Genomic DNA, 54,134 nt, shown 5'->3' on the forward strand with positions numbered 1-54,134 from the left:
GTCCGGGCCGTCCCCTGACCCGGACGGCCCGGCCGCCGCTGTGCCGCTCCCGGCCGAGCGCGACGCCGGGACCGGGGATCCTTCCGACGAGCCGGGCGATCCCGAGTCGGTGGCCCGGGCCATCTGCCTGCGGGCGCTCACCGGCGCGGCCCGGACGCGGCAGCAGCTGGCCGACCTGCTGGCCCGCCGGGGGATCCCCGAGGACGCGGCGACCGCGGTCCTCGACCGGTTCGGCGAGGTCGGGCTCATCGACGACGCCGCCTTCGCCCGGGCCTGGGTGACCTCGCGGCAGGCCGGCCGCGGCCTGGCCCGGCGGGCGCTGCGCGCCGAGCTGCGGGCCAAGGGCGTCGACGGCGAGGAGGCCGAGCAGGCCCTCGCCGAGGTCGACGACGACGACGAGCGCGCCGCCGCCCGCCGGCTGGTGGAGCGCCGCCTGCCCGCGCTCCGCCGGGTCGACCGGGCCACCGCCACCCGCCGCCTGATCGGCATGCTGGCCCGCAAGGGCTACAGCGGCGGCCTGGCGGCGGCCGTGGTCCGCGACGTGATGGACGAGACCGGCTTCGGCGCCGAGGATCCCGGCCCCGACGGACCGACCTGGCACCCCGGGGACGACTGACCCGGCACGGGTCGTTCGCGCTCCCCGCGGACGACACCCGCACGGGGCGTCCCGGGGCCTAGCTTCCCCTCATGAGCGCGACCGAGATCGTCCCGGGGCTGCACCTGCTGGCGCTCGGGATGAGCAAGGCCTACCTCTGGCGCGGCGAGTCCGGCCTCACCGTCGTGGACACCGGCCCGGCCGGCAGCGCTCCGGTCATCGCCGACGCACTGGCCGACCTGGGCCTGCGACGCGAGGACGTGCGCCGGATAGTGCTCACCCACTTCCACGACGACCACATGGGCTCGGCCGACGCGATGCGTGCCTGGAGCGGTGCACCGGTGCTCGCCGGGGCGGCGGACGTGCCGGTCGTCCAGCGCGACCGGCCGGGCCCGGCGGCGGTGGTCACGCCCGCCGAGCAGGAGCTGTACGCGATCGCCTCGGCGGAGGTGCCGCCGGCGCCCGCCTGCCGGCCCGTCGATCCGGTCGCCGACGGCGACGTCCTCGACAGCGGTGTGGTCGTGGTCGGGGTCCCGGGGCACACGCCGGGCAGCATCGCGGTGCACCTGCCCGAGGCGGGCGTGCTGATCACCGGCGACACGGTCGTCGAGTTCCACGGCGAGCTCGTCCTGGGGCCGTTCAACGTCGACCGACCCCAGGCCTGGTCGTCCCTGCAGCGCCTGGCCGCGCTCGAGGCCGACGTCGTCTGCCCCGGCCACGGCCTGCCCGTCGTCGGTGGTGCTGCCGCAGCGCTGCGGGCGGCCACCGACCCCTTCGGCTGAGCGGACCGGTCAGCCGGCCGCGGGCACGGCCGCCACCGCCTCGGGAGGCAGCCCGGCAGCGCCGGCACGGCTCGCGCCGGGAGCAGCCGCGCTCAGCACCGGCATGGCCGCCGTCGGCAACTGCGTGACCGTCGCCGACGGCGCCGTCCACGCGGTCAGGTCGACCGCGCGCCCGTCCGGGGCCTCGTCGTCGGCGACCCAGCCGGCGGCCTGGTCGGCGGGGGCGGCCGCCAGCCACTGCTGGATCTGCGCCTCGAAGGTGCGGTCGGGCAGCACGGCGGGACGGCTCACCGGCCCGAGGAAGGTGACGTCGCGCTCGCCGCCGACCGTGAGGCGCAGGACCACCCGGCAGCGGGCCCGGCGGTGCCGCGCCGGCGGCACGACCTCCCGGACGACGGCGGAGCCCGCGCCGGCCGCGTCGGCGAACCGCGGCGCGGCCGCCCGGAGCCGGTTCACGAACTCCTGCGCGGCGTCGGCCTGCCCGCCGGGCAGGCGCACCATCGAGGGCAGCGGCGGCACGACGGGGCGGAGAGCGGTGTCCACGGGACTGTCATCGGCAGACCTGCGGACCGGCGGTACCTCCGGTCCGCGGTCCGGAACCGGGTCCTACCGGCCGCCCGCCTCGGTCACCAGCCCCCCGCCGCTGCCGTCCATCTGCACCTCGGCCAGTCCGACGTCGCCGGCGCCCGCGGTCTTGCGGTTGCTGCGGGTGCGCTTCTCGACGTACTTGGCCAGCTGCGAGAGCAGCACGTTGACGATGATGTAGATGAGCCCGGCGGCCACGTAGAGCTGGAACGTGTAGATGTTGCCGAACTGGAAGTTGAAGAACTCGACGAGGCTGCGCGCCTGCCGCAGCAGCTCGACGTAGCCGACGATGAAGCCCAGCGAGCTGTCCTTGAGCAGCACCACGAGCTGGGCCACCAGCACCGGCAGCATCCGGCGGACCGCCTGGGGGAGCAGGACCAGGGTCATGACCTGCGTCTTGCGCATGCCCAGCGCGAAGGCGGCCTCCCGCTGGCCACGGTCGACCGACAGGATGCCCGCCCGGAAGATCTCCGCGAGCACGGCCATGTTGTAGAGCGTCAGCCCGAGCGCCAGGGCGCGGAACGCGGTCATCGGGACGCCGATGGTGGGCAGGAACAGCAGGCAGAACAGGATCAGCACCAGCAGCGGGACGGCGCGGAAGAACTCGATGACCACCGCCACGGGCCCGCGCACCCACGCGTGGTCGGAGAGCCGGCCGACCGCGAGCAGCGCGCCCAGGACGGTGGCCGCGACCATGCCGACGGCGGCGACGGCGAGGGTGTTGAGCAGCGCCTCGCCCAGGGCCTGCGGCACGCCGGCGGCCGGGTCGAACAGGATCGCCCAGCGGTCGGGGTCCAGCTGGCCGTTGGCGCCCAGCCGCCACAGCGCCAGCGCGACCAGGCCGGCGATCAGCAGCGCGCCGACGACCGTGCCGATGCGCTGGCGGCGGCGGGCCCGCGGCCCCGGGAGGTCGAACAGGACGGTCGGCGCGCTCATCGGACGATCGCCACCCTCTTCTCGATGACCCGGATGACCCACGCGGAGGGCAGGGTGATCACCAGGTAGCCGGCGACGATGGCGGCGAACACCAGCAGCAGCTGGTCGGCGTTGGCGTTGGACAACCGCTGCAGCGCCGCGGTGAGGTCGGCGACGGCGAAACCGGCGGCGATGGAGGTGTTCTTCGCCAGCGCGATCCAGACGTTGCCCAGCGGCGGCACGACGGTGCGGAAGGCCTGCGGGAGCACGATGGTCCGCAGGCTCTGCCCGAAGTCCAGTCCCAGGGCGCGGGCGGCCTCGGCCTGGCCCGGCGGGACGGCGTTGATCCCCGAGCGCAGCGCCTCGCACACGAACGCGGCGGTGTAGGTCGACAGCGCGGCGACCGCGGCGATGAAGCGGCTCGGGAAGGACAGGTCGATCTGGACGATGCCGAAGACGAGGAAGAAGAAGACCACCGTCAGCGGGGTGTTGCGGAACACCTCGACGTAGAAGGTGGCCAGCCCCCGCAGCGGCGGGACCGGGCTGACCCGCATGCCGGCGAGCACGGTGCCGATCACCAGCGCGCACAGGCCGCTGACGACGGCCAGGGACAGCGTCGTCAGGAACGCGCTCCACAGCAGGTCGGCGTTGTCTCTCAGGAAGCCCATGGCGCCTCGCCGTCAGGTCGTCGGTCGTCGGGGACACGGCGGGACGCCGCCGGGCGGGAGGTCCCGCCCGGCGGCGTCCCGGTGCTCAGTAGCGGTCGACCGTCGGGGGCTCGGGGGCCTCCTCGCCGGTGATCGACCCGGCGGTGCGGTCCCAGGCCTCGGCCCAGCGGCCGTCCTCGAAGGCCTCCTCGAGCACGTCGTTGACGAAGGTGCGGAACTCCTCGTCGCCCTTGGGCAGGCCGATGCCGTAGGGCTCCTCGGTGAAGGGGTTGCCCACCAGCTCGAAGCCCTCGGGGTTGCCCGCCACCAGGCCGGTGAGGATGACGTTGTCCGTGGTCACGGCCTGCACCGCGCCGTTGGCCAGGTCGTCGGCGCACTTGGAGTAGACGTCGTAGGTGACCAGGTTCGCCTCCGGGAAGTTGTCCCGGATGTTCTGGGCGGGCGTGGAGCCCTCGACCGAGCACACCGTCTTGCCGGCGAGGTCCTCGGGGCCCTGGATCCCCTCGGGGTTGCCGGCGGCGACCATGATGTCCTGGCCGGCGATGTAGTACGGGCCGGCGAAGTCGACGACCTGCTTGCGGGTGTCGTTGATGGTGTAGGTGGCCACCACCATGTCCACCTGGCCGTTCTGGATGAACGGCTCGCGGTTGGCCGACACCGTCTCGGTCCACTCGATGTCCTCGGGCGCGATGCCGAGCTCACCGGCGACGATCTTCGCGATCTCCACGTCGAAGCCCTCGGGCTCGCCATCGGGGTTGAGCAGGCCGAAGCCCGGCTGGTCGTACTTGGTGCCGACGGTGATGCTGCCCGCCTCCGACAGCTCGGCCATCGTCGTGCCCGGCTCGAAGTCGACCTCCTCGGCGACGGTGGGCGCGCTGGCCTCCTCCTCGGCGGCCTGGTTGCCCGCCTCGCTGGAACAGGCCGCGAGGGTCAGGCCGAGTGCGGCGAACGCCGCCAGCTTCCGGGTGCTGCGCATGGGTTCCTCCCGTGGGTCAGTGCTCGAGGATCTTGGACAGGAAGTCACGGGCCCGGTCCGAACGCGGGCTGGTGAAGAAGGTGTGCGGGTCGGCGGCCTCGACGATCCGGCCGCCGTCCATGAAGACGACCCGGTTGGCCGCCCGGCGGGCGAAGCCCATCTCGTGGGTGACGACCACCATCGTCATGCCCTCGCGGGCGAGGGAGGTCATGACGTCGAGGACCTCGTTGATCATCTCCGGGTCGAGCGCCGAGGTCGGCTCGTCGAAGAGGATGACCTTGGGGTCCATCGCCAGCGCGCGGGCGATGGCCACCCGCTGCTGCTGGCCGCCCGACAGCTGCGCGGGGTACTTGTCCGCCTGGTGCCCGACGCCCACCCGGTCGAGCAGCTCACGCGCCCGCCGCTCGGCCTCGGACCGCGACTGCCGGCGCACCTTCACCGGCGCGAGCGTGACGTTCTCGAGGATCGTCTTGTGCGCGAAGAGGTTGAAGCTCTGGAAGACCATCCCGACGTCGCTGCGCAGCCGTGCCAGCGCCTTGCCCTCCTCGGGCAGCCGCTGGCCGTCGATGCGGATCTCGCCCTTCTGGATGCTCTCCAGCCGGTTGATGGCGCGGCACAGCGTGGACTTGCCCGAGCCGGACGGTCCGATGACGACGACGACCTCGCCGCGGTCGATCGAGAGGTCGATGTCCTGCAGCACGTGCAGGTCGCCGAACCACTTGTTGACGCCGGTCAGCTCCACGAGCGGTGCTCCGGTCTGCTGGCTGGTCACCGGGGCACCCTATTGCCGCCCGGACGCGGCAGCGTCCCGGGACCGTCACGAACCAGTAACGAGTGCCGTCACCGCCCGTGACCGCCGGGGCCGGGCGCGGCGCCGTACCCTCGCAGGCGACATGGGAACCGAGGTCGACAGCCCGCAGCGCACCTACCGGGTGCGCACCTACGGGTGCCAGATGAACGTGCACGACTCCGAGCGGCTGTCCGGGCTGCTCGAGGCCGCGGGCTACGCCGCCGCCCCCGACGGCGAGGACGCCGACGTCGTCGTGCTCAACACCTGCGCGGTGCGGGAGAACGCCGACAACCGCCTCTACGGCAACCTCGGCCACCTGCGCCCGGTGAAGGACGCCCACCCGGGGATGCAGATCGCCGTCGGCGGCTGCCTGGCGCAGAAGGACCGCGGCGAGATCGTGCGGCGGGCGCCGTGGGTCGACGTCGTCTTCGGCACGCACAACGTCGGGTCGCTGCCGGCGCTGCTCGAGCGCGCGCGGCACAACGCCGAGGCCCAGGTGGAGATCGCCGAGGCCCTCGAGGTGTTCCCGTCGACGCTGCCGGCGAAGCGGGACTCCGCCTACGCGGGCTGGGTGTCGATCAGCGTCGGGTGCAACAACACCTGCACGTTCTGCATCGTCCCGGCGCTGCGCGGCAAGGAGAAGGACCGCCGTCCCGGCGAGATCCTGGCCGAGGTCCAGGCGCTGGTCGACCAGGGCGTCCTCGAGGTGACGCTGCTCGGCCAGAACGTCAACGCCTACGGGGTGGAGTTCCGCGACCGGGGCGCGTTCGCCGACCTGCTGCGCGCGACCGGCCGGATCGAGGGCCTGGAGCGGGTCCGCTTCACCAGCCCGCACCCGCGCGAGTTCACCGACGACGTCATCGACGCGATGGCCGAGACCCCGGCGGTCTGCCACCAGCTGCACATGCCGCTGCAGAGCGGGTCCGACGAGGTGCTGCGCCGGATGCGCCGCGGCTACCGGCAGGAGCGCTACCTCGGGATCATCGACCGCGTCCGCGCGGCGATGCCCGACGCGGCGATCACCACCGACGTCATCGTGGGTTTCCCCGGCGAGACCGAGGCCGACTTCGAGCAGACCCTCGAGGTGGTCCGCCGGGCCCGGTTCGCCGGCGCCTTCACCTTCCAGTACTCCCAGCGCCCCGGGACGCCGGCCGCCACGATGGAGGGGCAGCTGCCCAAGGAGGTCGTGCAGGAGCGGTACCTGCGGCTGACCGCGCTGCAGGACGAGATCGGCTGGGCGGAGAACCGCGCGCAGGTCGGCCGCACCGTCGAGCTGCTGGTCGCGGCGGGGGAGGGCAGCAAGGACGCCCGCACCGGCCGGATGAGCGGCCGGGCCCGCGACGGCCGGCTGGTGCACTTCGCCGGCGGTACCGAGGCCGGCGTCCGCCCGGGCGACGTCGTCGAGACCGTCGTCACCGCCGCCGCGCCGCACCACCTGGTCGCCGACGGCCCGCTGCTGTCGCACCGGCGCACCCGCGCCGGGGACGCCCACGAGGCCGGCACCCGGCCGACGACTCCCGGCGTGCTGCTGGGCATGCCGCGCGTCGGCGCCCCGGCCTGAGGTCGCCACACGCCTCGCGTCAGGCGTGCTCGAGCAGCAGCTCGGCGAGCTCGCGCGGCCGGTTCTGCGCGACGAGGTGGGTCGTGGCGATCTCCCGGTAGTCCCAGGAGCCCGAGGCCCGGGCGCGGGCGGCGGCGGCGTCGAACGCCGCGTTCGTCACCGCGGCCGGCTCGACCGCGGTCGCCCGGACGTACGTGCGCCGGAACGGCCAGTCCTCCAGCGCGCGGGACATCCGCACCGGCTCGGTGAAGCAGGCCAGCGGCTGCGGCGTCCGCCGAGGAGTCGAGAACGCCTCCTCCGCCGGGTCGTCGTAGGCCCGCGCCGGGCCCTCGACCAGCCACGGGGTCCCCGGCCCCGCACCGGGGGCGGGGACGCCGAGCAGCCCGTACACGGTGTCGCCGTCCGACGGGACGAACGCGTCCAGGTACACCAGTGACCGCACCCGGTCGCCCACCGTCTCCAGCGCCCCGGCCACCACCATGCCGCCGTAGGAGAAGCCGAGCAGCACCACCTCGTCGAGGTCCTCGTAGAGGACCTGGTTCACCACGTCGGTGACGTGCGTGGTGAGGTCCACCTGCGCGCTGGCCAGGTGGACCCGCTCACCGACGCCGGTCAGGGCCGGGGTGAACACCTCGTGCCCCGCCGCGGCGAGCAGGCGGCGCACGTGCCGGAACCCGTGGGCGCCGCCCCACGCCCCGTGCACGAGGACGAAGACCGCCACCGCCGCTCCCGGCCGGTGCGCGTCAGCGGCGGGAAGCGGACCGCTCCGCCTCGGCCAGCCACTCGCGCCGGGTGGCCAGGTTCGCGCGGGCCTCCTCGATCCGGCGGGCGTCGCCGGCGGCCTCGGCCTTGGTCAGCTGCTCCTCGGCCTTGGTGACCGCCGCCCGCATCGAGGTGACCATCGGGTTCTCCGGGGCGGTGCGCACCCGGCCGGCGTCGGCGGCACCGCGGATCCGGTGCTCGACGGCCTGCATGCGGTCCTCCAGTGAGCGCATGGCCCCGCGCGGCACGTGGCCGATCGCGTCGTAGCGCTCCTGGATGCGCCGCAGCGCCGCCTGGGCGCCGCGCAGGTCGGTCGCGGGGTCGAGCTTCTCGGCCTCGGCGAGCAGCTCCTCCTTGGCCTGCTGGTTGGCCAGCTGCTCGGAGGACCGGGCCTTGTCGGACTCGGCGCGTGCGGTGAAGAAGACGTCCTGGGCGGCGCGGAACTGCTTCCACAGGTCGTCGTCCCCGTCGCGGCCGGTGCGCGGCACGGCCTTCCAGCGGTCCATCAGCGAGCGCATGGCCGCGCTGGTCGGACCCCACTCGGTGGACGTCGACAGCCGCTGGGCCTCGGCGATGAGCTCCTGCTTGGCCGCGCGGGCCTCGCCGCGCTGCACGTCGAGCGCCGCGAAGTGGGCCCCGCGCCGCCGGCCGAACGCGTCGCGGGCCGCGGCGAACCGCGACCACAGCGCCTCGTCGGTCTTGCGGTCGATGCCGCGGATGGTCTTCCACTCCTCGACGATCGCCTTGAGCCGGTCGCCGGCTGCCTTCCACGACGTCGACTCCGCGGCGATCTGCTCGGCCTCGGCGGCCAGGGCCTCCTTGCGGGCGACCTGCGCGGCGCGGGCGGCGGCCTTCTCGGCGCGGGACTCGGCGGCCGCGGTGTCGGCGGCACCGATCATGGCGCGGGCCCGGGCGGCCAGGCCGTCGAGGTCGCCGACGGCGGTGGCGGTCGGGATGGAGTCGGCCAGGGCCTGCACCTTGGCCTTGATCTCCGCCGGGTTGCCGGTGTGCGCCCGCAGCCGCGCCTCGAGCAGCGACACCTCGGTGGCGAGGTCGTCGAAGCGGCGGGCGAAGTGCGCCAGGCCCGCGGCGGGGTCACCGGCCTGCCACGAGCCGACCGCGCGCTCGCCGTCGGCGGTGCGCACGTACACGGTGCCGTCCTCGTCGACCCGGCCCCAGCGCGAGGGGTCGGAGGTGGCGGTCACGGTCGGCTCGGGCGCGGTGGGGACGGGAGCGGCCCGCTCGGGGACGGCCGGGATCTCCGGCGTCGCCGCCGGCTCGGTCTCCGGCGTCGCGGCCGCCGCCTCGGTCGCCGGACCCTCGGCCGCCGCCTCGGTCGCGGGGCCGGCGGCCGTCGGGTCGGCCAGCGCGGCCGCCTCGGGGGTGGGCGCGGCGGGCGTCCCGGCCTCGGGGGTGACCGCGTCCGGGCCGGCCGTCTCGGGGGAGGGGACCTGCTGCGACCCGGTTCCGGGGTTCTCCGTGCTCGACACGCACCGCAGTGTCCCACGCCGCATCGGCGACACTGCTGCGGTGAGCAGCCCGCCCGCCGGACCGGTCTCGGTCGCCTTCTGCCCGTGCCCCCCGCTGCTGCTCCCGCAGGTGGCCGGTCGGGCCGCCGCCGACACCGCGGGCCTGCGCGCTGCTTGCGCGGACGCGGTCGACGGGGTCCTCGCCGCCCGCCCCGAGGTGGTCGTCCTCGTCGCGCCGGACGTCGACGGCCGCTACGGCCCCGGCGACGGCGGGGACCTGCGGGGCTACGGCGTCGACCTCGAGGTGCCGCTGTCCGGGCGGGTGCGCCCGGGCGGCCGGCGGACCCCGCTGGGCCTGACCGTGGGCGCCTGGCTGCTCGACGCCGCCGGGCACACCGGCGCCCGGGTCGGCGTCGGCCCGCGCGACCTCGCCGAGGTGGTGGCCGGGCTCGCCGGCCCGGTGGGCGTGCTGGCGATGGGTGACGGCTCGGCCCGCCGCAGCGTCAAGGCGCCCGGGCACCTCGACGACGCCGCCGCCCCGTTCGACGCCGCCGTCGCCGCGGCCCTGGCCGCCGGGGACGCCGCCGCGCTCGCCGCGCTGGACGCCGCCGAGGGCGAGCGGCTGCTGGCCGCCGGCGTCCCGGTCTGGCGGGCGGTGGGCGCGCTGCTGGCCGGCGGCGTCGTGGACGCGCGGCTGCTCGCCGACGAGGCGCCCTTCGGCGTCGGCTACCTGGTGGCCTCGTGGCAGGGCCGGTGACCCTCCCGCCCGTCCTCGCCGTGGTCGGGCCCACCGCCACCGGCAAGACCGCGCTGGCCGTCGAGCTCGCCCTGGCGCTGGGCGGCGAGGTGGTCAACGCCGACTCGATGCAGCTCTACCGCGGCATGGACATCGGCACGGCCAAGCCCGACGCGGCCGAACGGCGCGGCGTGCCCCACCACCTGCTCGACGTCTGGCCGGTGCGCCGGACCGCGTCGGTGGCCGAGTACGCCCGGATGGCCCGCGCCGAGATCGACCGGCTGCGCGCGGCCGGTGTGCTGCCGTTGCTGGTGGGCGGGTCGGGCCTGTACGTGCGGGCCGTCCTCGACGACCTCGACATCCCCGGCACCGACCCGGCGGTGCGCGCGCGGCTGCAGGCCGAGCTCGACGACGTCGGGCCGGCCGCGCTGCACGCCCGCCTGGCCGCGCTCGACCCCGCCGCGGCGGCCGCGGTCCTCCCGTCCAACGGCCGGCGGATCGTGCGCGCGCTGGAGGTCGTCGAGCTCACCGGCGGGCCGTTCCGGGCCACGCTGCCCGAGCCGCGGCCGCACTACCCGGCGGTCGTGGTCAGCCTCGACCGGGAGCCCGCCGAGCTGGACCGGCGCGTGGCCGACCGCGTGGACCGCATGTGGGCCGCCGGCTTCGTCGCCGAGGTCGAGGCGCTGGTGGAGCAGGGGCTGCGCGAGGGCCCCACCGCCTCCCGCGCGCTGGGCTACGCGCAGGTGCTGGCCCAGTTCGACGGCACGCTCACCCCCGACGAGGCGCGGGAGCGCACGGTGGGCGCCACCCGCCGCTTCGTGCGGCGGCAGCGGTCCTGGTTTCGCCGCGACGCGACGACGACGTGGTTCGACGCCGGCCGACCCGACCTCGCCGACGCCGTCGGCGCGCTGCTCGCCGGCCGTACGATCGGCCGGTGAGCGACCGGTTCCTCCTCGGGCACGGCACCGAGAACGACTTCGTCGTGCTGCCCGACCCCGACGGGGACCGCTGGCCCGAGGACCGTCTCGACGCCGCGCTGGTCCGCCGGCTGTGCGCGCGCCGCTCGGGCCTCGGCGGCGACGGCGTGCTGCGGGTGGTCCGCAGCGTGCACGTGCCCGACGCCCCCGCCGTCCTCGGCGAGCAGCTCGGCGCGTGTGAGTGGTTCATGGACCACCGCAACGCCGACGGCTCGCACGCGGAGATGTGCGGCAACGGCATCCGGCTGTTCCTGCACGCCCTGGTGACCGAGGGCCTGCTCGACCGCGCGGCCTGCGCCGACGGGGTCCTCGTGGGCACCCGCGGCGGGCCGCGACGGGTCGGCGCGGGTCCCGACGGCACCTACTGGGTGGACATGGGCCCGGCGCGCCCGTTCGGCCGCGGCGAGGCGACCGTGGCCGGCCAGGTGTTCGCCGGCCAGGCGGTGTCGATGGGCAATCCGCACCTGGTCTGCCTGACCGACGCCGACCTCGACGCGCTCGACCTCACCGCGCAGCCCGGGTTCGACCCCGCGCTGTTCCCCGACGGCGTCAACGTCGAGTTCGTGCGGGTCCTCGCCGCCGACGTCGAGGGCGCCGACGCGCACGTGCGGCTGCGGGTGCACGAGCGCGGGGTGGGGGAGACCCGCTCGTGCGGGACGGGCGCCTGCGCCACCGCCTACGCCGCGCTGGCCGCCGGGTCCGACGGGCCGCAGCGCGGCACGGTCGTCGTCGACGTCCCCGGCGGCCGGCTGACCGTCGACGTCACCCCCGAGACGACCGTGCTGCGCGGCCCCGCCGTCGTGGTGGCCACCGGCGACCTGACCCGGGAGTGGCTCGGCTCCTAGGGGTTGTCCGGGGTGTCGGCGCGGGTCTCGGGCTCGTCGGTGGGCGCCTCGGGCTTGTCACCGGGCCCGACGTTGCCGGTGCCGCGCGGCGTGCCGGCCCCGGTGTCCTGGTCGGCGCCGCCGAAGAGGTTGCGCGGGACCTCGAGGCCGGCCGGGTCGCGGCCCGGGTCCTCGACGCCGGCGTCACTGCTGGTGCTCACGGGGTGCCCCTCTCGTCGGTGCTGCGGACGGTCCCGACCTACCCGGCTCCCGGCGGGATGCACCTGACCCGTTCCGGTGTTGCACCCGGTGTATGACGACTGCACAGACGACAACCCAGGTGACCACTGACGACGCGCGTGTCACGCTGGACGCGATGACGACCGCCTCCCGCAGCACTCCGATCGACGACCAGCAGGCCGTCGACCCCCGTCCCGCGCCGGCCGGCCAGTGGGACGACGACACCGACGACACCACCGGCTCGTACGACCTCGAGGCCCGCGGCGCGCTGCGCCGGGTGGCGGGCCTGTCCACCGAGCTCGCCGACATCAGCGAGGTCGAGTACCGGCAGCTGCGCCTCGAGCGCGTCGTGCTGGTCGGCGTGTGGACCGAGGGCACCCAGGCCGACGCCGACCGGTCGCTGGCCGAGCTGGCCGCGCTCGCCGAGACGGCGGGCTCGGAGGTGCTCGAGGCGGTGAGCCAGCGGCGGGACAAGCCCGACGCCGGCACCTACGTGGGCTCGGGAAAGGCCGGCGAGATCCGCGACATCGTGGCCGCGACCGGCGCCGACACCGTGATCTGCGACGGCGAGCTGACCCCCGGCCAGCTCAACGCGCTGGAGCGGATCCTCAAGGTCAAGGTGGTCGACCGGACCGCGCTGATCCTCGACATCTTCGCCCAGCACGCCACCAGCCGGGAGGGCAAGGCCCAGGTCGAGCTGGCGCAGATGCAGTACATGCTGCCGCGCCTGCGCGGCTGGGGTGAGTCGCTGTCCCGGCAGGCCGGTGGCCGCGTCGCCGGTGGTGGCGGCATCGGTACCCGCGGTCCCGGTGAGACGAAGATCGAGACCGACCGGCGGCGGATCCGGTCGCGGGTCAGCAGGCTTCGCCGCGAGATCGCCGGCATGGCCACCGCGCGGGCGACCCAGCGCTCGGCGCGCGGCCGCAACGCCGTGCCGAGCGTGGCGATCGCCGGCTACACCAACGCCGGCAAGTCCAGCCTGCTCAACCGGCTCACCGGTGCCGGCGTGCTGGTGGAGAACGCGCTGTTCGCCACCCTCGACCCGACGGTGCGCCGCGCGCAGTCGCCCGACGGCCGCGAGTACACCCTCACCGACACCGTCGGGTTCGTGCGGCACCTGCCGCACCAGCTCGTCGACGCCTTCCGCTCGACGCTGGAGGAGGTGGCCGGCGCCGACCTGCTGCTGCACGTCGTCGACGGCTCCGACCCCGACCCGCTCGGCCAGATCGACGCGGTGCACGTGGTGCTGCGCGAGATCGACGCCGCGGCGGTGCCCGAGCTGATCGTCGTCAACAAGGTCGACGCCATGACCGAGGACGACGTGCTGACCCTGCGCCGGGCGCTCCCCGGCGCGGTGTGGGTCTCGGCGCGGACCGGCGAGGGCATCGAGCGGCTCCGCGAGGTCGTCGCCGCCCGGCTGCCGCACCCGGACGTCGAGGTCGAGGTGCTCGTGCCCTACGACCGCGGCGACCTGGTGGCCCGCGTCCACCGCGACGGCGAGGTCTTGAGCGAGCAGCACGAGGCGGATGGCACCCGGCTGAGCGCGCGGGTCGACGGCGGCCTGGCCGCGGCGCTGGAGCGGTTCGCCGTCCCGGTCGGCTGACCGGCCGCGGCGCTCGCCCGCCCGGGTGACCGGCTGCCCGCCGGCCACCCGGGCGGCTCGCCGTCCCCCGCGGCGAGGTCACGGCCGGGTCACGGCCCGGTACCGTGGCCGCGTGACCAGCGGCGTGGTGCGTCGGGGGAGGGGAGCGCCGGCCGACGGCGACCCGTCGGCCCCCGTCCCCGCCGTCGTGACCCCCGGACGGCCGCCGTGGTGGCTGATGATCCTGTCGCTCGTGGTGACCGTGGGCGTCACCGTCGACCTGCTCAGCCGGGGTGTCCTCGAGCGGCTCGACCTCGAGGTCTCCGAGATCGTCAGCCAGTGGGGGCTGCGCGACTCCCCGGTCTACTGGCCGGTCTGGGCGGTGACCCAGATCGGCGGACGGGGCACGATCCTCGTCGTCCTGGCCGGCCTGGTCGGCTGGCTGTGCATCCGCCGGCGGACGCTGCTGCCCCTGGTGCGGGTGCTCGTCGCCCTCGCCCTGCTGACCGTCGTGGTCTACGCGTTCAAGTTCGGCACCGGTCGCACGGCGCCCGCCTATCCCGGCTCGTTCTTCCACCGCGACGGCGCCAGCTACCCCTCGGGGCACGTGGCCAACGCCGTGCTCATGTGGGGCGTGGCCCGCTGGCAGGCCGTCGAGTACCGGCTCGCGCCGCCGGTGCAGCGGACGCTGTGGTGGCTCAGCGTCGTCGGGCCGGTGGCCACCGGGATCGCCATGGTCTCGCTGGACTTCCACTGGGTCACCGACGCGGTCGTCGGGGCCGCGGTCGGGATCCTGCTGCTGGGCGTGGTGCACGCACTCGACGCAGTCGTGCTGTCACGCTGGGCGAGTGCCCGCGTCGGCCGTCCTCCCGCGTAGCGCGCGGGCGTCCGCCCCGCGCGCACCGGCCGCCGTCCTCGGGCTCGCGCTGGGGCTCGCCCCGGTCCTGCTGCCGGCGGCCTCCGCGGCCGCCGAGGAGGCCGCGCCCGCACCGCGCTGCCAGGTGACCGACCCACGGCTCGCTGAGCTCTCCGGGCTCGTCGACGTCGGCGACCGGATGCTGGCCGTCGCCGACGGCGGTGAGCGGGTGACCGTCGCGGTGCTCGACCAGACCTGCCGGGTCGTCGACGAGACCGTCGCGCCGCTGGACCCCTACGACCCCGAGGACCTCGGCGTCGGACCCGACGGCACCGTGTGGCTGGCCGACACCGGGGACAACAACGCCACCCGGGGGACCGTCGCCCTCATCGCGCTGCGGCCCGACGGCGCCACGGCGCTGTACCGGCTCACCTATCCCGACGGCCCGCACGACGCCGAGGCACTGCTGGTCGCGCCCGACGGCACGCCGTACCTGGTCACCAAGGAGGTGCTCGGGGCGAGTCACGTCTACCGGCCGGCGGCGCCGCTGGTCGACGGCGGCACGGTCGCGCTGGCCGACGTGGGCACCGTGGCCTTCACGCTCACCGGGACGCCGGGCGGCCCGGTGGGGCGTGCCGGCCAGTTGCTGGTGACCGGGGGCGCCGTCGCCCGCGACGGCAGCCGGATCGCGCTGCGGACCTACACCGACGCCTACGTCTGGCCGCTCGCCGGGTCCGACGTCCCGGCCGCGCTGGCGGGCGAGCCGGCGCGCATCGCGCTGCCCGAGGCACCGCAGGGGGAGGCGGTGTCGTTCACCGCCGACGGCGCCGCGCTGCTCGTCGCCGGGGAGGGACCGCCCGGCGACGTCACGGTCGTGCCGATCCCGGCCGGGGCCGCCGCGTCGTCGTCACCGGCGGGGACCTCGACGGCGACCTCGACGGCGACCGCGCCCGCCGACGGCGGCACGGACGTCCCCCCGATCACCGCCGCGCTGGTGGCGGCCGCCGTCGCCACGGTGGCGGTGTGGATCGGCGGCCGCCTGCGCCGGCGGCGGGCGGCCGCGCCACCCACCGGCTGAGCCCGCGGCCACGCGGGCCCGGCTCCCGCCGACCGGCGCGGCGGGAGCCGGGCCCGCCTGGGGTCGGGCGGTGGGGTCAGACGCGGCGCAGGACGGACACCACGCGGCCGAGGACGGTGGCCTCGTCACCCGGGATGGGCTCGTAGGCCGGGTTGTGCGGCAGCAGCCACACGTGCCCGTCGCGCCGCTTGTAGGTCTTGACCGTGGCCTCGCCGTCGAGCATGGCGGCGACGATCTCGCCGTTCTCGGCGGTGGGCTGCTGGCGCACGACCACCCAGTCGCCGTCGCAGATCGCCGCGTCGACCATCGAGTCACCGGCGACGCGGAGCATGAAGAGGGTGCCCTCGCCGACCAGCTCGCGCGGCAGCGGGAAGACGTCCTCGACGGCCTGCTCGGCCAGCACCGGGCCGCCGGCGGCGATCCGGCCGACCAGCGGCACGTAGGTGGGCGCGGTGCCGCCGTCGGCGGCGGCCGGCGCGGCCGGTGCGCCCTCGGTGGCCGTGTCCCCGGGCAGCCGCACGTCGAGCGCGCGCGGGCGGTTGGGGTCGCGCCGCAGCCAGCCCTTCTTCTGCAGCACCGAGAGCTGGTGGGCCACCGACGACGCCGAGGACAGGCCCACCGCCTCGCCGATCTCCCGGACCGAGGGCGGGTAACCGCGGCGGTCGATCGAGTCGCGGATGACCTCGAGGACCCGGCGCTGCCGCTGGGTCAGCCCGTCGCCGGCGTCGCCCCGGTCGGGGAACGACCGCACCGCGGCGGTCTGCCCCCCGGCGCCGTCGGCAGCGGTGTCCGTCCCCCGCCGGCCTCCTCGCCGGGTGGCCGTACCCCCGCGCGTGCCCTGGCCGGTGCCGCTCGTGCCCGCCACGTCTCCTCCTCGCCGGCCGTGTCGCCACGGCCCTCGTGTCCCGCCCGCCGCCCGGAGGACCCGGCCCCCGGACGCCGGGAGGTGCCGGCGTCCGGGGGAACGGGCGGACGGCTGCTGATCGGACCGTAGCGCCTCGGGCCCGGTACTTCAAACGTGTGTTCGAAACCCGTCGGAGGTGTCGGGTCGACCCCGTCGGCCCCATGCGGTAGACATCGCACAGACGTTCGATCGAACGCGTGTTCGACGGCGGTGGGGCGACGAGGAGGAGTGGTCATGGGCAGCGTGCACCAGGCGGTTCTGGAGTTCGACGCGGCGGTCCGGGTCCCCTGGCGGCCGCTGCTGGCGGAGGGGGCCGTGCGCGGGACCGCGGCCCCGCGCCGGCAGGCACCTCCCCCGGCCCCGCGTCGCCCGGCCCAGGGCGCTCCGGCGTCGCCGCGGGCGGCCCTGCCGGGCTCGGGTCCGCGGATCACCGGGCACCTGCGGCCGGTGCCCGACCGCCCGGCCGCGGCGCCCGTCCGTGCCACCGGTCCCGCCGCGGGGCCGGCCGCCGAGGCGCCCCGCACCCGCCGGGCACCGGCGCGGCCGGGGGGCCGGCCGGTGCGCTGCGAGCCGGCCCGGGCCGGCCGCGGTCCGGCGGCGCCGGCCCCCGGCCCCGTGCGGCTGACCCACCGCGGGCGCCGCCTGGTGGCCGTGCTGGTCCTCGCCGCGGGCGTCGGCGGCGCGGTCCTGGGGCGGGAGGTGCTCGCCCCCGAGCAGGGCCTGCGGCTCGCCGGGGAGAGCAGCGTCGTCGTGCAGCCGGGTGACACCGTGTGGTCGATCGCCGGCGAGGTCGCCGGCCCGGAGCAGGACGTGCGCGTCGTCGTCGACGCGATCGAGGAGCTCAACGACCTCGAGGACTCGGCGGTGGTCGCCGGTCAGGTGCTGCGCCTGCCGTGACCGGGACGGGGGCACTCCCCGGACAAGTGACGAGACCGCCCGGCCCGGTTCGTCAACCATCGGTGTCCGGTCGCTCACGCATCCGGCTCGGACGAACACATACGGTGAGGACGTGTCAGCAGCCGTGAACAGCAGGGCAGCGGTGTCGTTCGGGTCGCCGCAGGACGTCGAGGTGCTCGTGGACGGCGCCTGGGTCGTGGGCGCGATGCTCGGCTGGCGGCACGACGACACCGGCGCGTGCGAGGTCTGGGTGCGACTGCGTACCGAGGTCCCGGGCGTCGTCGAGGGCGCCGGGACCTGGGTCGAGCTGGCCGCCGTCCGGCTGCCGGAGCGCCGGCTCACGCTGGCGCCGGCGGTCACCGCGCACACCGCCGTCACGGCTTCCGCTCCCGGGGGGCCCGTCACGGCCGCGATGTCCGTCGTCCGCCCGGTCGGTGTGCCGGCTGCTGACCGCCCGCGCCGTTCCCGCCGGCACTGTGCCGACGTGACCGCCGAGCAGCCGGCCGTCGGCGCGGAGGCGCCGGGCCGGCACCGGGCTCCCTCCGCGGCCGGCGCCGGCCGACACCGCGCGGTCACCGCCGAGATGCCGGCCGTCGGCGTGCCCGTCGCCACCCCTGACACGGCCCTCGCGCCGGACGGGGAGCCCGACCTGCTCACCCGGCCGATCCGCCTGGGCGACCTGGTGCCGAACCCGCGCGGCAGGCGTCCCGCGGTGCGCCCGTCGGTCTGAGCGACCCCTCCCCGGCGTCCCGCGCCCTCCCGGACCCGCCGGCGGCGTCGCCCGACGGTGCCGGGCCGTGCACCGCGCGGCCGCGTGTCCGTGGCCGCTCCGTACACCCGGCAGTCCTGTCCCGCGCGCCGATGCGCGGGCGCCGCGGCGTGTCGTGTGACGGGTGGGAGAGGTGGTCGCGCCTGGTCACCGCGAGGTCACGACCGCATCTCGGCGGAAGAGACACGCCCGGCGTCGGCTTGCAGATGTTGTGGAGCCCGGCCTACTGTCCCCCTACATCTAGTGGTCACGACGGAGGGAGTCCTCCACAGGGCGTCCTCAGGTCATCCCCGGGGTGTCCACCGGATGTCCCCAGAGGGGTCCACAGCAGAGGGCGGCGAGGCGCGGTGGCCGGTGGCATCCGGCCGTCCGCCGGTACGTCCCACCCGGCGCCGGGGAGACCGGCACCGAGCCCGTCCGCAGAGGGAGGTGAACCGCAGTGCGCTGCCCCTTCTGCCACAACCCCGACAGCCGGGTGATCGACTCGCGCGAGGCCGACGAGGGTGCCACCACCCGCCGCCGTCGCTCCTGCCCCGCCTGCGGCCGCCGGTTCACCACGGTGGAGGAGGCCGTCCTCGCCGTCGTCAAGCGCAGCGGGGTCAGCGAGCCGTTCAACCGCTCGAAGGTCGTCGCGGGCGTGCGCCGGGCCTGCCAGGGCCGGCCGGTCGACGAGGACCAGCTCCAGCAGCTCGCCCAGCAGGTGGAGGACGCCATCCGCGCCAGCGGGGTGGCCGAGGTGCCCAGCCACGAGGTGGGCCTGGCGATCCTGCGGCCGCTGCGGGAGCTCGACGAGGTGGCCTACCTGCGCTTCGCCAGCGTCTACCGCGCCTTCAGCTCGGTCGAGGACTTCGAGAAGGAGATCACCGAGCTGCGCGCGCGGCACCACACCGGTGGCACGCCACCGCTGCCCGGCATGCAGCTCGACCCGCCGCCGCGCCGTCGTGGCGGGCGCGGCCAGGCCGGCACCAGCGGCGCCGCCACCCCCTGACCACCGGCCGGCAGCGTCGCCGGACCGTCCAGCACCACCTCAGAACCGTCAGCACCAACCGCTAGGAACAGGGTGGCTCTCTTCCCCAGCCGCCTGGACCACTCACCGAGGGAGAGCTCGTGACCGAGATCGAGGACCGCCCGGCAGGCCGCACGCGTCGTGCCCCCAAGGCGCCGACCCGGGGGAAGGGCCTGAAGGTCAAGCGCGTCTACACGACCGCCGGGGTCCACCCCTACGACGAGGTGGCCTGGGAGCGCCGCGACGTCGTCATGACCAACTGGCGTGACGGCTCGGTCAACTTCGAGCAGCGCGGTGTCGAGTTCCCTGCCGAGTGGAGCATCAACGCCACCAACATCGTCACGACCAAGTACTTCCGAGGCGCCGTTGGGACGCCGCAGCGGGAGACCAGCCTGCGCCAGCTCATCGACCGGGTCGTCCTGACCTACGGCGCCGCCGGCCGTGAGCACGGCTACTTCGCCACCGAGGGCGACGCCGAGGTCTTCGAGCACGAGCTGACGTGGATGCTGCTGCACCAGGTGTTCAGCTTCAACAGCCCCGTGTGGTTCAACGTCGGCACCAGCGCCCCGCAGCAGGTCAGCGCCTGCTTCATCCTCGCCGTCGACGACACGATGGACTCGATCCTCAACTGGTACCGCGAGGAGGGGCTGATCTTCAAGGGCGGCTCCGGCGCCGGCCTGAACCTCTCGCGCATCCGTTCGTCCAGGGAGCTGCTGTCCTCCGGCGGTACCGCCTCGGGTCCGGTCAGCTTCATGCGCGGCGCCGACGCGTCCGCGGGGACGATCAAGTCCGGCGGCGCCACCCGGCGCGCGGCCAAGATGGTCGTCCTCGACATCGACCACCCCGACATCGAGGAGTTCATCGAGACCAAGTCGCGCGAGGAGGACAAGATCCGCGCGCTGCGCGACGCCGGGTACGACATGGACCTCGGCGGCAAGGACATCACCAGCGTCCAGTACCAGAACGCGAACAACTCGGTCCGCGTCTCCGACGAGTTCATGCGCGCGGTCGAGGACGGCACCGGCTTCGGCCTGCGCGCCCGCCTCGACGGCTCGGTGATCGAGACCGTCGACGCCAAGGACCTGTTCCGCAAGGTCACCCAGGCCGCGTGGGAGTGCGCCGACCCCGGGATCCAGTACGACGACACGATCAACGACTGGCACACCAACCCCGAGACGGGTCGGATCAACGCGTCCAACCCCTGCTCGGAGTACATGAGCCTGGACAACAGCTCGTGCAACCTGGCGTCGCTGAACCTCATGAAGTTCCTGAAGGACGACGGGACCTTCGACGCCCGCACGTTCGTCAAGGCCGTCGAGCTGGTCATCACGGCGATGGACATCTCCATCTGCTTCGCCGACTTCCCGACCGAGCCGATCGGTGAGACCACCCGGGCCTACCGGCAGCTGGGCATCGGCTACGCCAACCTGGGCGCGCTGCTCATGGCGACCGGCCACGCCTACGACTCGCGCGGCGGCCAGACCCTCGCCGCGGCGATCACCTCGCTGATGACCGGCACCGCCTACCGGCGCTCGGCCGAGCTGGCCGGCATCGTCGGCGCCTACGAGGGCTTCGCCCGCAACGCCGACGCCCACGCCCGGGTCATGCGCAAGCACGCCGCGGCCAACGACGCCATCCGCCCGGTCGGCGCCGATGACGCCGACGTGCTCCGCGCAGCCACCGCCCAGTGGCAGGAGTGCCTGGACATCGGTGCCGAGAACGGCTGGCGCAACGCCCAGGCCTCGGTGCTCGCCCCCACCGGCACCATCGGCTTCATGATGGACTGCGACACGACCGGCATCGAGCCGGACTTCTCGCTGGTCAAGTACAAGAAGCTGGTCGGCGGCGGGTCCATGCAGATCGTCAACCAGACGGTCCCGCGGGCGCTCAAGAGCCTCGGCTACCAGGACGAGCAGGTCGAGGCGGTCGTCGAGTACATCGCCGAGCACGGCCACGTCGTCGACGCCCCGAGCCTGCGCCCGGAGCACTACGAGGTCTTCGACTGCGCGATGGGCGAGCGGGCCATCTCCCCGATGGGCCACGTGCGGATGATGGCCGCGGTGCAGCCGTTCATCTCCGGTGCCATCAGCAAGACGGTCAACATGCCGGAGACGGCGACCGTCGAGGACGTCGAGAACATCTACTTCCAGGGCTGGAAGCTCGGCCTCAAGGCGCTGGCGATCTACCGCGACAACTGCAAGGTCGGCCAGCCGCTGTCCGACGCCAAGGCCAAGAAGACCACTGCCGATGGTGGGGCCAAGGCCGAGGTGGAGGCGGCTCCGGTCGCCGCGACGTCGCACCCGGTCCGCCGCCGGCTGCCCAAGAAGCGGCAGAGCATGACGACGTCGTTCAGCGTCGCCGGCGCCGAGGGCTACATGACCGCCGGGATGTACGAGGACGGCAGCCTCGGCGAGGTGTTCCTCAAGCTCGGCAAGCAGGGCTCGACCCTGGCCGGTGTCATGGACGCCTTCTCGATCGGCATCTCGATCGCGCTGCAGCACGGTGTGCCGCTGGAGACCTACATCCAGAAGTTCACCAACATGCGGTTCGAGCCGGCCGGCATGACCGACGACCCGGACATCCGGATCGCGCAGTCGGTGATGGACTACATCTTCCGCCGCCTGGCCCTCGACCACCTGCCGGTCGAGACCCGCGCCACCCTCGGCATCTTCACCGCCGAGGAGCGGGCGGCCCAGGTCTCGGGCAGCTACGGCGGCTCGGCCTCGACGGCGGAGGTCGTCGAGGAGGAGGTCGACGTCGAGGCGCTGCGCGGCTCGGTGCCGACCGAGACGCCGGCCAAGCCCGAGCCCGCCGCGGACAAGCCGGTCAAGGAGGCCCACTCCTCGGCCGAGCTGCTCGAGCTGGTCACCGGCAACGTCACCGACGCGCCGCTGTGCATGACCTGCGGCACGAAGATGCGCCCGGCCGGCAGCTGCTACGTCTGCGAGGGCTGCGGCTCCACCAGCGGCTGCAGCTGACCTGACCGGTCAGGGACGTCCCTGACCACCGAGGTCGTCACCGGCCCGGTCCCCTGCGGGGGGCCGGGCCGGTGACGTCTCGCGGGGGCGACGCGTCAGGGCAGCCGCGCGAGCAGCGCCCGGGCGAACGCCTCGGCGGCCGGGTCGACCGGCACCTGCGTCGCCGCGGCGCGCAGCCAGCCCGCCAGCGGCGCGGCGAGCGCGGGGGAGAGGGCCGCGATCCACGCACCGGTCCGGGCCCGTGCCTCGGCCACGTGCTCGGTGCCGTCGTCGGGGGAGTGCGCGACCACCTCGGGGCGGGTCGCCAGCAGTCCGCCGGTGCGCCAGTCGCCGGGGGTCGTCCGCGCGGCGAGCGCGTCCAGCCGGTCGGCCGTCGTCCGCAGCAGCTGCTCGGGGTCCACCGCGCGATCGTGCCCGACCCGCGGTCGGGCCGAGGAGGTCCCGCCGAGCGCGGTGCCCGCCCTCAGGCCGGGGCCGCCGCCGTCGGTGCGATCGCGGCCGTGAGGCTCAGCCGCAGGTCGAGCAACGCGTCGAGCGCGTCCTGGGCCGCCTGGCACAGGCCGAAGGCGCGGCCGCTCGGGGCGCTCTGGAAGTCGTCGCGAGCGGTGCCGAGTTCTCGGTAGGCGGCCACGATGCGACGGTCGACGTCGGGAACGGGGGGACGAGAGGGCGACACGTCGCCTCCAGCGGATCGGCGGCGCCGGGAGTGGATGCCCGGTCGTCAGGAGTCCCTCTACCCACCGCGGGGCGGGCGCACGCGCGCTCCGGCGACACCGGTCGCCCGCGGGTCAGTCGATCCCGCACTCCTCGCGCAGGTAGGTGTCGACGTTCTCGCTCGCGGTGTCCAGCCCGCTGCCGGCGTCCTCGAGCGCGGCGACCGAGTCCTGGTCGGTGAGGTCGAGGTCGGCCATCGCGTCGGCCATCCGGTCCAGGCCGGCCTGCATGGCCTCCCAGTCGTCGGCGATCGCCTCCGGTGCGCTCATGGCGCGCATCTCGTCCCCGAGCTGACGGAACACCTCCGGGACCGAGGCGTCGCCCGCGGCCTCCGCCACGGCGTCCTCCACCCGCTGGTCGAGGTCGGCGGCCTGGGCGCAGAAGTCGTCCCCGGCCGCCGAGTCCTCCGCGGGGGAGTCGGTCGCCGGGGTGTCGGCGGCGGACCCGCCGCCGTCGCCGGAGCCCTCGTCGTCGCCGGAGCACGCGGCGAGCAGGACGACGCCGAGGAGGGTGACCACCCCGGCTCGGACGGAACGCAGCTGCTGGCGCATGGACCGACCCTCCCGCCGCCGCGGCGGCGCGGGCAGAGGCGAAGGACCGTCGCCGGCGGCGGGCCCGGACGGACCACCGGCCCGGTCCCTCGTCGAGGGGCCGGGCCGGTGGCCGTGCGAGCGGGACCGCGGCGGAGCGGCGCGCCGGGTCAGCCGACCTCGACGGCCCGGGCGGTCGGCTGCTGCTCCGGGCGGCCCAGGTACCGGTCGACCAGCGGGCCGGTCATGCCGGTGGTGATCAGCGCCATGACCACCGCGCCGGCCTGCAACTGGGGGCTGATGACCCCGGCGTTGAGCGCCACCAGGGCGACGACGAGCACCATCAGGCCGCGGCAGTTCATCAGGATGCCCAGCGCGTTGCTCTCGCCCCAGGTCAGCCCGCCGAGGCGCCCGCTGACCAGGCCGCCGCCCCACTTGCCGATGATCGCCACGACCACGAAGAGCGCGATGCCGGGCACCACGGCCCAGGTCAGCGTGGTGAAGTCGGTTCGCAGCCCGCTGTAGGCCAGGAAGATCGGCAGCAGGAACACGATCGCCACGTCGGAGAGCCGCGAGGTCAGCGCCGTGGTGAGGACGGCGTGCCGCGGCACGACCAGGCCGGCGACGAAGCCACCGACGAGCGCGTGGATGCCGATCCGGTCGGCGGCGTACGCGGCCAGCACGACCATGCCCATGACGACGGCGAACTGGGTGCCGGTCAGCGGGTCGCCTGCCTCGCCACCACGGAACAGCCGCGCCAGTGCCGGCCGCACGACCAGCCACATCACCGCGAGGAAGACCAGCGTCCCGGTCAGCCGCCACAGGTGCGAGGAGGACGGCTCCCCGGTGGCCACGCCTCGGGCGACGCCCACCGTGAGGAACATGAGGATGGTGACCAGCGCCGCCGCCGCGATGCCGACGATGCCGAGCGGCGAGGTCGCCAGCCCCTTCTCCTGGAGGATGCGCGCGGCCACCGGGAACGCGGTCACCGCCAGCATCGCGCCCACCATGAGGGTGAAGCCGATCCGGGACGGGTCGCCGACGCCGGTGAACCGGTCGGTGAAGAGGACCGGCGCGATGAGGAACCCCAGCGCGACCGGGATGGCCACGACCCCGACGGCCACGGTGACGATGCCGGCGGCCCGGCCACGCAGGCGGTCGGTGTCGAGCTCGAGCCCGACCAGGAACATGAACAGGACCAGGGCGATCGTGCCGAGCAGGGCCAGCCCGCTCTGCGCCTGGGCCGGGAACAGGCACGAGCTGATGCTCGGCGCCACCCCCTCCGGGAGGGACCGGTCGCAGGCCAGGAACGACGGCGCGTCGTCCCAGACGAACGTCGTGGCGCCCAGCAGGGAGGGGCCGAGGAGGACGCCCGCGACGATCTCGCCGACGACGCGGGGCTGGCCGACGCGCAGGGCGAGCGCGCCGACGAGGCGGGCGGCGATCAGGATGATCGCGATGTCCAGCAGGACGAAGGCGATCACCTGGTCCCCGGGCAGGGACGGTGCGGGCATGGGGGTCTCCGGAGGTGGGGGCTGAGCGGCGGCACATGGTGGCGCAGCCCCCCGCTCCCCGTCACCGGTTCCGTGCGCGGCACTTTCGCGCCTGTGGAAACCGGAGCTGCTCAGCCCTGCGCCGTCGTCGGGGCAGCCGCCCCCGGCTGCGCCTGCTGCCGGCGGGGGAGCGGCACCGGCCCGGCCTCGACCCCCTGCCAGAAGGCGTCGACCCGGGCGTTCCAGCGCTCGGGCACCTCCTGGAAGGGCTGGTGCGACTCGGTCTCCCACACCTCGAAGCGGGCGCCGGGGATGGCGTCGGCCACCACCCGGCCCAGCGCCGGACGCGCACCGGGGTCGACGCCGCCGGCGAGGACCAGCGTCGGCACCGCGATCTGCGGGAGCCGGGCGGTCGTGTCGTGGTCGGGCAGCGGGTCGAGGTAGCGCTGCAGGTCCCGCGCCGACTGCTTGTGCGGGAACGCCAGCGCGTCGTCGACCAGCGCGGCGACCGTGCCGTCCGCGTACGCCCGGGGTGTGTAGATGTCGAGGAAGAACCCCTCGAGGAACGCCCGCTCGCTCGGGGCGGCCTCGACGAGCCACTGCACGAAGCGCACCCAGGACCGGTAGTAGGGGTCCATCGCGGCCCAGGTGCTCTGCAGGACGAGGCTGCGCACCCGGTCGGGGTGGCGCAGCGCGAGCTCCTGGACGGCGATGCTGCCGCCGGAGTAGCCCACCACGTGCGCGGCGGCGATCCCGAGCCCGTCCAGCACCGCCGCGGCGTCGTCCGCCATCGCCTCGATGGTGACCGGCTCGTCCGGCATCGCGGTGCGGCCGGCGCCCCGGTTGTCGAAGGCCGTCAGCCGGTAGCGGCCGGCCAGCCCGTCGAGCTGCGCCTGCCACGCCTCGACGGTGTCCCCGGCGCCGCAGACGAGCAGGACGTCGGGTCCCGCGCCGGCCTGCTCGGTCCAGATGTCCAGGCCGTTGCCGGCCACGTACCCGCCCACGGTCAGCCCTCCTCGGCGTGCCACCGGTCCATGTGCTCGGCGTGCGTGCGCAGGTACGCGTTCGCGGTGAAGAACCGGTCGTAGAACTCCAGGTCCAGGTGGTGGGCCTGCAGGTAGTTGAGGATGAACAGGGTCGGCACCGTCCCCGGGAACTTGCCGAACGTGTCGAACACGTACTGCGCCTGCAGGGCGATCAGCGCCCGGAAGCGCGCGTCGTGCACCTGCGCGCTCCCGCGGAAGCCGGGGCTGTCGGTCCACGCGCCCGGGGTGTCGCGGTGGAACGGCCCGCCCGGGCCGAACTTGCGCACCACGAACGCGTCGACCGCGGCGGCCATGTCGGCGTGGTGTGGTGGGCAGAACGCCTCGAACACCCCGGGCAGGCCGGTCGGGTTCGGCGTCGACCAGCGCTCGTCCTCGTCATAGCGGAACCCCAGCCCCGGGACCTCGGGGTTCCCCGACGCGCCGAGCACGGTGAACCGGTCGATCCCGTCGAACATCCAGCCGCCGAGGCCCATCGCCTGCAGCACCAGCGCGCCCGCGTAGCAGCTCGTCGCCAGCTCCGCGGTCGCCTCGGTCAGGGCGTACTGCTCGACGAAGGTCAGCGGCAGCGGCTCCTCGACGTCGACCAGGTCGGCGAAGGCCTCGACGCCCGGGATCCGGCGGCGGTGGACGTCGTCGCTGACGCTGTACCCGTTCTGCGCGAGGAAGCAGAGGATCGCGATCATGTGCTGGGCGATGTCGGCCACCGGGATGACCAGGAGCGATCCCGGCACGTTGACGCACCAGGTGTTGTGGCCCTCCATGTAGGGCTCCTCGGCCGGCAGGTGGAGCCGGCGGTCGGAGAGCCGCCGCACCCGGTCGCGGTGCCGCTCGACCATCAGCCGCGGCGTGACCTCCTCGGTGGCGGGGTCGACCAGCGCTCCGGCGTCCCGGGTCGGGAAGAACCAGACGCCGGAGTCGTCGGTGAAGAACAGCTCCGCAGTGTGGAAGCCGGCCGCCGACGGGAAGGTCCGCCCGGCCGCCCCTCCGGCGTAGTTCGCGGCGTGCGGCGCGTACCGGGCGTTGCGGGTGATCGAGTAGTGCCAGCCCGTCGTCCCGCCCGCCGCGCTGAGGACCAGCATCCGCTCCAGCTCGGTGAGCGGGACCGGATCGTGCCGCGACCGGTGGGCCAACGGGCCGTCCGGGATCTCGTCGCCCAGCGCGAAACGCCGGGACCGGCGCCCGTAGAGCGCCTCCAGCAGCGGGAAGGCGGCCAGGTCGGCCAGCGGGTCGGACCGCGGCGGCGCCTCCTCGGACCTGCGGGCGGCCGGGATCCCCCCGGCCGGGGTGGTCGTCGGCCGCTGCGTGGTGCTCATCGCGTCCGTCCTCGCTGTACTCGGCCCCCGCGCGGGGCGAGGCTCCCGCCGGCGGGCACCCGGGTCAACGGAGACCGTCGCGTCCGTCCGGCGACCGCCGGACACATCCGGGAGGGGCGATAGCGGGACGTGATCGGCTTCGGTATTGGCCTCCCGCCCTCCCTCCGCGTCACCGTGGACGCGCCCGGCCGGAGCCCCCGCCGGCCGGGCCCCTCGCTCCGTCGTCCCGCCCCGCCGTGGAGAGCGACATGACCGCTGCACCGCCGATGCCCGTGCGGACGGCGACCGCGCCGGCCCGGGTCCGCGACGAGGGGCGCCGCCGCGCCGACGGCGTGACGGCCGAGGCCGTCGTCTTCCCCGCCCACGGCACCCCGCTGGCCGGGGTGCTCTACCGGCCGGCGGGGGTCAGCGGTCCGCTGCCCGGCGTGGTGGTCACCGGCACCTGGACCAGCGTCCGGGAGCAGATGGCCGACCGGTACGCCGCCCGGCTGGCTGCCCGCGGTCACACCGCGCTGGCCTTCGACCACACCGGCTACGGCGCCAGCGGGGGAGCCCTGCGCGACTACGAGTCACCGGCGCTGAAGGCCCGCGACATCGGTGACGCGGTGGGCTACCTGGCCGGCCGCACCGACGTCGTCGACCCCGGGCGGATCGGTGCGCTCGGGGTCTGTGCCTCGGCGGGGTACACGGTCACCAACGCCGTCACCGACCCGCGGGTGCGGGCGCTGGCCCTGGTGGCCCCCTGGTTGCACGACGCGGAGGTCGTCGCGGACACCTACGGCGGCGCCGAGGGGGTGGCGATGCGGATGGCCGCCGGCGCCCGGGCGCGCAGCCACCACGAGGCGACCGGCGAGGTGACCTACGTGCCGGCGGTCGGCGCCGGCGACCCGCTGACCGCGATGCCGTTCGACATCGACTTCTACCAGGACCCGCTGCGGGGAGGGGTACCCGCCTGGAGCAACCGCTTCGCCGTCATGGCCTGGCCCGGGTGGCTCACCTACGACCCGATCGCCCTGGCCCCCCAGGTGCGGCAGCCGGTGCTGCTCGTGCACAGCGAGGACGCCGCCATCCCGCAGGGCGCGCACCGGTTCGCCGCGTCGGTGGCCGGGACGATCGACCAGTACTGGGACGAGGGCACCCAGTTCGACTTCTACGACGGCGACGCCCACGTCGACCGCGCCGTCTCCCTGGCCGGCGCCCACTTCGCCGAGCACCTGTGAGCACCCTGCTCGTCGTCGGCGGCTCGGGGCGCACCGGCCGGCGGGTCGTCCAGGGGCTGCTCGCCGCCGGGCGGCCCGTGACGGTCCTCAGCCGCCGGCCGCGGCCGGTCGCCGGGGTCGGCACGACCGTCGGCGACCTCGCCGACCCCGCCACGTGGCCGGCGGCCCTGGAGGGGATCGGCGGGGTCGCGGTGTCGGTCGAACCGCCCTATGACGCCGAGGGCGCCGAGGCGGTCGTGCACCGCGGCGTGGCCGCCCTCGCCGCCGCGGCGGCGGACCGGGGGATCCGGGTCGTGCTGGTGAGCCAGATCTACGTCACCCGCCCGCAGGCGTACCCGGCGATGGCGCACGTGACCGAGGCCCGGTGGCGCGGTGAGCAGGCACTGCGGGCCAGCGGCGCCGACCACGCCGTCGTGCGGCCCGGCTGGCTCACCGACCGGCCCGCCACCGGCGTCCGGCTCGAGCAGGGCGACACCGGTGACGGGGAGACCAGCCGAGACACCGTGGCGGCGGCGTGCGTGCACCTGCTGCTGCGCCCACCGGGTGCACCGGTCACCTTCGAGGTGTTCGACGACCCGGCGACGGGGGCCGTGGACTGGACGGCGGCGCTGGCCGCCCTGGCCCCCGACCGCGTGGCGGGTGCGCGGTGAGGACCAGCGGCGTCGCGGTCGTCACCGGCGCCAACCGCGGGATCGGCCGGGAGGTGGTGGCCCGGCTCGCCGCCCGCGGGGTGACCACCGTCCTCGGGTCCCGCGACGAGGCGCGCGGCCGGGACGCCGCCCGTGGCATGACCGGCCCGGTCGTCGTCCGGCAGCTCGACGTCGCGGACCCGGCCAGCGTCGAGGCGCTGGCGTCCTGGCTGCGCATCGAGCACGGCGGCGTCGACGTGCTGGTCAACAACGCCGCCGTCCACTACGACACCTGGCAGACCGCGGTCGACGCCGACCTCGGCGTGGTCGCCGAGGCGCTGGCGGTCAACGTCGTGGGCGCCTGGCGGATGGCGGTGGCGCTGGCCCCGCTGCTGCGGCCGGGGGGCCGCCTGGTCAACGTCTCCAGCGGCGCCGGGTCCTTCGGGGAGACCAACGGCGCGGGGGGTGCGCCGGCCTACTCGGTCTCCAAGGCCGCCCTCGACATGCTCACCGTCAAGCTGGCCGCCGACCTGCGCCGCCGTCGCGTGCTGGTCAACGCCGTCTGCCCGGGGTGGGTGGCCACCGACATGGGCGGCGCGGGCGGCCGTCCGGTGGCCGACGGCGCGGCCAGCGTCCTGTTCGCCGTCGACGTCGGCGACGACGGGCCCAGCGGCGGCTTCTTCCGCGACGGCCGGCCGATCCCCTGGTGACCCGGTCGGGCGGCCGGACTCACCCGGCCGCGGCGGTCGGGGGGCCGGGCACTCCCGCGCCGGGCGTCGACGCGGCGGCCTCCACGCAGGCGGCCACGAAGTCGTGGACGGCCGGCCGGGGGTCGCCGTCGCGCCACGCGATGGCCAGCTCACCGGGCGGCAGCCCGCGCACCGGACGGACCACGTACTCGGGACGGCGGTAGATCGCCGCGTTGCCGGCGCTGATCAGCGCGACGCCCAGGCCCCGGCCGAGGGCCTCCACCGTCTCCTCGGGGCCGTGCACCACCGCGCCGATCCGCACGGGGTGGCCGTCGCGGGCCTCGACCGCCAGCCAGTAGTCCCGCAGGCTGCCCGTCGACTCGGGCAGCGCGAGGAACGGCTCGTCGTAGAGGTCGGCCATCGTGAGCTCGGCCCGCTCGGTGAGGGGGTGGGCCGTGGGCAGCGCCAGGTGCCGCTCCTCCCGGACGAGCACCCGGTGGGCCAGCCCGCTGTCCTCGGGCAGGGGCAGCCAGCAGAACGCGAGGTCGGCGGCGCCCGAGGTCAGGCCGGCGGTGCGGTCGTCGAACGTCGTCTGCTGGAACTGGACGGTGAAGCCCGGGTGGCGCTGCTCGAACGCCTCGACCGCGGCCGGGATGAGGCCGCGGCCCACGCCCACCGACATCCCGACCGTGATCGTCCGGCTCGCGGCGGCGACCGCCTCGGCGACGGCGTGCTGGGCCTCGTCCCAGGTCGCGACCGTCGCCCGGGCGTAGGGGACCAGGGCCCGGCCGGCGGTGGTCAGGGTGACCCCGCGCGGCCCGCGGGCGAACAGCGGCGCGCGGACGTGCTGCTCGAGCACCTGGATCTGCCGGCTGAGCGCGGGCTGGGAGACGAACAACCGCTGGGCGGCGCGGGTGAAGTGCAGCTCGTCGGCCACCGCGAGGAAGTACCGGAGGTCCCGCAGGTGCACGTCCATGAGGGGGTGCTATCACGCCCGGCATTGGACCGACAGTTCTGCAGGTCCTGCACTGACGGAGGACGGTCGGCGGTGACCGACCGCGACGAGTGGAGGGTCAGGTGCAGGGACGACCCACCGTGGCCGCACGGCCCCCGGCAGCGTCCCGGGTGCCGCCGGCGGTGGTCGTGGTGACCGGCGCCAACCGCGGCATCGGGTTCGAGCTCGTGCGCCGGCTCGCGCTCCGCGGTGACACCCCCGTCATGGCCGTGCGCGACCTGCGCCGCGGGCTGACCGCGGCCCGGGAGCTCGGCGCGCGCGACGGCGTCCGCCTCGACGTCGTCCGGCTCGACGTGACCGACCCGTCCAGCTGCACCCGGGCCGCCGAGGAGGTGCGCCGCTGCCACGGCCGGGTCGACGCCCTCGTGAACAACGCCGCGGCGCCCCGCGACGTGCGCGGCACCGCCACCGCGGCGGACCTCGAGCAGGTCCAGCGGGCGTGGGAGGCCAACGTGCTGGGCGCCTGGCGGACCACGCAGGCCTTCCTCCCCCTGCTGCGGCGCAGCTCCGCCGGGCGGGTCGTCAACGTGTCCGCGGAGGCCGCGTCGCTGGTCAACATGGGCGGGGGAGCGCCCGCGTTCCGCGTCTCGAAGGCCGCCCTCAACGCCCTGACCCGCATGCTGGCCGCCGAGCTCGGGCGCGAGGGCATCGCCGTGAACTCCGTCTGCCCCGGCTGGGTGGCGACCGACGACCGGGGCACCGGCGGGCGGTCGGCGGACGACGCGGCCGCCAGCATCCTGCGGGCGGTCGACCTGCCGCCCGGGGGCACCACCGGCGACTTCCTCCGGGACGGCCGCCGCCTGCCCTGGTGATGCCGGCGCGGCGCCGTCGACACCATTTCGCCATCGGCGCAAGAAATGCGCGGAAAGCGTAACGGCGCCATTTTGCAGCGCATTTCCGCGGATCTCCCGATTGACTGCGACCGTCCGGTCCCGGCGGTCCCCAGGAGGTCCGAGAACGATGACGACGAACGGCCACGGCTCGCTGCAGGACGCCGTCCTCGACCGGCTGCTGCAGGAGCGCATCGTCGTCCTGGGCAGCCAGGTCGACGACGACGTCGCCAACCAGCTGTGCGCGCGGATGCTGCTCCTGGCGGCCGACGACCCCACCCGGGACGTGCACCTCTACGTCAACTCACCCGGTGGCTCGGTCACCGCGGGGATGGCCGTGTACGATACCATGCAGTTCATCGACTGCGACGTCGCCACCTACGCGTTCGGCATGGCGGCCTCGATGGGCCAGTTCCTGCTGACGGCCGGCACGCCGGGCAAGCGGTACGCCCTGCCCCGCACCCGGATCCTCGTCCACCAGCCCTCGGCGGGTGTCGGGGGCACGCAGTCCGACATCGCCGTCCAGGCCGACATGCTGCGCCGCCTCAAGCGCGAGGTGAACGAGCTGCAGGCGCGGCACACCGGGCAGACCGTGGAGCGGATCGAGCGCGACTCCGACCGCGACCGGTGGTTCACCGCGGAGCAGGCCGTCGAGTACGGGCTCGTCGACCACGTCGTCGGGTCGGCGGCGGCCCTGCCCGGCCCGGCCCTCGTCCCCGCCGGCGGGGGCGCACGGTGACCGACTGGCTGAGCGTGGCGCTGCACGAGGACCGGTCGGCGGAGCTGCGGCGCGCGGTGCTGCACCACCGCCGGGTCGCCGCGGCGCGGCGCCGGGCGCACGCCCGGGAGCTGGCCCGCCGGGCCGCCGCGCTGGCCGAGCGCTCCGCCGTCCTCGCCGCCCGTGCGGCGCTGCTGTCGACGGGCCCGCACGCCGTGGCGGACCCTCCGGCGAGGGAGCGGGTCGCCGCACGGTGACCCCGCGGGCGGGGTACCCGCTGCGCGGCCGTGCCAGGGTGGGGCCGTGCGCGTCCTGGTCACCGGCAGCTCGGGACACCTCGGTGAGGCGCTGGTCCGCGTGCTGCGCGCCGCCGGCGACGACGTCGTCGGCCTGGACCTGCTGCCCTCGCCGTGGACCGACGTCGTCGCCTCGGTCGGTGACCGGGGCGCGGTCCGCGCCGCGCTGGCCGGCGTCGAGGCCGTGCTGCACACCGCCACGCTGCACAAGCCGCACGTCGGCACGCACGACCGCCAGGCGTTCGTCGACACCAACGTCACGGGCACGCTCACCGTGCTGGAGGAGGCGGTGGCCGCCGGCGTCGGCCGGGTCGTGGTCACGAGCACGACCTCGGCCTTCGGCCGCGCGCTGACCCCGGCGCCGGGGGAGCCCGCCGCGTGGGTCACGGAGGCGGTGGCCCCGCGGGTGCGCAACGTCTACGGCGCCACCAAGGTCGCCGCCGAGGACCTCTGCGAGCTGCTCGCCCGCGACACCGGCCTGCCCGTGGTCGTGCTGCGCACCTCCCGGTTCTTCCCCGAGGGCGACGACGCCGACGACGTCCGCCGCGCCTACGACGACGACAACGTGAAGGTCAACGAGCTGCTGCACCGGCGCGTGGACCTCGCCGACGTCGTCTCCGCCCACCGCGCCGCGCTCGACCGGGCGCCGGCGCTCGGGTTCGGCCGCTACGTCGTCAGCGCCACCACGCCGTTCCGCCGTGAGGACCTCGCCGGGTTGCGCACCGACGCCCCGGCCGTCGTCGCCCGCCTCTTCCCCGACGCGCCGGCCCTGTACGAGCGGCTGGGCTGGCGGCTGTTCCCCTCGATCGACCGGGTGTACGTCAACGCCGCCGCCCGCGCCGACCTCGGCTGGACGCCGCAGTACGACTTCCGTGCCGCCCTCGACCTGCTCGCCGCCGGGCGCCCGCCGCGCAGCGAGCTTGCCCTGACCGTCGGCGCGAAGGGCTACCACGCGGAGCCGACCGGGCCGTACACCGTGCGCTGACGCCGCGATCGTCGGTGGGCCGTGCCAGGGTGACCCGACCGGCGGTCGATACGAGGGGACGGCATGACCACGTTGCAGAACAGGCCCAACAGCGCGCTGCTCGTCGTCGACGTGCAGAACGGCGTGGTCGGCGGGGCCCACGCGCGTGACGAGGTCGTCGCCACGATCGCGGGGCTCGTGGACCGGGCGCGCGGTGAGCGGGTCCCGGTCGTGTGGGTGCAGCACGACGACGAGGAGCTGGCGCGCGACAGCGACGAGTGGCGGATCGTCCCCGAGCTCGCCCCGGCCGACGGCGAGCCGCGGATCGAGAAGCACTACGGCGACTCGTTCGAGGGCACCGACCTCGAGCAGGTGCTGGCCGGGCTCGGCGTCGGCCGGCTCGTGGTGACCGGCGCGGAGACCGACGCCTGCATCCGCGCCACGCTGCACGGCGCTGTGGTCCGCGGCTACGACGCGCTGCTGGTCGGGGACGCGCACACCTGCGGCGACAAGACGCAGTGGGGCGCGCCGCCGCCCGAGCAGGTCGTCGCGCACACCAACCTGTACTGGGGCTTCTCGGGTGCGCCCGGGCGCACCGCCGGCACGGTCGCTGCGGCCGACGTCGACCTGCGGGGGACGCCCACCGCCTGACGAGTGCGTGTGCACGGCGACCCATTGCCGCTCTGAGCTGCGGGTTCTGTCGTACCTCCGCCGTAGGTTCGGTGTCGTGGAGGTCGCGGAGCGCCGGTCGCCGGTGGAGCAGGCGCTGCTCGATGCGGTGATCGACACGCCCGCGCCGTTCCGCCGGCTGCCGGTGGCGTTGCTGTCGCGGGAGCAGAAGGCCGCCGAGCTGCAGCGGGTCGCGCGGTTGGAGGCCATGACCGCCGCGTACAAGGCCGAACTGGTGCTCGGGCTGGCCGACGACTCTCCCGATGACCTGGATCCCGCGCCCGGCACTCCCGGCGCGCGCACGGGTTCGTGGGCGCCGGACACCGAGCTGCCGGGGGTGTCGGAGTTCTTCACCGCCGAGCTGGCGGTGGTCCTCAACTGCGGCCGCGGCACCGCCAACCACCTGGCGCACCGGGCCTGGACCTACCGGGAGAAACTGCCCGCCACCTGGGCGGCGCTGGCCGCCGGCGCCCTCGACGAGACCCGCGCCAAGGCGCTGGTGGATGTGCTGGAGCACGCCCCGGCGGGGATCGCCCGCCGCATCGAGGCGGCGCTGCTCCCGCGGCCGCGCAGTGGACGGTGGGCCGGCTCGAGCAGCGGGCCCTCGCCCTGCTGCTCGACCTGGATGCCGACGCCGTCGGCCGGCGCAAGCAGCAGGCGCGGCGGCGCGCCGACGTGCGGGTCGACCCTCGCCGCTGGAGGGCATGGCCACGCTGGCCGCCGAGCTGCCCGCCGAGGTGGCCGCCGCCTGCCACGCGCTGGTCGACTCACTCGCCCGGATGCTCAAGGCCGACGGCGACCCCCGGCCGATCGGCGAGCTGCGCTGCGCGGTGGTCGCCGACCTGATCCAGCGGCCCTGGCAGACCGGCCCGGCGGTGACCGCGCAGCTGACCATCATCGCCGGCCTCGCCGCGCTGGCCGGCGACCGCGAGGAGGCCGGGGAGGTCAACGGGCTGCCCATCACCGCCGCCCACCTGCGCGAGCTGCTGCGCGAGTTGGACGCGCTCGGGGTGCGGGCGCCCGAGGGCGGGTCGGTGACGGTGGCGCTCCCCGACGCCGACGGCACGCTGCGGGCCACCGGCACGCTGGACCGGCTGCGCCGGCTGGCACGCACAGGCTGCGACCGGCACCCCGACGGCGCCGACGAGCCGGACTGCGGATGCCCGGTGCTGGATCGGCCCGACCCGGTCGACCGCTACACCCGCACGCCCGCGCAGCAGGCGTTCGTGCGCACCCGCGACCGCGCCTGCCGGTTCCTCACCTGCGGCCAGCGGGTCGGCTGGGCCGACGCCGACCACGTCCTCCCGCACGCCGACGGCGGGGTCACCGACTGCGCCAACCTGTGCTGCCTGTGCCGGAGCCACCACCGGCTCAAGACCTTCGCCCGCGGCTGGCGCTTCCACCTGCACCCCGACGGGACCCTGACGGTCACCACACCCTCCGGCATCACAAGAACGACCCGCCCACCCGGGGTGCGACCACCCCCGGCAGCACCCGACCCACCACCGGACGACACCAGGCCACTCCCGCCATCCGCCGACCCGGCCGACGACCCGCCGCCGTTCTGACGGGCTGGGCACACTCCGCGACCGGGCGCGACCGTCCGCTCAGGCCCGGACGGCGGGGCGGACCTGGGCGAGCACGAACGCGGCGACGACGTCGTGCACGGTCTCCCGGTCGTGCTCGTTGAGGACGTCGTGCAGGTCGCCGGGGAACGTGCGCAGCGTGGCCCGGGGCAACCGCGCGACCAGCGCGCGCGAGTGCTCGACCGGCACCATCGGGTCCGACTCGCCGTGCAGGAACAGCGTCGGGATCGACGGCCGCCCCTCGGCGACCCCCGCCTCCACCGCGGGCCAGGCCGCCTCGATCGCCACCATCGTCTGCCGGGGGACGGGCCCGCGGTGCACCAGCGGGTCGTGCAGCAGCCGGTCCAGGTACTCGGGGTGGGTGCTGAACATCCGGCTGGGGTCGGGGTCCTCGACGTCCTCGGCCTCCGCGGCCATCAGGGCCTCGACCCAGGGCAGGCACTGGGCCGGCGGCGCGGAGACCACCAGGGCCTGCGCCAGGTCCGGGGACCGCTGGGCCAGCAGCAGGGCGGCCACCCCGCCGCCGGAGTGCCCCATCAGCACCAGCGGGCGGCCGGGGTGCTCGGCCTGGGCGATGCCGGCCAGGGTCCGGGCGTCGTCGACGTAGTCGTCCCACGAGGTCATGAGGTCGCGCTCGCCGTCGCTGCGGCCGTGGCCGATGGCGTCCAGGGCGTGCACGGCGATGCCGTCGGCGGCCAGCCGTCGGCCGAGGGGCTCGTACAGGCCCACGTGCTCGCCGAAGCCGCCGTGGCAGAAGACGACGACGGCGCGCACCTCGCCGTCGGGGAGCCACGCGGTGTGGTGGATGCGGCCGCGGGAGCCGTCGAAGAAGGGCATCGCGCCCCTCCCTCCAGGTCGGGTGGACGTGACCCCCGCGGCCGCGCATCCTCCTCGCCGCCGGCCCGCCGCAGCGCGGCTCCGCGCACCGCTGGGCTGCGACCCCGGCGCAGCGTCACCGGCCGGCGTCCGATCGCCTACGCAGCGCGGTCGCAGCTCGGCGGCTCCCCGGTTCGGGTCCTCGCGCGCCGGGCAGGACAGCGGCCATGGCCCACACCGCAGCGCAGGACCGCTACGACTCCATGACCTACCGCCGCACCGGCCGCAGCGGCCTGGACCTCCCCGCGATCAGCCTCGGGCTGTGGCACAACTTCGGCGACGACGTCCCGCTGGAGCGGCAGCGCGCGGTGCTGCGGAGGGCCTTCGACCTGGGCATCACCCACGTCGACCTGGCCAACAACTACGGACCGCCCTACGGCAGCGCCGAGACCAACTTCGGCCGGCACCTGCGCGACGACCTCCACCCCTACCGCGACGAGCTGGTGCTCTCCACCAAGGCCGGCTACGACATGTGGCCCGGCCCCTACGGGCAGGGCGGCGGCTCGCGGAAGTACCTGCTCGCCAGCCTCGACCAGTCGCTGCGCCGGATGGGTGTCGAGTACGTGGACGTCTTCTACTCCCACCGGCCCGACCCCTCGACGCCGCTGGAGGAGACGATGGGCGCGCTCGACACCGCCGTCCGGTCGGGCAAGGCGCTCTACGCCGGCATCTCGTCGTACTCGCCGCAGGACACCGCGCGGGCCGCGGCTGTCCTCGACGACCTGGGCACGCCGCTGCTCATCCACCAGCCCAGCTACTCGATGCTCAACCGCTGGATCGAGACCGAGGGCCTGCTCGACACCCTCGCCGAGGTCGGCGTCGGCTGCATCGCGTTCTCACCGCTGGCCCAGGGGATGCTCACCGACAAGTACCTGTCCGGCATCCCCGAGGGCTCGCGCGCCAGCCAGGGCAAGTCGCTGTCGACCGACCTGCTCACCGAGGAGGCGCTGGGCCGCATCCGGGAGCTGGACGGCATGGCGCGGGAGCGCGGGCAGTCCCTCGCCCAGATGGCGCTGGCCTGGGCGCTGCGCGACCCGCGGGTGACCAGCGTGCTCATCGGCGCCAGCAGCGTCGCCCAGCTCGAGCAGAACGTCGCCGCCCTCGACCGCCTCGACTTCTCCGCCGACGAGCTCGCCCGCATCGACCGGCACGCCGTCGACACCGGCGTCGACCTGTGGGAGGGCCCTCGCACCGCCTGAGCCCGCAGCGCCTGAGCCCGCCCTGCCTGGGACCGGGGCGGTGTCGCGGGCACGGGCTCCGCGGGTCACACCGTCTCGGCGGCCGCCCGCACGGCGTCTCGCATGACCCCGAGCACCTCCTCCTGCTCGGGGGTCGTCGGGTGCCCGGCGGCGCGCACGATGCCATCGGTGTGCGCGATCAGGGGGATGTCCCGGTCGCCGTCGTCGGACACCCGGGCCATCGCCCAGCGGGCGAAGCGCCGGTTCGGGACCCGCTGGCCGTGGAGGAGCGTCACGAACTCGTGGCGCCGATCGCGCGCGATCGTGGCGTAGAGCGACCGTACGGTGGCCTCCTCGCCCTCGAGCACCTGGACGAACCAGTCGGCGTGGACCAGCAGTGCGCCGGTGACCCCGCGGCCCTTGTTGTCCCGGCGCGCCTGGCTGAACAGCCGGCCGAGCTCCTCCTTGCGCTCCTCGGCCGGGATCAGGTTGCGGCTGCGGTACATCAGGCGGAAGACGTCGCCGGATGCGGTGTCACGCGCGGCATCTGTCATGGCGTCCCCTCGGTTCGACGGAGTCCTCCACCGTCATCCTGTGAGGGGCGAGCGGGCCGGCTGTCTCGATGTGAGACGCCCGCCCGGCCGGAGAGATCAGCGCCGGCGACGGCGGGCGAACAGCACCACCGCCACGAGGACGAGCGCCGCGACCGGCGCGGCCGGCCCGCCGCTGAGCAGCGTGCCCGCCGGGTGCAGCCGCGCGTGCCGCGTGCCGAGCAGCGCCGAGCCCGCCGCCGAGTCGACGTCGGCGCCCAGGCTGAGCACCCGGCCGCCGGGACCGTCGAGCCGCGCGGTCAGCCCCCGGCCGGCCAGGGTGTCGGCCACCCGGGCGAGTTCCGCCCGGCCGGGCGGGCCCTGCGTGGCCGCCCCGCCCGCCACCCGCACCGCGGAGAACAGCCGCCGGACGTCGGGGGAGGCGGCGGTGATCTCCGACCCGGACGCCCGCACCCGCAGCGGGACGCCGTCGACCTCGAGGGACAGGTCGGCGGAGACCTCGAGCGCCGGGTCGCCCTCCGGGGTCATCCCCGGCTGGCGTTCTCGGCGGTGGTGATGCGCAGCGTGCCGTTGAGCTTCCAGGTGGCGCGCGGGGAGTCCGGGCCGGTCTCGCGCGGCACCTCGACGGTCATGTCGACGAACTCGTAGTTGATCGCCGCGCCCTTGCCGGTGAGGTAGGACCACATCTCCTTGCCGAGGTCGGCGAAGCTCGTCGACTCGTGCGACTTGATGTCGCGCGGGCCGGTGGCGGCGTCGCGGGTGGTCGTGTCGGGAACGGTCATCGCAGGTCTCCCTCGTCTCGGCGGTGTGCGACTCGGCGGCGCACTACCCGTGTCCCCGCGGCCACACACGACCCCCGGCGGACGGCTCCGTTCCCCAGAGACCGGCCGCGACGTCGCGCAGCGCGGCCGCGGTCGGCGGCGCGCTCGCCGGCCACACCGTGCTCGACCCGCTGCGTCCGCACCGCCTGCCGACGCTGGTGCTCACCGCCTTCCTCGACCGGTGCGAGCAGGGCTGAGCGGCTCTAGCGTGCGCGGCGTGGACCCCCGGGTGGTGGCGTGGCGGCGCAGCGACGAGGAGCAGGGGCACAGCCTGGCCCGGGTCGAGCGGCGCGGGGACGGCTGGCTGGTCCACGGCACCGAGGTGCTGGCCGGGCCGACGCTGCTCGTTCCGGGTCGAGGTCGACGGCGCCTGGGCGACCCGGGCGGTCGAGGTGACCGCGGTGTCCGCCGCCGGGGAGCGGCGGCTGGCGCTCACGGCCGACGGCGACCGACGCTGGTGGCGCGACGGTGCCCGCGCACCGGAGCTCGACGGCTGCGTCGACGTGGACGTCGCCGCGACCCCGCTGACCAACACCTTCCCGATCCGGCGGCTCGCGGCGCTGGAGGTCGGCCGGCAGGTGACCTCGCCGGTGGCGTGGGTCGACGTCCCGGCGCTCGGCGTGACCCGCGTCGACCAGACCTACCGCCGGCTGGGACCGCGGCGGTGGGAGTACGCGGACGCCGCGCACGGCGCCTTCGAGCTCACCGTCGACGACGACGGCCTCGTCGTCGACTACACCGGCTTCGCCACCCGCGTCGCCGGCTGACGGCATCCTCACGCGCCGACGAGGACCACCCGGTTGCCCTCGGGGTCGCCCAGCCGCAGGACGCGACTGCCCCCGCCGGGCTGCGGGCCGTCGTGCGTGATCCCGGCGGCCGTCAGGTCGCCCGCGACGGCGTCGAGGTCGGCGACCTCGAGCACCACCGTCGACCGGCCGCTGCGCCCGGGCTCCCGCCACACCTGGACGCCGCCGGAGTCGGTGAGGTGCCACTCGAGCAGGCCGTCCATGGGGCGGCTGTCGGGGGCGCGGCCGAACAGCGTGGCGTACCAGCGCTCGGCGCGGTCGAGGTCGGCGACGGTGGCCTGGGCCAGGACGCGGGTGGCCTGCACCGGGATCTCCTCGCGGTCGGGCCGCGGCGGCACCGCGGCGCGTCGGTCGGTCCCCAGGGCAGACCGCCCGGCGACCGGGGACTCATCGGTGTCGTCGAGGACCGCCGCGCGGCCGGCGGCGGACCGGGGTAGGGAAGGGGTATGCAGCTCCAGGACGCCGTCACCGTCGTCACCGGGGCCGGCAGCGGCATCGGCGCCGCGCTGGCCCGCCGCTTCGCCGCCGAGGGCGCGGCCGCCGTCGTGGTCAGCGACCGCGACGGCGCGGCCGCGGAGCGCGTCGCCGGGGAGATCGGCGGGACGGCCGACACCACCGACGTCAGCGACGAGGCCGCCGTCACGGCGCTGGTCGAGCGGACGCTGGCCGAGCACGGCCGCATCGACCTGTTCTGCTCCAACGCCGGCGTCTTCGCCGGCGGCGGGCTCGAGGTCGCCACCGAGGACTGGCAGCGGGTGTTCGCCGTCAACGTCCTCGCCCACGTCTACGCCGCCCGCGCGGTGCTGCCCTCGATGCTCGAGCGCGGCTCGGGGTACCTGCTCAACGTGGCCTCCTCGGCGGGGCTGCTCACCACGCCGGGCGACGCCCCGTACACGGTCACCAAGCACGGCGCGGTCGCGCTGGCCGAGTGGCTGGCGGTGACCTACGGCGACCGGGGCATCGGCGTCAGCGTGGTCTGCCCGCTCGGCGTGGCGACCCCGCTGCTGCTCGACCCGCTGGAGCAGGGCAACCCGTCGGCGTCGGTCGTGGCCGCCTCGGGGGAGGTCATCGCACCCGAGGACGTCGCGCGGTCGGTGGTCGAGGCGCTGGCCGAGGAGCGGTTCCTGGTCCTGCCGCACCCCGAGGTGGGCACCTACTGGGCGCAGAAGGCCGCCGACCCGGAGCGGTGGCTGGCCGGCGTGCGGAAGCTGGTGCGACGCACGGTCAGCTGACCGCGCGCACCCGCTCGGCGACGAGGTCGGCGACGGCGTCCGGGCGGGTGGCGAGCGGGCTGTGCCCGCAGGGCCACGCCACGGTGCGGGTGGCGCGGGCGGCCATGGCGCGCTGCCGCTCCGGGTGGACGACCTCGTCGGCGGTGCAGACGACGTAGGTCGACGGCACGGTCCGCCACGCGACCGCCTCCGGGACCCCGCGGAACACCGCCCGGCCCACCGGGCGCAGCCGGGCGGCGCACGCCGCCGCGGTGTCCGGGTCGGCGTCCCCGTACAGCAGCCGCGGGCCGAGCGCGGGGTCGAGGCCGACCTCGTCCCCGGACACGACCATCGCCTCGCCGAGCCGGGTGTCGGGCAGGCCGCCGAACCGGGTCCGGCTCACCGACTCGCCGTCGTCGAGGGCGAACGCCGCCAGGTAGACCAGCTCCCGCACCAGCGGGTGGGCCCCGGCGGCGGTGACCACCGCGCCGCCGTAGGAGTGCCCGACCAGGACGGCGGGGCGGCCGGCGGCGTCCAGCGCGTCGCGCACGGCCGCGGTGTCGGCCGGCAGGTCGGTGAGCGGCAGCTCCACGGCCACGCTGTCGACGCCGCGGTCGGCCAGCGCCGCGCGGACGGCGTCCCAGCACCAGGCGCCGTGCCAGAGGCCGTGCACCAGCACGGCGAGGGGAGTGCTCATCCCGTCCAGCATGGCGGGTGCTCCCCGGCCCCGGTCACCCGCCGGTGGCGCGCCTACCGCGCCCGGCGGCCAGCCGGCCCTCCGGGTCGAGCCGCTCGAGCAGCGCGCCGGCGATCTCGGCGAGCTGGCCGACCTGCTCCGGGGTGAGCGCGTCGACGACGTGCTCGCGGACGGTGGCCACGTGACCGGGCGCCGTGGCGCGGACCGTCGCCCAGCCCTCGTCGGTCAGGCGCGCGTTGGTGGCGCGGCCGTCGGAGGGGCACGGCGCCCGTTCGACCAGCCCGCGGTCCTCGAGCCGGCGCACGACGTGGGACAGCCGGGGCAGCGTGGCGTTGGTGCGGGTGGCCAGCTCGGTCATGCGCAGGGTCCGCCGCGGGGCCTCCGACAGCATCGCGAGCACGTGGTAGTCGAAGTGGGTCAGCCCGGCGTCGCGGCGCAGCTGGCCGTCGAGGACGCCCGGCAGCAGCTCGACGACGGCGACCAGGCGCACCCACGCCGTCATCTCCGCCTCGCTCAGCCACCGGGGTTCCACGACGACATCGTCCCACCCGGTCACTTGTAGGTTCAACTTCCTGAGGCTAGGGTCCTCACTTGTAGATACAAGTGATCGGAGGTCGCGATGACCCTCTCCCTCGACGCCGACGTGGTGTCCCCGGCGCCCGCGGCCACCGTGCGCACCCGCGTGACGGTGCCGCTGCGCTTCGCCGACGGGTACGCCACGACGGCGGAGGTGCTGACCTTCGACGGGCTCGCCGACGGCCGCGAGCACCTGCTGCTCGGGCTGGGCGACTGGCGCGCCGCGCTCGCCGGGTCGGCCGCCGGGGGAGCGGCGCCGCTCGTCCGCCCGCACAGCGAGTGCCTCACCGGCGACGTCTTCGGCTCGGAGCGCTGCGACTGCGGCCCGCAGCTGCGCGAGGCCGCCGAGCGGATCACCGAGGCGGGCGGGTTCCTGCTCTACCTGCGCCAGGAGGGCCGCGGCATCGGCCTGTACGCCAAGCTCGACGCCTACGCGCTGCAGGACGCCGGCCTCGACACCTACGAGGCCAACCGGGCGCTGGGCCGCGGCGAGGACGAGCGCGACTACACCGCCGCCGCGCAGATGCTGCGGGCCGTGGGCGCCGACCGCGTCCGGCTGCTGTCGAACAACCCCGACAAGGCCGCCGCGCTCGAGCTGCTCGGCGTCGCGGTGACCGAGCGGGTGCCCACCGGCGTCCACCTGTCCGCGGCCAACGCCCGCTACCTCGCCGTCAAGCGGGACCACACCGCGCACACCCTCGACCTGCCGCTGGCGGGCTGACCCGCGCACCCGGCCGCGCGAGTGGTCACCTGACGTGGTCGTCGCAGGGGGGTGACCACGTCAGGTGACCACTCGACGCCCGTTGGCTGCGGCCGGCCCTCAGTTGACGACGTGCAGCTGGTCGATCCAGACGACCTCCCAGACGTTGCCGTCCGGGTCGGCGAAGCTGCCCGTGTAGCGGGCGTCCTCCTCGCGCGCCTCCGGCCCGGGGCGGCCACCGGCGGCCGCCGCCCGGGCGACCAGGTCGTCGACCTCCGCGCGGCTGGCCGCGGTCACGGCGTGCACCACCGTCGGGGCCTGCGCCGGGTCGCCCGGGTCGCCGGGCAGCAGCCGGGCGAACCGGTCGCGGGTCTGCAGCGAGACCACGACGTCGTCGGCGAGGACCACCGACGCCTCGCCGTCGTCCGAGGAGGTCTCCTCGATGCGGAAGCCCAGCGCCTCGTAGAACGCCCGCGCCGCCGGGAGGTCCCGGACCGGCAGCTTGACGAACAGCATGCTCACGACGACCGCCGCCCGCGGGCCAGCTCGGCGAAGGTGTCGGCCACCCAGTCGGCGACGAAGGTGCTCACGTACGGCAGGTGGTCCAGGCCGATGTGCTCGGTGGCGCCCTCCTCGGGGGTGAACACCCGCAGCTCCCGCTTGGGGGAGTTGACCGCCTGGTCGTGGGAGCGGTGCGCCATCTCCAGCGGGATCTGCCGGTCGTTGGCGCCGTGCGCGACCAGGAACGGCACGGTGATGTTCTCGGCGACGCCCTCGAGGTTCACCGCGTCGGCGAACTCGATGAACTCGTCGAGGTCGGTGTGGCCCCACACCCACAGCACGTGCTCCCAGTAGTGCGGCACCGGCCGCTCGCCCTCGCGCTGCCGCCGGCGCCGCTGCACCGCGCCCCAGTCGTGGTTGGCCCCCCACGCCACGCAGAGGGCGAACCGCTTCTCGAACGCCGCGGCGCGCGGGGCGTAGTAACCGCCCAGCGACCAGCCCACGATCCCGATCCGGGAGGCGTCGACGCCGTCGCGGGTCTCCAGCCAGTCGACGGCGGCCGCGCCCCACGCCTCTGTGTCGACCCGCGCGGTGAGCCCCTGCAGCCGCAGCGCCTCCCCGGTGCCGGGCTGGTCGAGCATCAGGCAGGAGATGCCGCGGGCGGCCAGCTCCTCCCAGTGGTTCGAGGCGTACATGTGCTCCTTGGTCGAGTCCAGCCCGTTGACCAGCACGACCACCGGCACCGGGCCGTCGTCGGCGGCCGGCGCGGCGGAGAAGTAGGCCGGCAGCGTCGTCCCCTCGTAGGGGACCGCCACCCGGGAGACGCGCGGGCTGTGCGTCTCGAAGGCCTTCTGCGCGATCTCGAGCATCCGCCGGTAGGTCGGCACCCGGTTCGGGTCGGAGTGGGCCAGCATCCGCTCGGCCTGGGCGAGGTAGTTCGACGCCCGGAACCACAGCTGCCCGGCGGTGCGGGTGTGCCCGGCCTTCTCCGCCGCCTCGGCCTGCTCGACGAGCTGGTCGGTCAGCGCGGTCCAGGCGCGCAGGAAGTCCGGCGTGCCGGCGTCCTCGCCGGCGTCCGCGGCGTCCTTGATCGGCCGGCAGGCGCGGTCGACCTCGTCGATGAGCCCGCCGGAGTTCAGCGTGGCGACCACGCTGAGGTTCCAGGTGTAGGGGCCGGTGGGGAAGTACTCGAACACTGCGGGGTCCTCTCAGGCGGTACGGACGGCGTCGCTGATCGACTTCACGCCGCCGTGCGCGGTCATCCCGCCGTCGACGGGGATCTCGGCGCCGGTGACGAAGGAGGCGCCGTCGCCGAGGAGGAAGGCGACCAGGGGCGCCACCTCGTCGACGGTGCCGGTGCGGCCGAGCGGGGTCTCGGCGACGTTGGCGGCGCGGAACGCCGGGGCCGCCGAGGCGGTCATCGGCGTCTCGACGTAGCCGGGGTGGATCGTGTTGACCCGGATGCCGCGCGGGCCGAGCTCCAGGCAGGCGGCCTTCGCCAGCCCGCGCAGCGCCCACTTCGACGCGGTGTAGGCGACCGGGAAGTGCCCGGTCAGCGCGGCCACCGAGCCGACGACGACGATCGACCCGCCGCCGGTCATCAGCGGGGTGAGCGCCTGGATGCCCAGCAGGGTGCCGGTGACGTTGACCTCGGTGACGCGCGCGAGGTCGGCGGGGTCGAGGTCGGCCAGCCGCGCCCGCCAGGTGATACCGGCGTTGGCGACCAGCCCGTGCACGCGGCCGTGCTCGGCGCGCAGGTCCTCGGCCAGCGACGCCCAGCCGGCGGCGTCGGTGACGTCGAGCCGCCGGTAGGCGGCGCCGCCGAGGTCCTCGGCGGACCGCTCCTGCACGTCGGTGGCCACGACGACGGCCCCCTCGGCGGCCAGCAGCCGGGCCTCCGCCGCGCCCTGGCCCTGGGCCGCGCCGGTCACCACGACCACCCGCCCCGCGAGGCTCATGCCGGGCGCTCGCGGGTCCGCGGCCGCGGTCGGGCCGCGCGCACCGGTGGCAGGTCGACCCCGGCGACGACCCGGTTGCGGATGGTCCCGATGCCCTCGACGGTCATCTCCACGACGTCGCCGGGCCGCAGCGGGGGAGGGGCCGCCGCGCCGTGCCGTCCCCACAGCTCGGCGAGGCACCCGCCGTTGCCGCAGGTGCCCGAGCCGAGGACGTCGCCGGCGCGGACCCAGGTGCCGCGCGACGCGTAGGCGACGAGCTCCTCGAACGGCCAGCCCATGTTGGACAGCAGGTCCTGGCCGATCTCGACGTCGTTCACCGACACCCGCATGTCCAGCGCCAGGAAGCCGTCGGCGTCGCGGTAGGGCTCGAGCTCGTCGGCGGTGACCAGCCACGGACCGAGCGTGGTGGCCGAGTCCTTGCCCTTGGCCGGGCCGAGGTTGACCCGCATCTCGCGGGCCTGCAGGTCGCGGGCGGACCAGTCGTTGAGGACCGTGTAGCCGAACACGTGGTCGCGGGCCTGCTCCGGGGTGAGGGAGGCGCCGTCCTCCCCGACGACGACGGCGACCTCCAGCTCGAAGTCGAACCGCTGCGAGCCGGGGGGCACCGCGACGTCGTCGTACGCGCCGACGAGCGCGTAGGGGTTGGTGAAGTAGAACGTCGGCGCCTGGTACCACTCCTCGACCACGCCGGCCTGCCCGTCGATGGCCTTGCGCACGCCCTCGACGTGCTCCTCGAACGCGACGAAGTCGCGCACCGTCGGGGCCTGCAGCGGGGGCAGCAGCCGCACCTCCCACACCGGGACCGCCGGCGCCGACAGCGCCGCCAGCCCCGCGTCGAGGGCCGCGGGCAGCCCGGCGCGCACGAGGTCCAGGACGGTGACGTCCGGCGGCAGCGCGTGCAGCCCGTGCTCGCCGACGACGCCGGCGCTGACGACGCCGCCGTCCTCCCAGGTGGCGAACCGCATCAGACCGGGGGAGCGACGAACAGCCCCTTGTCGGGGTCGTTGAACGACTTCTTCGCGACGAACTCGTTCATCTGGTTCGCGGTGCCCCACTGGTCGCTGACCTCGGGCTGGGTGAAGTCGTAGACGTGCGGGTGCCAGGTGTCCTCGTCGATCGTCTCGAGCTCGGTCGTGTACTCGACGGTGTTGCCGTGCGGGTCGAGGAAGTAGCTGAAGGTGTTGTTGCCGGCCATGTGCCGGCCCGGGCCCCAGATCTTCTCGACGCCCTGGCGCAGCAGCCGGCCGGTGCCGCGCATGTACTCGTCGATGCCGCGCATCTCGAACGAGGCGTGGTGCAGCGCGGCGTGCGGGCCACGGGCGATCGCCATCGAGTGGTGCCACTCGTTGGTCCGCAGGAACCACATCATGTTCCCCATCCGGGGGTGCATGAGCGTGTCCGACAGCGAGAACGCCAGGTACCTCTCGTAGAAGGCGAGGGTGCCCTCGGGGTCGGCCGAGTTGACGACCACGTGCGACAGGCGCACCGGGATCGACTCGCCCTCCTCGATCCGGCGGTGCTGCCGCACGGCGACGTCGGAGCTGACCTCGATGGTGCGGCCCTCGTTGTCGAAGAACCGGAAGCCGTAGCCGCCGCCTGGGGTCTGCAGGTCGCGCGGCTCGTGGACCAGCCGCACGCCGTCGCGGGCCAGGGTGCCGGCGAGGGTGTCGACGTCGGCCCGGTCCTCCGCCCCGAAGGAGATGAGGTCGATCCGCTTGTCGGCGGCCTCGCGCAGCCGGACGACGTACTGCTCCGGGCTGCCCTCGGCGGCGAGGAAGGTCAGGCCCGAGTCGGTGTGCTCGGCCGTGAGGCCCCAGGTGTTCGTGAAGAAGTCCTGCTGCGTGCGCAGGTCGGGCACGGCGAGGTCGACGTGCCGCAGGTGGGTGATCAGGCGCTGGGTCATGCGTCTCTCCGGGAGGGGGGAGCCTTTGTCGCGACAAAGGCTGTTCAGGCGGGCTGGGCGACGAGCTGGGCGATGGAGCGCATGAGGCCCGGGATGTCGCCCTGGACGTGGTCGAGCTGCCACTGGGCGAGCTGGTTGGACGCGTCGACGACGGTCTTCGCGCGCTCGAAGCGGCGGGCGGTGAAGGCGTCCCACAGGTCCTGGTCGAGCGCGGACCGGGTGAGCAGCAGGTCGGTGAGCGCGTAGGCGTCCTCGAGCGCCTGCGCGCCGCCCTGGGCGATGGTGGGCGGGCAGGTGTGCGCGGCGTCGCCGACGAGCACCACCCGGCCGCGGTTCCACGGCGCGGGCAGCACGTGGGTCTCGAACCAGGTGTAGTTCACCCGGGACGGGTCGGTCAGCGTCTCGCGGACGTCGTCCCAGGGGCCGTGGTAGGCCGCGGCGAGCTCCCGCATCGTGGCCAGCTGCTCCTCGGGCGTCAGCGTCGAGCGGTCCTGGGCCGGCTCCACGATGTAGGCGTAGAGCGAGTCCTCGCCGGTGGGGCAGTAGCCGGCGATGAACGACGGCCCGCCGTAGTACAGGTCGGTGCGCGTGACGCTCGCCGGGCGCGGGCCGAACGCGCGCCAGATGCCCATGCCGACCGGCTTGGTCTCCAGCTCGATGCCCAGCGCCCGGCGGGTCCACGAGCGCAGCCCGTCCGCGCCGACGACGAGGTCGTATCGGCCGGTCGAGCCGTCGGCGAAGGTGACGTCGACGCCGGTCGCGTCCTGGCGCAGCTCGGTGTGCGTCGTCCCGAACCGGACCTTGACGCCGACCTCCGCGGCGCGGTCGGTCAGGATGCGGGCGAGCGCCGGACGCGACATCCCCATGACGGCGGGCAGGTCCGGGCCGCCGGTCCGGGCGTCGGGGATCTCCGCGACGACGGTGCCGGCGGGGTCGGGCGCCCGGATGCCGGTGACGTCGAAGGCGTACCCGGCGGCGGAGACCCGCTCCCAGACGCCCAGGGTGCGCAGCTCGCGCAGCGCGTTGCCCTGCAGCGTGATCCCCGACCCGAGGGCTCCCACCTCGGGCCGGATCTCGACCAGGTCGACGGCGACGCCGGCCTCGGCCAGGCGGATGGCGGTGGCGGCACCGGCGAGGCCGGCGCCGACCACCAGGACGTTGCTGACGGCGGGCATCTCTCGGCTCCTACTTGACGGCGATCGGGTTGACCGGGGCCCCCACGGCGCCGGTCACGGGCAGGGGGGCGGCGGTGAGGAAGAACTCCCACACGCCGTCGGCGGCGCAGTCGGCGGCGAGGGCATCGAGGTCCCACAGCTCGCCGAGGAACAGGCCGATGTGCGGGATGGCGACCTGGTGCAGCGGCTGGAAGGCGACGTCGAACTCGTTGGGCCGCACCTCGAAGCCCCAGGTGTCGGTGGCGACGCCGGCGATGTCGGTGGCGTGCAGCCAGTCGGCGGCGGTGAACGACAGGCCCGGCGCAGGACCGCCGGCGTAGTCGCCCCAGCCCTGCCCGGCGGCCACCGAGCGGCGGGCGCGGGTGAGCTGCCCGGTGCGCACGCACAGCAGGTCGCCCCGGCCCACGCGGGCGCTCCCGCCCTGGGCGGCGATGGTGGCCTCGAGGTGCTGCGGGGTGATGGCGAACCCGTCGGGCAGCTCGCCGTCCTCGCCGAGAGAGCGGCCGACGTCGAGCAGCACGCCCCGGCCGGCGATGCGGTCGGCGACGGTCTCGATGCCGGTGACGGCGTCGCCGAGGCTGGTGACGACGTCGCCCGCGCGGCGGCCGTTCCAGGCGGCGCCGTGGTCGAAGATGTGCCCGAGGCCGTCCCACTGGGTGGAGGCCTGCAGCGGCATCGCGATCACGTCGTCGGCGCCACCGATGCCGTGCGGGAAGCCCTGCACGCCGCGCTCGGCGTCGGTGCCGGTGTCGAGCATGGTGTGCACCGGGTTGGTGCGCCGCCGCCAGCCCTTCTGCGGGCCGTCGGCGTCGAAGCGCTGCGACAGCGAGAAGGCCGCCCCGCGGCGGACCAGCCGGGCTCCCTCGGCGCGCTTGGCGTCGTCGAGGAGGTTGAGGGTGCCCAGCACGTCGTCGGTGCCCCAGCGGCCCCAGTTGGAGCAGCGCTTGGCGGCCGCCGCGATGGCCCCCTCGGGGTCGGCGCGGTCGAGCTCTGCGGGGTCGAGCCAGGTGCGGTCGGGCACGGTCGCGTCCTCCTCGTCGTGACGCCGACCACGGTCGGTCACGGCGGGCGGTCCGGGAAGACGAGATGTCTGATGGGGGTCATAGACGGCGCCGATACCGTCGCCCCGTGAACCTCGCGAGCCTGGACCTCAACCTGCTCGTGGCCCTCGACGCGCTGCTCACCCAGCGCAGCGTCACCCGCGCCGCCGCGCAGATGGGGCTGTCCCAGCCGGCGCTGTCGGCGTCGCTGGCCCGGCTGCGCCGGCACTTCGGCGACGAGCTGCTCACCCGCGTGGGCAACGACTACCGGCTCACGCCGCTGGCGGTGCAGCTGCGCGAGCTGGTGCGGGTGGCGCTCGGCAACGTCGAGCGGGTGTTCACCGCCCAGCCCGGCTTCGACCCGGCGTCGTCGACCCGGGAGTTCTCGGTGTTCGTCAGCGACTACGTCGTCGTGGTGCTCGGCGACACCATCGCCGCGCTGCTCGCCGAGGAGGCCCCCCGCACCCGGCTGCGGCTGACCCCGCACTCGCCGGCGATCGTCGAGAACGCCGCCCAGGCGCTGCTCACCGCCGACCTGCTGCTGCTGCCGCACGGCTTCGTCAGCGACCTGCCCCACCGCGACCTCTACCGCGACGAGTGGGTGTGCGTGGTCGCCGCCGACAACCCCGTCGCCGAGCAGGGGCTGACCGTCGAGGACCTCGAGACGCTGCCGTGGGTGGCCACCTACCACGGCCAGACCGCCTCCACCCCGGCGGCGCGGCAGATGCGCCAGCTCGGCATCGAGCCCCGGGTCCAGGTGGTGATCGAGAGCTTCCTGACCGTGCCCGCGCTGGTCGCCGGCAGCGACCGGATCGCGCTGCTGCAGCGCCGGCTGGTCGACCTGCTGCCGCTGGGCTCGGGCATCCGCGCGCTGCCGCCGCCGTTCGAGGCCGGGCCGCTGGTCGAGGCGATGTGGTGGCACCCGGTCTACGACGACGACCCCGAGCACCGGTACCTGCGCGACGTCGTCTCGCGGGCCGCCGCGCAGGCGGTCTCACCCGGCGCCCGCGAGGGCATCGACCTGACTGATACCGCACCCCGGGAGAAGTGATCCCCGCTCCGGCCCCCGCGTCCTGACACGTCCCGGCCAGCGATGCCGGTCACCGAGACCGGTGCCCGTCCCCCGGAGCGGCCCGGCCGCGCGCAGGCCCTGGTCCTGCTGTTCTCCAGCTGCCTGTCCGTGCCGGGGGCGGTGCTGCTGGCGCCGGTCCTGCCCCGCATCCAGGACGCCTTCGCCGGCACCCCGGGCGTGGAGACGCTCACCCCGGTGGTGCTCACCGCCCCGGCGTTGGTCATCGGCCTGACCGCGATGATCGCCGGCCGCATCGTGGACCGGGTCGGCCGCAAGCGGCTGCCGGTCGGCGTGCTGTCGCCTCCGCCCTCGCCGGCACCGCGCCGCTGTGGCTGGACCCGCTGCAGCTGATCGTGGCCGGCCGGGTCCTGGTCGGCCTCACCGAGGGGCACCGGTCGTCAGCGGCGCAGCCGCTCCCGCACCCCCAGCGCCGCGGTGATGCCGACCGCGGCCAGGCCGACGACGACCAGCCAGAACAACCCCTCCACCACCCAGCCGACGACGGTCACCGCGAGCCAGACGAGCAGCAGCAGTCCGAGCAGGCGCAGCAGCACGGGGACCTCCGGACGCCGGTGGGATGGTGGACCCAGCCTAGGCAGGAGGGACCCCGTGGAGGAGGGACCGGTGAGCGACCCGGTGGACGACCTGACGGCGTTGCTGACCGCGCTCCCGCCGCCGACCGCGGACCTCGTCCGCGCCGCCGACGCACTGGTGTGCGAGACCGACCCCGCCGTGGTCCGGGTGGTGTGGCCGCACCAGCGGACCGTCGGCTACGGCGTGGGACCGCGCAAGCAGTCGGAGCACTACGCCTACCTCGACGTGTACGACCGCCACCTCAACCTCGGCTTCAACCGCGGTGCGGCGCTCGCGGCGGCCGGTCTCGACGGCGGCCTGCTCGACGGGACCGGCGCGTCCTTCCGCAAGCTCGCCGTCCGCACCCTCGACGTCCTCGCCGACCCGCGGCTGCCCGTGCTGCTGCGCGCCGCCCGCGAGGAGCGGCTGCGGGCGCTCGGGCGGTAGCCCGCGGGTCAGCCGGTCAGCTCGGCGAGCAGCCCGCACACCCGGCGGTCGAGCTCGTCGCGCACCGGGCGCACGCCGGCGACGTCGGCCCCGGCCCGGTCGGCCACCGGCCAGTCGAGGTAGCGGGTGCCCGGCAGCAGCGGGCACCGCCGGGCGCCGCCGAGGCTGACGACGACGTCGGAGACGTGCACCGCGTCGGCGGTCAGCGGCTTGGGGAAGCGGGCGGAGAGGTCGACGCCGAGCTCGGCCATCGCCGCCACCGCGGCGGGGTCGACCCGGGCGGCCGGTGCGGACCCGGCTGAGAGCGCGCGGACCCTCCCGCCGGCCCGCCGGGCGAGCAGGGCGGCGGCCATCTGGGAGGTCGCCGCGTCGGAGGCGCCGACGAACAGGACCGTCGGGGGGCCGACCGGGTGCGGGGCCGCGCTGGGCTGGGCGGCGGGGGAGGGGACCACGGGGACTCCGGGGGTCGGGTGCCGACCGGCGGGTGCCGGCGCGTCGGGACGTCGTCCGGGGCGGGGGACGGCGCCGTCCTCCGGGCCCCACCGTGCCAGGGACGCCGCGCGGGCGCACCTCTCCCGCGCGCGGCGGTCGACCGCCCGTCCGCGGCCGTGGCAGGGTCGCGCCGTCGTCCGCCGACCCGCGAGGAGGGAGCGTGGACCTCGACGAGGTCGCCGACGAGCTCTACGGCCTGGCCCCCGGCGACTTCGTCGCCGCCCGCACCGAGGCCGCCCGCCGGGCCCGCGCGGCCGGTGACCGGGCCCTCGCCCAGCGGATAGCCGCCCTCGGCAAGCCCACCACGGCGGCCTGGGCCTGCAACGCGCTGGTGCGGGAGCAGCCCGACGAGATCGCCGGGCTGGTCGAGCTCGGGGGTCTGCTGCGCGAGGCGCAGCAGACCCTGGCCGGTGACCAGTTGCGCGCCCTGGGCACCCAGCGCTCGCGGCTGCTGGCCGCGCTCACCCGCCAGGCCCGGGCGGTGGCCGCCCGGCTCGGGCACCCGCTCAGCGACGCCGTCGCCGACGGGGTCGAGCAGACGCTGCGGGCCGCGCTCGCCGACCCCGAGGCGGGGGAGGCCCTGCTCGCCGGCCGGCTCACCGGCCCGCTCTCGCCCCGCGGCACCGGCCTCGGCACCCGGCCCGACCTGCGGGTCGTGCCGCCGCCGGCCACCGCCCGTCGGCCCGCGCGGCACGAGGCGGACGGGCGCGCCGCCGGGCGGCGGGAGGACGAGGAGGAGGCGCGGCAGCGCGACGAGGAGGCGCGACGGCGGGACGAGGCCGAGGCCCGGCGACGGCGGGCCGCGGAGGAGCGGCGGCAGCGCGAGATCGCCGAGGCCCGCGAGGACGCCGAGGCCGCGGCCGACGTCGCGGAGGAGGCCGCCCGCTCCGCCCGGACGGCGCGGGACCGGGCGGAGCGGGCGCGGCGCCGGGCGGCCGACCTCGCCGCCCGGGTGGCGGACCTGGCCGCGGAGCTGGCGCGGGTCCGCGAGGAGGCCGCGCAGGCCGAGACCGAGGCGGCGACGGCGTCGCGGCGGGCCGGTGCCGCCGACCGGGCGGCCGAGCGCGCAGCGGCCGAACGCGACCGCGCCGCCGCCCGGGTCACCGAGCTCGAGGACGCCCCGCCGGCCGGCTGACCCGTCGGCTCCCGGCCGGCGGGGTCAGGGCGTGACCGGGTCCGGAGGCGGGAGCGGGTCGGCCGGGACCTCCGCGGCGGGGTCCTCCTCCCGGGCCTCCTCGGCGGGCGCCTGCCCGGCGGGCTCGTCGGCAGGCGCCTCGGCGGCCGGCTCCTCGGCCGGCTCCTCGGCAGGTTCCTCGGCCGGCTCCGGGTCCGACGGAGGTGCCTCGGCGGGTGGCGCCTCGACGGGTGGCTGGTCGGCCGGTGGTGGACCGACCGGCGGGGGCTCCTCGGCGGGTGGCGGCTCGTCGGCCGGTGGTGGCCCGGCCGGGGGTGCGTCGTCCACCGGCGGGGGTTCGTCGGCCGGTGGCTCGGCCGGCGGCGCCTCGGCCGGTGGTGGCGGCTCGGCCGGCGGGGGTCCGGCCGGCGGTGCCTCGTCCACGGGTGCCTCCCCGGCCGTCCCGTCGTCCGCGGGCGGGCCGCCGGGCTCCTCGGGACCGCCCGGGGCGGGGGCCGGCGCGCCCCCGGTCGCCGGGTCGCTCGTTCCCGGCGGGTCGCCCGCGGGCGGTGACCCGCCGGTACCGGCCGACCCGCCGGCGGATGGAGACCCGGTGGCGTCGGGACCGGTGCCGGTCGTGCCCGCGGCCTGCGGGTCGGCGGACGGCGGGGCACTGCTCGACGAGGGCGTCGGCGCGAAGCCGCGGGCCTGCGCCGCCAGTTGCGGGGCGACCGGTCGGTCGGCGTCGCCGGCGGTGCCCGCGGGACGCGCCTCGACGGCG

The 54,134-nt window shown here is 75.7% G+C and carries 63 protein-coding genes and 1 pseudogene (1 of these 64 running past the window's edge); 31 read left to right on the forward strand and 33 right to left on the reverse strand.

Features of this window, described 5'->3' with window-relative positions; genetic code table 11:
* Positions 1–616: regulatory protein RecX (locus ACI78U_RS14060; RefSeq protein WP_456875944.1), on the forward strand; the 616-nt coding region annotated here is incomplete at its 5' end.
* 71 nt (positions 617–687) lie between these two features.
* Positions 688–1,377: an MBL fold metallo-hydrolase gene (locus ACI78U_RS14065; RefSeq protein WP_456875945.1), complete on the forward strand. Its 690-nt coding sequence runs from the start codon at positions 688–690 to the stop codon at positions 1,375–1,377.
* Between the two features lie 9 nt (positions 1,378–1,386).
* Here ACI78U_RS14065 and ACI78U_RS14070 read toward each other — a convergent pair whose 3' ends face one another.
* The 5 genes from ACI78U_RS14070 to ACI78U_RS14090 all read right to left on the reverse strand — a co-directional run bounded on the left by ACI78U_RS14070 (position 1,387) and on the right by ACI78U_RS14090 (position 5,293).
* A complete protein-coding gene (locus ACI78U_RS14070) occupies positions 1,387–1,920 on the reverse strand; it encodes a hypothetical protein (RefSeq protein WP_456875946.1) in 534 nt (177 codons plus the stop codon).
* A 63-nt stretch (positions 1,921–1,983) separates the two neighbouring features.
* Positions 1,984–2,898: an amino acid ABC transporter permease gene (locus tag ACI78U_RS14075; RefSeq protein ID WP_456875947.1), complete on the reverse strand. Its 915-nt coding sequence runs from the start codon at positions 2,896–2,898 to the stop codon at positions 1,984–1,986.
* On the reverse strand, positions 2,895–3,545 hold the full coding sequence (locus ACI78U_RS14080; protein ID WP_456875948.1) for an amino acid ABC transporter permease: 651 nt from the start codon (positions 3,543–3,545) through the stop codon (positions 2,895–2,897). The genes ACI78U_RS14075 and ACI78U_RS14080 overlap by 4 nt, the downstream gene beginning before the upstream one ends.
* 85 nt (positions 3,546–3,630) lie before the next feature.
* Positions 3,631–4,521: a glutamate ABC transporter substrate-binding protein gene (locus ACI78U_RS14085; RefSeq protein WP_456875949.1), complete on the reverse strand. Its 891-nt coding sequence runs from the start codon at positions 4,519–4,521 to the stop codon at positions 3,631–3,633.
* A 16-nt stretch (positions 4,522–4,537) separates the two neighbouring features.
* Positions 4,538–5,293, reverse strand: a complete 756-nt coding sequence (locus tag ACI78U_RS14090; RefSeq protein WP_456875950.1) for an amino acid ABC transporter ATP-binding protein — start codon at positions 5,291–5,293, stop codon at positions 4,538–4,540.
* 121 nt (positions 5,294–5,414) lie between these two features.
* Here ACI78U_RS14090 and miaB point away from each other — a divergent pair, with 121 nt between their 5' ends.
* A complete protein-coding gene (gene miaB / locus ACI78U_RS14095; RefSeq protein WP_456875951.1) occupies positions 5,415–6,872 on the forward strand; it encodes a tRNA (N6-isopentenyl adenosine(37)-C2)-methylthiotransferase MiaB in 1,458 nt (485 codons plus the stop codon).
* 19 nt (positions 6,873–6,891) lie between these two features.
* On the opposite strand, the gene ACI78U_RS14100 is transcribed toward miaB, so the two are convergent.
* Together ACI78U_RS14100 and ACI78U_RS14105 are read right to left on the reverse strand one after the other, a co-directional pair.
* A complete protein-coding gene (locus ACI78U_RS14100; RefSeq protein ID WP_456875952.1) occupies positions 6,892–7,593 on the reverse strand; it encodes an alpha/beta fold hydrolase in 702 nt (233 codons plus the stop codon).
* Between the two features lie 22 nt (positions 7,594–7,615).
* Positions 7,616–9,124 (reverse strand): DUF349 domain-containing protein, encoded by a 1,509-nt coding sequence (locus ACI78U_RS14105; protein ID WP_456875953.1) that lies wholly within the window; start codon positions 9,122–9,124, stop codon positions 7,616–7,618.
* Between the two features lie 40 nt (positions 9,125–9,164).
* Between ACI78U_RS14105 and ACI78U_RS14110 the strand changes: the two genes are divergently transcribed.
* The 3 genes from ACI78U_RS14110 to dapF are packed head-to-tail and all read left to right on the forward strand — an operon-like array spanning position 9,165 to position 11,661.
* Positions 9,165–9,860, forward strand: coding sequence for a hypothetical protein (locus ACI78U_RS14110; RefSeq protein WP_456875954.1), 696 nt, complete (start codon positions 9,165–9,167; stop codon positions 9,858–9,860).
* Positions 9,857–10,777, forward strand: coding sequence for a tRNA (adenosine(37)-N6)-dimethylallyltransferase MiaA (gene miaA / locus ACI78U_RS14115; RefSeq protein ID WP_456875955.1), 921 nt, complete (start codon positions 9,857–9,859; stop codon positions 10,775–10,777). Before ACI78U_RS14110 ends, miaA begins: the two co-directional genes overlap by 4 nt.
* A complete protein-coding gene (dapF, locus tag ACI78U_RS14120; protein WP_456875956.1) occupies positions 10,774–11,661 on the forward strand; it encodes a diaminopimelate epimerase in 888 nt (295 codons plus the stop codon). The genes miaA and dapF overlap by 4 nt, the downstream gene beginning before the upstream one ends.
* Here the strand turns inward: dapF and ACI78U_RS14125 are convergent.
* Positions 11,658–11,861 (reverse strand): hypothetical protein, encoded by a 204-nt coding sequence (locus tag ACI78U_RS14125; RefSeq protein ID WP_456875957.1) that lies wholly within the window; start codon positions 11,859–11,861, stop codon positions 11,658–11,660. The two genes, dapF and ACI78U_RS14125, sit on opposite strands and share 4 nt — an antisense overlap.
* Positions 11,862–12,016: 155 nt before the next feature.
* Between ACI78U_RS14125 and hflX the strand changes: the two genes are divergently transcribed.
* The 3 genes from hflX to ACI78U_RS14140 all read left to right on the forward strand — a co-directional run bounded on the left by hflX (position 12,017) and on the right by ACI78U_RS14140 (position 15,396).
* Positions 12,017–13,483, forward strand: a complete 1,467-nt coding sequence (gene hflX, locus ACI78U_RS14130; protein WP_456875958.1) for a GTPase HflX — start codon at positions 12,017–12,019, stop codon at positions 13,481–13,483.
* Between the two features lie 112 nt (positions 13,484–13,595).
* The gene (locus ACI78U_RS14135) at positions 13,596–14,339 is read left to right on the forward strand and encodes a phosphatase PAP2 family protein (protein WP_456875959.1); all 744 of its coding nucleotides are present in this window, start codon (positions 13,596–13,598) and stop codon (positions 14,337–14,339) included.
* Complete coding sequence (locus ACI78U_RS14140; RefSeq protein WP_456875960.1) at positions 14,311–15,396, forward strand: hypothetical protein; 1,086 nt, start codon at positions 14,311–14,313, stop codon at positions 15,394–15,396. Before ACI78U_RS14135 ends, ACI78U_RS14140 begins: the two co-directional genes overlap by 29 nt.
* 76 nt (positions 15,397–15,472) lie before the next feature.
* On the opposite strand, the gene lexA is transcribed toward ACI78U_RS14140, so the two are convergent.
* Positions 15,473–16,261 carry a transcriptional repressor LexA gene (gene lexA / locus ACI78U_RS14145; protein WP_456875961.1) on the reverse strand — a complete coding sequence of 263 codons (789 nt, stop codon included), beginning with the start codon at positions 16,259–16,261 and terminating at the stop codon, positions 15,473–15,475.
* A gap of 273 nt (positions 16,262–16,534) precedes the next feature.
* On the opposite strand from lexA, the gene ACI78U_RS14150 reads away from it, so the two are divergent.
* The 4 genes from ACI78U_RS14150 to ACI78U_RS14165 all read left to right on the forward strand — a co-directional run bounded on the left by ACI78U_RS14150 (position 16,535) and on the right by ACI78U_RS14165 (position 21,950).
* Positions 16,535–17,197 carry a LysM peptidoglycan-binding domain-containing protein gene (locus ACI78U_RS14150; RefSeq protein WP_456875962.1) on the forward strand — a complete coding sequence of 221 codons (663 nt, stop codon included), beginning with the start codon at positions 16,535–16,537 and terminating at the stop codon, positions 17,195–17,197.
* A 112-nt stretch (positions 17,198–17,309) separates the two neighbouring features.
* Positions 17,310–17,927: a hypothetical protein gene (locus tag ACI78U_RS14155; RefSeq protein ID WP_456875963.1), complete on the forward strand. Its 618-nt coding sequence runs from the start codon at positions 17,310–17,312 to the stop codon at positions 17,925–17,927.
* Positions 17,928–18,405: 478 nt separating this feature from the next.
* The gene (nrdR, locus tag ACI78U_RS14160) at positions 18,406–18,954 is read left to right on the forward strand and encodes a transcriptional regulator NrdR (RefSeq protein ID WP_456875964.1); all 549 of its coding nucleotides are present in this window, start codon (positions 18,406–18,408) and stop codon (positions 18,952–18,954) included.
* Positions 18,955–19,073: 119 nt separating this feature from the next.
* Positions 19,074–21,950 carry a vitamin B12-dependent ribonucleotide reductase gene (locus ACI78U_RS14165; RefSeq protein WP_456875965.1) on the forward strand — a complete coding sequence of 959 codons (2,877 nt, stop codon included), beginning with the start codon at positions 19,074–19,076 and terminating at the stop codon, positions 21,948–21,950.
* A 95-nt stretch (positions 21,951–22,045) separates the two neighbouring features.
* Here ACI78U_RS14165 and ACI78U_RS14170 read toward each other — a convergent pair whose 3' ends face one another.
* From ACI78U_RS14170 to ACI78U_RS14195, 6 genes are all read right to left on the reverse strand, one after another.
* Positions 22,046–22,351, reverse strand: a complete 306-nt coding sequence (locus ACI78U_RS14170; RefSeq protein ID WP_456875966.1) for a hypothetical protein — start codon at positions 22,349–22,351, stop codon at positions 22,046–22,048.
* 62 nt (positions 22,352–22,413) lie between these two features.
* Positions 22,414–22,581, reverse strand: a complete 168-nt coding sequence (locus ACI78U_RS14175) for a hypothetical protein (RefSeq protein ID WP_456875967.1) — start codon at positions 22,579–22,581, stop codon at positions 22,414–22,416.
* A gap of 157 nt (positions 22,582–22,738) precedes the next feature.
* Complete coding sequence (locus ACI78U_RS14180) at positions 22,739–23,215, reverse strand: hypothetical protein (RefSeq protein WP_456875968.1); 477 nt, start codon at positions 23,213–23,215, stop codon at positions 22,739–22,741.
* Positions 23,216–23,364: 149 nt separating this feature from the next.
* On the reverse strand, positions 23,365–24,708 hold the full coding sequence (locus ACI78U_RS14185; RefSeq protein ID WP_456875969.1) for a cation:proton antiporter: 1,344 nt from the start codon (positions 24,706–24,708) through the stop codon (positions 23,365–23,367).
* Between the two features lie 110 nt (positions 24,709–24,818).
* On the reverse strand, positions 24,819–25,691 hold the full coding sequence (locus ACI78U_RS14190) for an alpha/beta fold hydrolase (RefSeq protein ID WP_456875970.1): 873 nt from the start codon (positions 25,689–25,691) through the stop codon (positions 24,819–24,821).
* Positions 25,692–25,693: 2 nt separating this feature from the next.
* Complete coding sequence (locus ACI78U_RS14195; protein ID WP_456875971.1) at positions 25,694–27,046, reverse strand: hypothetical protein; 1,353 nt, start codon at positions 27,044–27,046, stop codon at positions 25,694–25,696.
* Positions 27,047–27,294: 248 nt separating this feature from the next.
* Between ACI78U_RS14195 and ACI78U_RS14200 the strand changes: the two genes are divergently transcribed.
* Genes ACI78U_RS14200 through ACI78U_RS14210 form a run of 3 tightly spaced genes read left to right on the forward strand, consistent with a single transcriptional unit; the run spans position 27,295 to position 29,605 of the window.
* Positions 27,295–28,266: an alpha/beta hydrolase gene (locus ACI78U_RS14200; RefSeq protein WP_456875972.1), complete on the forward strand. Its 972-nt coding sequence runs from the start codon at positions 27,295–27,297 to the stop codon at positions 28,264–28,266.
* Positions 28,263–28,916 (forward strand): NAD(P)H-binding protein, encoded by a 654-nt coding sequence (locus ACI78U_RS14205; protein WP_456875973.1) that lies wholly within the window; start codon positions 28,263–28,265, stop codon positions 28,914–28,916. The genes ACI78U_RS14200 and ACI78U_RS14205 overlap by 4 nt, the downstream gene beginning before the upstream one ends.
* The gene (locus ACI78U_RS14210) at positions 28,913–29,605 is read left to right on the forward strand and encodes an SDR family NAD(P)-dependent oxidoreductase (protein ID WP_456875974.1); all 693 of its coding nucleotides are present in this window, start codon (positions 28,913–28,915) and stop codon (positions 29,603–29,605) included. The genes ACI78U_RS14205 and ACI78U_RS14210 overlap by 4 nt, the downstream gene beginning before the upstream one ends.
* Before the next feature lie 19 nt (positions 29,606–29,624).
* Here the strand turns inward: ACI78U_RS14210 and ACI78U_RS14215 are convergent, their stop codons facing one another.
* Positions 29,625–30,560, reverse strand: a complete 936-nt coding sequence (locus ACI78U_RS14215) for a LysR family transcriptional regulator (RefSeq protein WP_456875975.1) — start codon at positions 30,558–30,560, stop codon at positions 29,625–29,627.
* A 119-nt stretch (positions 30,561–30,679) separates the two neighbouring features.
* Here ACI78U_RS14215 and ACI78U_RS14220 point away from each other — a divergent pair, with 119 nt between their 5' ends.
* The 6 genes from ACI78U_RS14220 to ACI78U_RS14245 all read left to right on the forward strand — a co-directional run bounded on the left by ACI78U_RS14220 (position 30,680) and on the right by ACI78U_RS14245 (position 35,644).
* Positions 30,680–31,411 carry an SDR family NAD(P)-dependent oxidoreductase gene (locus ACI78U_RS14220; RefSeq protein ID WP_456875976.1) on the forward strand — a complete coding sequence of 244 codons (732 nt, stop codon included), beginning with the start codon at positions 30,680–30,682 and terminating at the stop codon, positions 31,409–31,411.
* Positions 31,412–31,559: 148 nt separating this feature from the next.
* Positions 31,560–32,168: a ClpP family protease gene (locus ACI78U_RS14225; protein WP_456875977.1), complete on the forward strand. Its 609-nt coding sequence runs from the start codon at positions 31,560–31,562 to the stop codon at positions 32,166–32,168.
* Positions 32,165–32,404 (forward strand): hypothetical protein, encoded by a 240-nt coding sequence (locus ACI78U_RS14230; RefSeq protein WP_456875978.1) that lies wholly within the window; start codon positions 32,165–32,167, stop codon positions 32,402–32,404. Before ACI78U_RS14225 ends, ACI78U_RS14230 begins: the two co-directional genes overlap by 4 nt.
* Before the next feature lie 46 nt (positions 32,405–32,450).
* Complete coding sequence (locus ACI78U_RS14235) at positions 32,451–33,428, forward strand: NAD-dependent epimerase/dehydratase family protein (protein WP_456875979.1); 978 nt, start codon at positions 32,451–32,453, stop codon at positions 33,426–33,428.
* Positions 33,429–33,491: 63 nt separating this feature from the next.
* On the forward strand, positions 33,492–34,058 hold the full coding sequence (locus tag ACI78U_RS14240; protein WP_456875980.1) for an isochorismatase family protein: 567 nt from the start codon (positions 33,492–33,494) through the stop codon (positions 34,056–34,058).
* A gap of 722 nt (positions 34,059–34,780) precedes the next feature.
* Complete coding sequence (locus ACI78U_RS14245) at positions 34,781–35,644, forward strand: HNH endonuclease (protein ID WP_456875981.1); 864 nt, start codon at positions 34,781–34,783, stop codon at positions 35,642–35,644.
* Between the two features lie 39 nt (positions 35,645–35,683).
* On the opposite strand, the gene ACI78U_RS14250 is transcribed toward ACI78U_RS14245, so the two are convergent.
* Positions 35,684–36,499, reverse strand: a complete 816-nt coding sequence (locus tag ACI78U_RS14250; protein WP_456875982.1) for an alpha/beta hydrolase — start codon at positions 36,497–36,499, stop codon at positions 35,684–35,686.
* Positions 36,500–36,705: 206 nt separating this feature from the next.
* On the opposite strand from ACI78U_RS14250, the gene mgrA reads away from it, so the two are divergent.
* Positions 36,706–37,737, forward strand: coding sequence for an L-glyceraldehyde 3-phosphate reductase (mgrA, locus tag ACI78U_RS14255; RefSeq protein ID WP_456875983.1), 1,032 nt, complete (start codon positions 36,706–36,708; stop codon positions 37,735–37,737).
* Positions 37,738–37,802: 65 nt separating this feature from the next.
* Here mgrA and ACI78U_RS14260 read toward each other — a convergent pair whose 3' ends face one another.
* From ACI78U_RS14260 to ACI78U_RS14270, 3 genes are all read right to left on the reverse strand, one after another.
* Entirely contained in the window at positions 37,803–38,270 is a 468-nt protein-coding gene (locus ACI78U_RS14260; RefSeq protein ID WP_456875984.1) for a BLUF domain-containing protein, read from the reverse strand.
* Between the two features lie 96 nt (positions 38,271–38,366).
* Positions 38,367–38,795 (reverse strand): hypothetical protein, encoded by a 429-nt coding sequence (locus tag ACI78U_RS14265; RefSeq protein ID WP_456875985.1) that lies wholly within the window; start codon positions 38,793–38,795, stop codon positions 38,367–38,369.
* Positions 38,792–39,049: a hypothetical protein gene (locus tag ACI78U_RS14270; RefSeq protein WP_456875986.1), complete on the reverse strand. Its 258-nt coding sequence runs from the start codon at positions 39,047–39,049 to the stop codon at positions 38,792–38,794. The genes ACI78U_RS14265 and ACI78U_RS14270 overlap by 4 nt, the downstream gene beginning before the upstream one ends.
* Positions 39,050–39,072: 23 nt before the next feature.
* On the opposite strand from ACI78U_RS14270, the gene ACI78U_RS14275 reads away from it, so the two are divergent.
* Complete coding sequence (locus ACI78U_RS14275) at positions 39,073–39,285, forward strand: hypothetical protein (RefSeq protein WP_456875987.1); 213 nt, start codon at positions 39,073–39,075, stop codon at positions 39,283–39,285.
* 129 nt (positions 39,286–39,414) lie between these two features.
* Positions 39,415–39,855 (forward strand): annotated as a pseudogene (locus tag ACI78U_RS14280) (putative glycolipid-binding domain-containing protein); the annotation flags it as partial.
* A gap of 8 nt (positions 39,856–39,863) precedes the next feature.
* On the opposite strand, the gene ACI78U_RS14285 reads toward ACI78U_RS14280, so the two are convergent.
* Positions 39,864–40,199, reverse strand: a complete 336-nt coding sequence (locus ACI78U_RS14285; protein WP_456875988.1) for a VOC family protein — start codon at positions 40,197–40,199, stop codon at positions 39,864–39,866.
* A gap of 141 nt (positions 40,200–40,340) precedes the next feature.
* Between ACI78U_RS14285 and ACI78U_RS14290 the strand changes: the two genes are divergently transcribed.
* On the forward strand, positions 40,341–41,126 hold the full coding sequence (locus ACI78U_RS14290; protein WP_456875989.1) for an SDR family oxidoreductase: 786 nt from the start codon (positions 40,341–40,343) through the stop codon (positions 41,124–41,126).
* Here ACI78U_RS14290 and ACI78U_RS14295 read toward each other — a convergent pair.
* Both ACI78U_RS14295 and ACI78U_RS14300 read right to left on the reverse strand, forming a co-directional pair.
* Complete coding sequence (locus ACI78U_RS14295) at positions 41,119–41,802, reverse strand: alpha/beta fold hydrolase (RefSeq protein WP_456875990.1); 684 nt, start codon at positions 41,800–41,802, stop codon at positions 41,119–41,121. The two genes, ACI78U_RS14290 and ACI78U_RS14295, sit on opposite strands and share 8 nt — an antisense overlap.
* A 34-nt stretch (positions 41,803–41,836) precedes the next feature.
* A complete protein-coding gene (locus tag ACI78U_RS14300; RefSeq protein WP_456875991.1) occupies positions 41,837–42,334 on the reverse strand; it encodes a MarR family winged helix-turn-helix transcriptional regulator in 498 nt (165 codons plus the stop codon).
* Between the two features lie 87 nt (positions 42,335–42,421).
* Between ACI78U_RS14300 and ACI78U_RS14305 the strand changes: the two genes are divergently transcribed.
* Positions 42,422–43,099, forward strand: a complete 678-nt coding sequence (locus ACI78U_RS14305; RefSeq protein WP_456875992.1) for a GTP cyclohydrolase II — start codon at positions 42,422–42,424, stop codon at positions 43,097–43,099.
* Positions 43,100–43,198: 99 nt separating this feature from the next.
* On the opposite strand, the gene ACI78U_RS14310 is transcribed toward ACI78U_RS14305, so the two are convergent.
* From ACI78U_RS14310 to ACI78U_RS14340, 7 genes are read right to left on the reverse strand one after another with little or no spacing between them, the layout of a single operon-like run.
* Positions 43,199–43,594, reverse strand: coding sequence for a VOC family protein (locus ACI78U_RS14310; RefSeq protein WP_456876010.1), 396 nt, complete (start codon positions 43,592–43,594; stop codon positions 43,199–43,201).
* A 2-nt stretch (positions 43,595–43,596) separates the two neighbouring features.
* Positions 43,597–44,775, reverse strand: coding sequence for an alpha/beta hydrolase family protein (locus tag ACI78U_RS14315; protein ID WP_456875993.1), 1,179 nt, complete (start codon positions 44,773–44,775; stop codon positions 43,597–43,599).
* A 12-nt stretch (positions 44,776–44,787) separates the two neighbouring features.
* Complete coding sequence (locus tag ACI78U_RS14320; RefSeq protein ID WP_456875994.1) at positions 44,788–45,537, reverse strand: SDR family NAD(P)-dependent oxidoreductase; 750 nt, start codon at positions 45,535–45,537, stop codon at positions 44,788–44,790.
* Positions 45,534–46,502, reverse strand: a complete 969-nt coding sequence (locus ACI78U_RS14325; protein WP_456875995.1) for a fumarylacetoacetate hydrolase family protein — start codon at positions 46,500–46,502, stop codon at positions 45,534–45,536. The genes ACI78U_RS14320 and ACI78U_RS14325 overlap by 4 nt, the downstream gene beginning before the upstream one ends.
* A complete protein-coding gene (locus ACI78U_RS14330; protein WP_456875996.1) occupies positions 46,502–47,440 on the reverse strand; it encodes a VOC family protein in 939 nt (312 codons plus the stop codon). The genes ACI78U_RS14325 and ACI78U_RS14330 overlap by 1 nt, the downstream gene beginning before the upstream one ends.
* 44 nt (positions 47,441–47,484) lie before the next feature.
* Positions 47,485–48,615: an FAD-dependent oxidoreductase gene (locus tag ACI78U_RS14335; RefSeq protein ID WP_456875997.1), complete on the reverse strand. Its 1,131-nt coding sequence runs from the start codon at positions 48,613–48,615 to the stop codon at positions 47,485–47,487.
* A gap of 10 nt (positions 48,616–48,625) precedes the next feature.
* On the reverse strand, positions 48,626–49,636 hold the full coding sequence (locus ACI78U_RS14340) for a cyclase family protein (protein WP_456875998.1): 1,011 nt from the start codon (positions 49,634–49,636) through the stop codon (positions 48,626–48,628).
* Between the two features lie 107 nt (positions 49,637–49,743).
* Between ACI78U_RS14340 and ACI78U_RS14345 the strand changes: the two genes are divergently transcribed.
* Both ACI78U_RS14345 and ACI78U_RS14350 read left to right on the forward strand, forming a co-directional pair.
* Complete coding sequence (locus tag ACI78U_RS14345) at positions 49,744–50,706, forward strand: LysR family transcriptional regulator (protein ID WP_456875999.1); 963 nt, start codon at positions 49,744–49,746, stop codon at positions 50,704–50,706.
* Between the two features lie 42 nt (positions 50,707–50,748).
* Positions 50,749–51,078, forward strand: a complete 330-nt coding sequence (locus ACI78U_RS14350) for a hypothetical protein (protein WP_456876000.1) — start codon at positions 50,749–50,751, stop codon at positions 51,076–51,078.
* A 47-nt stretch (positions 51,079–51,125) separates the two neighbouring features.
* On the opposite strand, the gene ACI78U_RS14355 is transcribed toward ACI78U_RS14350, so the two are convergent.
* On the reverse strand, positions 51,126–51,281 hold the full coding sequence (locus ACI78U_RS14355) for a hypothetical protein (RefSeq protein WP_456876001.1): 156 nt from the start codon (positions 51,279–51,281) through the stop codon (positions 51,126–51,128).
* 70 nt (positions 51,282–51,351) lie between these two features.
* Here ACI78U_RS14355 and ACI78U_RS14360 point away from each other — a divergent pair, with 70 nt between their 5' ends.
* The gene (locus ACI78U_RS14360) at positions 51,352–51,747 is read left to right on the forward strand and encodes a hypothetical protein (protein ID WP_456876002.1); all 396 of its coding nucleotides are present in this window, start codon (positions 51,352–51,354) and stop codon (positions 51,745–51,747) included.
* A gap of 8 nt (positions 51,748–51,755) precedes the next feature.
* On the opposite strand, the gene ACI78U_RS14365 is transcribed toward ACI78U_RS14360, so the two are convergent.
* Positions 51,756–52,199 carry an arsenate reductase/protein-tyrosine-phosphatase family protein gene (locus ACI78U_RS14365; RefSeq protein ID WP_456876003.1) on the reverse strand — a complete coding sequence of 148 codons (444 nt, stop codon included), beginning with the start codon at positions 52,197–52,199 and terminating at the stop codon, positions 51,756–51,758.
* 200 nt (positions 52,200–52,399) lie between these two features.
* Here ACI78U_RS14365 and ACI78U_RS14370 point away from each other — a divergent pair, with 200 nt between their 5' ends.
* Entirely contained in the window at positions 52,400–53,374 is a 975-nt protein-coding gene (locus ACI78U_RS14370) for a hypothetical protein (protein WP_456876004.1), read from the forward strand.
* A 24-nt stretch (positions 53,375–53,398) separates the two neighbouring features.
* Here ACI78U_RS14370 and ACI78U_RS14375 read toward each other — a convergent pair whose 3' ends face one another.
* On the reverse strand, positions 53,399–54,134 hold the end of the coding sequence (locus tag ACI78U_RS14375) for a DUF6777 domain-containing protein (RefSeq protein ID WP_456876005.1). Its footprint extends 1,859 nt past the window's final position; only the last 736 of its 2,595 coding nucleotides appear in the window; the start codon falls outside the window, past its right edge; it ends in the stop codon at positions 53,399–53,401.

Source organism: Geodermatophilus sp. SYSU D00710 (genome assembly GCF_054050195.1).

What these genes read in the sequence shown, in the direction of transcription:
- ACI78U_RS14065 (WP_456875945.1), top strand. Translation starts at nt 688, where the DNA reads ATGAGCGCGACCGAGATCGTCCCGGGGCTGCACCTGCTGGCGCTCGGG.
- ACI78U_RS14075 (WP_456875947.1), bottom strand. Translation starts at nt 2,898, where the DNA reads ATGAGCGCGCCGACCGTCCTGTTCGACCTCCCGGGGCCGCGGGCCCGC.
- ACI78U_RS14080 (WP_456875948.1), bottom strand. Translation starts at nt 3,545, where the DNA reads ATGGGCTTCCTGAGAGACAACGCCGACCTGCTGTGGAGCGCGTTCCTG.
- ACI78U_RS14085 (WP_456875949.1), bottom strand. Translation starts at nt 4,521, where the DNA reads ATGCGCAGCACCCGGAAGCTGGCGGCGTTCGCCGCACTCGGCCTGACC.
- miaB (WP_456875951.1), top strand. Translation starts at nt 5,415, where the DNA reads ATGGGAACCGAGGTCGACAGCCCGCAGCGCACCTACCGGGTGCGCACC.
- hflX (WP_456875958.1), top strand. Translation starts at nt 12,017, where the DNA reads ATGACGACCGCCTCCCGCAGCACTCCGATCGACGACCAGCAGGCCGTC.
- ACI78U_RS14150 (WP_456875962.1), top strand. Translation starts at nt 16,535, where the DNA reads ATGGGCAGCGTGCACCAGGCGGTTCTGGAGTTCGACGCGGCGGTCCGG.
- ACI78U_RS14180 (WP_456875968.1), bottom strand. Translation starts at nt 23,215, where the DNA reads ATGCGCCAGCAGCTGCGTTCCGTCCGAGCCGGGGTGGTCACCCTCCTC.
- ACI78U_RS14185 (WP_456875969.1), bottom strand. Translation starts at nt 24,708, where the DNA reads ATGCCCGCACCGTCCCTGCCCGGGGACCAGGTGATCGCCTTCGTCCTG.
- ACI78U_RS14195 (WP_456875971.1), bottom strand. Translation starts at nt 27,046, where the DNA reads ATGAGCACCACGCAGCGGCCGACGACCACCCCGGCCGGGGGGATCCCG.
- ACI78U_RS14200 (WP_456875972.1), top strand. Translation starts at nt 27,295, where the DNA reads ATGACCGCTGCACCGCCGATGCCCGTGCGGACGGCGACCGCGCCGGCC.
- ACI78U_RS14215 (WP_456875975.1), bottom strand. Translation starts at nt 30,560, where the DNA reads ATGGACGTGCACCTGCGGGACCTCCGGTACTTCCTCGCGGTGGCCGAC.
- ACI78U_RS14225 (WP_456875977.1), top strand. Translation starts at nt 31,560, where the DNA reads ATGACGACGAACGGCCACGGCTCGCTGCAGGACGCCGTCCTCGACCGG.
- ACI78U_RS14240 (WP_456875980.1), top strand. Translation starts at nt 33,492, where the DNA reads ATGACCACGTTGCAGAACAGGCCCAACAGCGCGCTGCTCGTCGTCGAC.
- ACI78U_RS14245 (WP_456875981.1), top strand. Translation starts at nt 34,781, where the DNA reads ATGGCCACGCTGGCCGCCGAGCTGCCCGCCGAGGTGGCCGCCGCCTGC.
- ACI78U_RS14250 (WP_456875982.1), bottom strand. Translation starts at nt 36,499, where the DNA reads ATGCCCTTCTTCGACGGCTCCCGCGGCCGCATCCACCACACCGCGTGG.
- mgrA (WP_456875983.1), top strand. Translation starts at nt 36,706, where the DNA reads ATGGCCCACACCGCAGCGCAGGACCGCTACGACTCCATGACCTACCGC.
- ACI78U_RS14260 (WP_456875984.1), bottom strand. Translation starts at nt 38,270, where the DNA reads ATGACAGATGCCGCGCGTGACACCGCATCCGGCGACGTCTTCCGCCTG.
- ACI78U_RS14265 (WP_456875985.1), bottom strand. Translation starts at nt 38,795, where the DNA reads ATGACCCCGGAGGGCGACCCGGCGCTCGAGGTCTCCGCCGACCTGTCC.
- ACI78U_RS14270 (WP_456875986.1), bottom strand. Translation starts at nt 39,049, where the DNA reads ATGACCGTTCCCGACACGACCACCCGCGACGCCGCCACCGGCCCGCGC.
- ACI78U_RS14290 (WP_456875989.1), top strand. Translation starts at nt 40,341, where the DNA reads ATGCAGCTCCAGGACGCCGTCACCGTCGTCACCGGGGCCGGCAGCGGC.
- ACI78U_RS14295 (WP_456875990.1), bottom strand. Translation starts at nt 41,802, where the DNA reads ATGAGCACTCCCCTCGCCGTGCTGGTGCACGGCCTCTGGCACGGCGCC.
- ACI78U_RS14305 (WP_456875992.1), top strand. Translation starts at nt 42,422, where the DNA reads ATGACCCTCTCCCTCGACGCCGACGTGGTGTCCCCGGCGCCCGCGGCC.
- ACI78U_RS14310 (WP_456876010.1), bottom strand. Translation starts at nt 43,594, where the DNA reads ATGCTGTTCGTCAAGCTGCCGGTCCGGGACCTCCCGGCGGCGCGGGCG.
- ACI78U_RS14320 (WP_456875994.1), bottom strand. Translation starts at nt 45,537, where the DNA reads ATGAGCCTCGCGGGGCGGGTGGTCGTGGTGACCGGCGCGGCCCAGGGC.
- ACI78U_RS14325 (WP_456875995.1), bottom strand. Translation starts at nt 46,502, where the DNA reads ATGCGGTTCGCCACCTGGGAGGACGGCGGCGTCGTCAGCGCCGGCGTC.
- ACI78U_RS14330 (WP_456875996.1), bottom strand. Translation starts at nt 47,440, where the DNA reads ATGACCCAGCGCCTGATCACCCACCTGCGGCACGTCGACCTCGCCGTG.
- ACI78U_RS14335 (WP_456875997.1), bottom strand. Translation starts at nt 48,615, where the DNA reads ATGCCCGCCGTCAGCAACGTCCTGGTGGTCGGCGCCGGCCTCGCCGGT.
- ACI78U_RS14350 (WP_456876000.1), top strand. Translation starts at nt 50,749, where the DNA reads ATGCCGGTCACCGAGACCGGTGCCCGTCCCCCGGAGCGGCCCGGCCGC.